This window comes from Nitratireductor sp. OM-1 (assembly GCF_003296175.1).
GTDB lineage: Bacteria > Pseudomonadota > Alphaproteobacteria > Rhizobiales > Rhizobiaceae > Nitratireductor > Nitratireductor aquimarinus.
In genome coordinates, this window is record NZ_CP029208.1 from 2,702,029 (window position 1) to 2,758,723 (window position 56,695).

Here is a 56,695-nt window from a genome sequence, read left to right on the forward strand (position 1 = left end):
GCGGCATCTATGATATCGGTACGCTGGCTAACGTTCTGCAGCTCCTGAAACTGCCCGACGGCACGGTGAAAGTGCTGGTCGAGGGCACGTCGCGTGCGCGTGTTTCGCAGTTCAGCGATCGTGAAGAGTTTCACGAGGCAACCGCCGATCTGCTTCCCGAGCCGGAAGAAGACCAGGTCGAGATCGAGGCGCTGGCGCGTTCGGTGGTCTCGGACTTCGAGAATTACGTCAAGCTGAACAAGAAGATTTCGCCCGAAGTGGTCGGTGCGGCGAACCAGATCGAGGATTACTCGAAGCTGGCCGATACCGTTGCCTCGCATCTGGCGATCAAGATCCCTGAAAAGCAGGAAATGCTGGCCACGCTCTCCGTGCGCGAGCGGCTTGAAAAGGCCATGGGCTTCATGGAAGCCGAGATTTCCGTGCTGCAGGTGGAAAAGCGTATCCGCAGCCGCGTGAAGCGGCAGATGGAGAAGACCCAGCGCGAGTACTATCTGAATGAGCAGATGAAGGCCATTCAGAAGGAGCTCGGCGAGGGCGAGGACGGCCGCAACGAGGCTGCCGAGCTCGAAGAGCGGATCAAGAAGACGAAGCTCTCCAAGGAAGCGCGCGAGAAGGCCGAGGCCGAGCTGAAGAAGCTCAAGACCATGTCGCCCATGTCGGCCGAGGCCACCGTGGTGCGCAACTATCTCGACTGGCTGCTCTCCATTCCGTGGAAGAAGCCGAGCAAGATCAAGAACGATCTCGAATTTTCCGAGAACGTGCTCGACACGGACCATTTCGGTCTCGAGAAGGTCAAGGAGCGGATCGTCGAGTATCTGGCGGTGCAGAGCCGTCAGAAGAAGCTCAAGGGCCCGATCCTGTGCCTCGTCGGACCGCCCGGCGTCGGCAAGACCTCGCTCGCCAAGTCCATCGCCAAGGCCACCGGACGCGAATATGTCCGCATGGCGCTCGGCGGCGTGCGTGACGAGGCCGAGATCCGTGGTCACCGCCGCACGTATATCGGCTCGATGCCCGGCAAGGTCATCCAGTCGATGAAGAAGGCGCAGAAGTCCAACCCGCTCTTCCTGCTCGACGAGATCGACAAGATGGGCATGGATTTCCGTGGCGATCCGTCTTCGGCCCTGCTCGAGGTTCTCGATCCCGAGCAGAACTCGACCTTCATGGATCACTATCTCGAGGTTGAGTACGACCTGTCGAGCGTGATGTTCGTCACCACGGCCAACACGCTGAACATTCCGCCGGCGCTGATGGACCGTATGGAGATCATCCGCATCGCCGGTTACACCGAGGATGAGAAGGTGGAGATCGCCAAGCGGCATCTTCTGCCCAAGGCCGTGCGCGAACATGCGCTTGAGCCGCAGGAGTTCTCGGTGACCGACGGCGCGCTGCGCGAGATCATCCGCACCTACACCCGCGAAGCGGGCGTGCGTAACCTTGAGCGTGAGCTGATGAAGCTTGCCCGCAAGGCGGTGACGGAGATCCTGCGCAACGCCAAGAAGGATGGCGGCAAGGACAAGGTCGAAGTGACCGAGGACAATCTGGCCGACTATCTGGGCGTTCAGCGTTATCGCTTCGGTCAGGCCGAGGGCGAGGATCAGGTCGGTGTGGTCACCGGTCTGGCCTGGACCGAGGTTGGCGGCGAGCTTCTGACCATCGAAGGCGTCATGATGCCGGGCAAGGGCAAGATGACCGTCACCGGCAATCTGCGTGACGTGATGAAGGAATCGATTTCCGCAGCGGCGTCTTACGTCCGCTCGCGCGCGGTCGATTTCGGCATCGAGCCGCCCGTGTTCGACAAGAAGGACATCCACGTGCACGTGCCGGAAGGCGCGACGCCCAAGGATGGCCCGTCGGCCGGTGTCGCCATGGCGACCGCCATCGTGTCGATCATGACCGGCATCCCGGTGCGCAAGGACATCGCCATGACCGGCGAGATCACCCTGCGTGGCCGTGTGCTTCCCATTGGCGGTCTGAAGGAAAAGCTCCTGGCGGCGCTGCGCGGTGGCATCAAGAAGGTGCTGATCCCTGAAGAGAACGCCAAGGATCTGGCTGACATTCCCGAGAACGTGAAGAACGGTCTCGAGATCGTGCCCGTCAGCCGCGTCGGCGAGGTGCTGGAACATGCTCTCGTGCGCCTGCCTGAGCCGATCGAATGGGTTGAGCCTGCGGAGCCGGCCAGCAAGGTTGGCGTTGGAAATGAGGGGCCCGCCGTCGCCCATTGACGGCTTGCCCTGAACCGGTTCGGCAAAGCGGTCGAGCCGGTGCAGCACAAGGGATTGCGCCACTTTGTGGTCGCAATTTCGCTAAAATCGACAAAAGCCGGGCTTCGTGCCCGGCTTTTCTGTCGAAAACCCCGGAAAACATGGGTTTGCGAGTAGTTTTTGATCATTTCTTGCTTGGTCGGGACACTTGTTCTCCCTAGACTGCCTCGAGCTGAGTGAGTCGCATCACTTGGTCCTTATCAGGAAGGGGTAATTACATGAACAAGAACGAGCTCGTATCCGCAGTCGCAGAAGAGGCCAACCTCTCCAAGGGCGACGCCCAGTCCGCGGTCGATGCGGTTTTTGCCGTTATCGAAGGCGAACTCAAGAAGGGTGGGGACGTGCGCCTCGTCGGCTTCGGAAACTTCTCCGTTTCTCGGCGTGAGGCTTCCACCGGCCGCAACCCGCAGACCGGTGCCGCAGTTCAGATCCCGGCCCGCAACGTGCCGAAGTTCTCGGCCGGCAAAGGCCTCAAGGACGCAGTCAACGCCTGATTGCGCCCTTTTGGGAATACAAGAAAAGCCGGGTTTCGACCCGGCTTTTCTTTTGTCCGCTGTTCAGTTGCCCGCCTGCCCGTTTCAGGCGGCCTGTCCTTCCCCTCCGTCCCCCGATCCTGCCCGGTCCTCAGTCGCCCCGCTTGGCCCGGGGCTTGTCGCAGCGTGGGCGATCTGCATTATGCAGCGCATTGTTTGCGGTCGGGGAGGGCTGATGATGAAGCGCATATTGGTGGCCGTGGCGGCCGCGATCCTGTCAGGCCCGGCGCTGGCGGATGAATTCCGGGAACTCGAGCCGGTACTATTTTCCATGTCACGTGATCTGCGGCCTGATGAAGCTGCCGAATACGCTTTCTACATCAGGAAGAAGGGGCATGACTGCCAGCTTGCGCTGACGGCGGAACTCGTTGAGGAAAGCGGCGACTTTTCGCGTTTTGTCGAGAAGGTTCTCTGCAGGCTTGAGGATGATGCGGCGGGAGTGCAGCCGGCTGCCTATCGCGTTGAGGGCGACGATGATGCGGCGACGATTCTCATCCGCCCGTGGACAGACGCCGATACCGGGAAATACCGATAGAATCGTTCAGCCCGTCAACGTAGCGCTGTGATTCTTGTGCGGGCGGTGAGAAACGCCTGAATTCGCTCAAAGGTGAAGATTCGCAGTGATCCGGCAGCCCGCTCGGGCGTCGGGCTCCTCAGACCGCGCGCAGTGTCATATGCAGGAGCGGGTAGGGACGGCCTTCGCCGTCGCGTGGCGAGCGTGCATGCACCGCAAAGCCCATTCTGCGGTAAAAGGCGAGCGCCTGCCCGTTCTGCTCGTTCACATCCAGCGTGAGGCGATTCCCGGCGATTTGGCGGGCATAGGTAATGAGAAGCCTGCCAAGCCCCTTGCCACGTTCCTCAGGGGCCACAAACAGGCTGTCGATGTGCGATTTGTCGATTCCCATGAAGGCCAGTGGAGAATCGCGCTCATCAACGGCAACCCAGAGAGACGCGCAGGGCAGATATTTTTCCGCGACGTCCCGTTCGATGGCGCGGAAGTCGGATTCGGCCAGAAAATCGTGAGTCGCACGCACCGAGCCCCGCCAGATCTCGATCAGATCGACCAGATCGTCTTTCCGGGCTTTGCGAATCTCAGCCACACCGGCTCCATGCGGGAAAAACAGCGCTCATAGCCTGAAAGTCCGCGTATGGCGGGGCAGGAAAAGCGCAAAAGTGAGGGAGGGAATGGTGGGCGATGAGAGACTCGAACTCCCGACATCTTCGGTGTAAACGAAGCGCTCTACCAGCTGAGCTAATCGCCCATTCCAAGCCGCTTCCTTTAGGTGCTTCGCGATCGGATCGCAAGTGGAAAAGAGCTTTTTCAGAGCGAATTCGAATAAGATCAAGAAAGTTTCACAAAGTGGGTTTGGGGCGCTTGACACTCCCGCAAGAACCCCCTAATTCAGCGCTCATCGACGCGTTGCTGCCACGGCAGAGCGCCTCAAGCGCGGGTGTAGCTCAGATGGTTAGAGTGCCGGCCTGTCACGCCGGAGGTCGCGGGTTCGAGCCCCGTCACTCGCGCCACTTCTCCTCTCTCTGGAGAAGTGGCGGCCGCGCTAAAGAGTGAAACACACTCTCTGCCAAACGGCTTCTTCTTCCTGATTTCAAAGCAGATTATCGCACCGCTCTCAATTGAGCCGGTTATCGGTTTTCGACCCAATCGCTTGCTCTGCGCACGAATCGCCATGTGCGATTCGCAGCCACGCACGGGCGGGCCGCTTTTCTCTGATTTTTCTGATCTGACGCCGATTCATTCACAGCACGGCCACGCAAGCCGACAATCTGTGATTCCATGTCGTCCTGTCAGGGCAGGGGCGTCAGCGGATCGTCGCCGTGTGGATTCTGTCGACACTCGGCGGAATGTCGCGCTGTTCGGCGGTCTGCACCAGATAAATGAAGGTAAGGACCGCGATCGTCGCCGGCGACAGAAGCAGGGCAGCGCGAAACAGGAAGGCTATTAGTTGGCTCGGTCTCATAATGCGCCAGCCTATGCCTCTAAATTTAATGGAATCTGCATAAGCCGATTAACCATAACCTCCACAGATCGCCTCAGTCAGTTCGTTAGCCGGCCTCTTAACCGGAGGGTGAGTTTTGGCCCATACCCTGATCTTCGATTGTAGATGGAGTTCGTATCTGTGCTGATTGGGCGGGAAGCCAGTGGGGCGCAAGCGGCAGTCCCGGGGTTCGGGCAAGTGCCGGCAGCGCTGTTGATCGGCGCGGTGGTCTTGTGCGCCTGTCTTGTCGGCATCTATACGCGCCCCGTCGATTTTCTGGCGACCGTCTGGCCCGCGAATGCGATCATGCTGGGAATGCTGTTGCGCTTTCCGGTGACCGCGACGCCGTTTGGCTGGGGCATGGCGGCGCTGGGCTTCCTCGCGGCAGACCTTCTGACCGGCTCGCCCCTGTTCAAGACGCTGATTCTCACAGCCGCCAATCTTGTCGGTGTTGGCGGCGCTTATTTTCTGCTGCGGCGCTATTCGCGTGACACGATCCGCCTGAAAACGCCGGAATCGATTCCTCTGATGGTCGCGGCCATCGGATTCGGGGCTTTCCTTGCGGGCCTGGTGGGCGCGGTTGCCAATCCGGTTCTGTTCGGCGGCTCCTCGCTTGGCGGCTGGTCCTTCTGGTTCGTCACGGAATTCGCCAATTACGTGGCCATTCTCCCGGTCATGCTGACCGCCCGCCGGGTGTCGCTTCCCAAAAGCGCATCGCGCATGGATCTGCTGCGCGTGACGCTTCCGGCGCTGGCGCTCGTCGCATCCTGCGCGGTCAGCGTGCAGATCGGCGGGCCGGGCGCCATCGCGTTCCCGGTTCCGGCTCTGCTTTGGAGCGCCATTGTCTATCCGCGCTTCCTCACCGTGCTTCTGACTTCGATCTTCAGCTTCTGGAGCCTGTTGGCGCTGTCGGCCGGCTATTTCCCCAATGTGGTGGATGTGACGACCGAGAGCGGACTGATTTCCATGCGGCTCGGCGTCAGCCTGATCGCGCTTGCGCCGATGATGCTGGCGAGCGCCATGGCGAAGCAGAAGCGGCTTATCGGCGAGCTCTCGCATCTTGCGACCCACGACACGCTGTCCGGCGTTTTCAACCGCGGGGCGTTTCAGGAAGAAGCGGCGACAGCCATCCGTTCGCTTAACCGCTTCTCCCAGCCCTTTGCGGCCCTGATGATCGACATCGACCACTTCAAGGCGATCAATGACAGATACGGACACGCGGCCGGGGATCAGGTGATCGCCATCGCGGCTGCCCGCATCAATGCCTGCCTGCGCCGCAACGACATTGTCGGCCGGGTGGGCGGCGAGGAATTCGCGGTTCTTCTTTCCAAATGCCGCCGCAGCGAGGCGCTGGAGGTGGCCGAGCGAATTCGCAGCGTCTTCGCCCAGACCATGACCCTCAACGACGACACGATCTCCCTGACCGTCACGCTGAGCGTCGGGCTTGCCGCGAGCGAAGGCGCATCCGTGGATCTGGATACCCTTCTGGAGAAGGCCGACGGCGCGCTCTACCGGGCGAAGGATCTGGGGCGCAACCGCATCGAAGTTCATCAGACGTGTTGCGACGAGGATGCTGCCTGAGAAACGCGCAGGCTCGGCTGTCTGGCGACCGGATGTTCGAGTTTGTTTTGATTCCCACATAAAACGTTATTTCGGCGGTTACTGAACGCCGGCTAACCTCCGGGCGAAGATTCTGTCGAGGAGATTGCCATGCTGTCCCGTTTAGCCATCACTCTGGCCTGCGCTTCCGCGCTCATGGCCGCGCCTGTCATGCTGTCCGGCTCCAACCTGTCGCCATCGGCCTTCTCGGTCGATGCGCTCGCCAAGGGCGGCGGTAATGGCGGTGGCAACGGTGGCGGAAACGGCGGCGGCAATGGTGGTGGAAACGGCGGCGGGCATGGCGGCGGGCATGGGGGCGGCAGCGGCAAGAGCCAGGCCGGCAAATCCCATGGCGGCGGCAATGGCGCGGCGCGCTCCGGCGTCCGGCGCGGATCGGAACGCGCAAACCAGAACGCGCGCGGTCAGGGCAACAAAGGCATTGGCGGTTTCATCGACAATGTCGTCGGAGCTGCGCGCAACGCTCTTGGCGGCAAACGAGAAGCGCCAGGCAAGGCGCAGCGCGCGGCGCGGCCTGCTTCCAAGCAGAAAACCCGCACGGCGCGCGCCTACCGCCCCGCTCAGGTTCTGCCGGCAAGCGCACCGGTGCCGCAGGCGCGGCCGGAACGTCCGCGCAACTTCAACGCCAGGCTCGCGGGGCTGAATTCGCTGAACCGCAACTATCATGCCTATCTGAACGCCAGTGACCCGCGCATGACGGCGATCCGGGCCTATGTTCTTGCATCGGCGGAGGCCGAGATGCTCGGGGCCGATATCGAGGAACTGGAAGCCAGGGCTGCCGCTGCCGCTGAGGCCGTTCAGGCGATGACCGCCGGCATCGAAGCCCATGACGGGTTCGATTATCAGGGTCTCAGAACCGAAGACCTCGAGGCGCGTCTTGATGCACTCGATGCCGTCGATGCAGAAGCGCTTTCCGAGGAGGACGCCGCACTGCTCGAGGCCGAGCGCGCAGCACTTGAGGATGCGCTTGCCAGCGACGCCTATGCTTCACTCGTGGAGGCGGAAGGCGATCTCGATGAAGCGCAGGCCAGGGCCGACGCCTATGAAGGCGAGACCGACGATCAGGCGCTCACCGAAGCGCTTCTGGCGGCGGCCAATCCCAACCGTGTCGAAGAGTATGGCGCTGACGCCTATGTCGACGACGAAATGCTGAGCTGGGCGAAAGACCTGCTCGGCGTTGGCGAGGCGGATGGCAAGATCGACGAGGTGCGTGAAAGCCTTGAGGCTGAAGCGCAGGAACAGCTGGACGGTGAACAGGCGGATGCTGAAGGAGAGGGCGAGGAAGAGGAAGAGGTGATTGCAGCCCAATAGCTGACGCCATTCTCTTTCCGGGCTTGAAAGGCTCAGGCTGCCTCCCCATATCAGCGTGGTCGGCAGCCGGGCCGGCGCGGGACGTCCTGCAAGATATGTGGTGAGGTTCCCCGACCGGTTGCTGTATTCGACCCGGAAGACCGTGTGGTGACCATGAAGGTACCGGCACCCTCGAAAGTCACGGGAACGAAGGAAGCGGGCTCAGGCCCGCTTTTTTGTTGTCTGGAAGCAGGCCCGCGCCCTGTGTTGCATCGTTCGGTGCGCCGGGCCGGCTTTCCAGCCGGCGCACAATCACGTTGTCACTTACATTAGAGGCGTCACATGCATCAGAGGCCGAGAATGCGTTTCGCTTCTCCGAGGCTCTGCATGGAAGCCGCGTGGTCACCGGCCTCGTGCTGGACCTGACCCTGTGCGCGCAGTTCTTCCACACGCGCCCTATCGCCGTCCGACAGCGATGCGACCTGCATCGCCTCATCGATTTCCGACATCAGGATCGGGCATGAGTTTGCGAGCGCGCTGGCCGGCATGAAAAGGGCGAGCGCGGCAATGAGTGCAAGGCGTTTCATGATCTCCTCCACTTGGGCCACACGGTGTTTGTGTTGATAGCCTGCCGTGTGGCGGGAAGCCTGTATCATACACGCTTGAGCGCTTCGCTCCAATGCTAGCCCTATCGATTGCGCCAGGCGGATGGAGAAAGTCCCGTGGCTTTTTTGAAGGCGCGGCTGAAGGCGGCCTCCGATGCGTAGCCAACGTCACGCCCGATGGCGGCCACCTTCAAGGAACTGTCTGAAAGACGGTTTGCGGCGAGCTGCATGCGCCATAGGGCGAGATAGTGCATCGGGCCGTGACCCACGAGATGGGCAAAGCGCGCGGCCAGCGCAGCGCGCGACATCCCTGCCTCTGCGGCCAGCGTGTCGAGCGTCCAGTGCTTTGCGGGTTGCGCGTGCAGCAGCGCCAGAACCGTGCCGACCGACGGATCGCGCAGGCCGGACAGCCAGCCTTTTTCATGCGCCGGCAGTGACTGCAGGCAAAGGCGCATCACTTCCACGAAGATCAGTTCGCACAGGCGCAGGCGTATCGCCTCGCCACCCGGGCCGGGCAGGCCGCTTTCGGCCAGTGTGAGCTCGATCAACTGGCCGAGCAGGCCGGCCCCTTCGTGTCCTGCCCATTTGATTCTGGCCCATTTGATTCTGGTCAGTGGGGGCAGGGCACACAGAACCGGGTTGAACGGGCGTGTGTCACAGCCGAGAAAACCGCATATATAGGCCGTTCCGCCTTCGCCGCCGCCACCCTCCCGTGTCACAAAGGGCAGTGTCCCGTTCATCCATTCCCTGAAAAACGCCGTCGTGGCCGGTTCGTCATATTCCGGCTTCTGCCCGGGCGTACTCAGAAGCGCGTAGCGGGTTCCGCCGGCCAGAAGCAGAATGTCCCCGGCCTCAAACCGCACCGGTTCGCTGCCGGGCATGCAGACAAAGCCGTCGCCCTCCAGAATGATGTGGTAGGAAATCACATGCTGCGCCTGCGGCAGAATGATGGGTCTGTAGAGCGTGCTGTCGGGTATCTCCACGCCCCATGGAAAGCTTGCTTCCACGCGGTGAAACACCGCCCCCGTCAGCCTCACCGCGCGCAGAACATCAGAGAGCGGGTCGATTCCGCTTTGGGTGCAGAGAAGCGGTGTCCCGACACCGGCGCGCAGTTCTCCCTGCCGGCGCCCGGTTCTGGACGATCCGGCAAGCATTGCAGACGTGCGGTCATGGGCTTGCGCCATGGGCCCAGAATACCCTCGCACAGGCTGATCGGCCAAATGGCTGGATGCGAAGCGCCTGAAAGGAGGCTCTCCATGACCCTGCTAGACCGGGAAACCTCACCCGCACGGATCTATGATGAGCGGTTTGTGCCGGCTCTGTTTGCCCAATGGGGGCCGATTGTCGCCGGAGAGGCAGGCATTCAGGGCGGAGACCGCGTTCTTGATGTCGCCTGCGGCACGGGCGCGCTGACGCTGGCTGCCGCGTCCCGCACGGGGCCTTCCGGCGCGGTGGTCGGGCTCGACGCCAATCCCGAAATGCTGGCGGTGGCCCGCAGCAAGAAGACGGCGATCGTCTGGGTTGAGGGCCGTGCCGAGGCGCTGCCATTCTCGGATGCCGACTTCGATGCGGTGGTGAGCCAGTTCGGTCTCATGTTCTTCGATGACAGGGTAGCGGCCCTGCGTGAAATGCGGCGTGTCCTCCGGCCCGCCGGGCGCATGGCGGTCGCCGTCTGCGATGCGCTGGCGCGTTCGCCCGCTTACGACACATTCGCCGGCTTGCTCGACCGTCTGTTCGGAAAGGCGACGGGAGACGCTTTCCGCGCACCATTCGCACTCGGAGACGCTTGCGCGCTCGAAACCCTGTGTCACGAGGCGGGGCTGCGTGATGCGTCCGTGGTTCGCCACAACGCACAGGTTCGGTTCAAATCCATCGGCGCGCTCGTTTCAACGGAACGCGCCTGTGTTTGGACGCTTGGCGGTCTGCTCGATGACCAGCAGTTCGAACGGCTTCTTGAAGAGAGCGAGGCGGCGCTCGCACCCTTCAGGCAGGCGGATGGTTCTGTGGTGTTCGACATGCCGGCGCTCATCCTGCGCGCCACGGCGACCTGACAGAAGCCCCGCCGGCGCGCCTATTTGCACGCCATACGGGTTTCGCGAAGAACGATATACACGCCGCTTGCAATGATGATGGCCGCGCCCACATAGGTCCAGCCGTCGGGCAGTTCGCCCCAGACCAGCCAGCCCAGCAGGCTTGCCCAAAGAAGCGCGGTGTAATCGAAGGGCGCGACGATGGCGGCAGGGGCGAGGCGGAACGCATGGCCGATCAGCGTTATGCCGATGGAGCCGAACACCGCCATGCCGAGGAAAAGCGGCAGGTGATCAAGCGCAAGCGGCTGCCACTCCATCGCCACCACGGGCGTGGCGTAGATGAGCGGAAACAGCGCCACATAGAACATCATCGTCCAGACATTCTCCTCGCGACCGACCCAGCGCGCGCTGATCATGAACAGCGCGTAGCAGAAGGCCGTGCCGACGATGAACAGCGAGGCTGGCTGGAAGGCTTCCGCCCCCGGTCGCACAATCACCAGAACACCGGCAAAGCCGACGCACACGGCCAGCCAGCGCCGCCAGCCCACATGCTCACGCAGAAGCGGCACCGAGAGTGCGGTGATGAAGATCGGGGCGGCAAAGACCAGCGATGTGGCCTCGGCCAGCGGCAGCGTGGCGAGACCGCGAAAGAAAGCGTAGCTTCCAAGCACCATCACGAAGCCACGGGCCGCGTGGACGGCCAGATGCCGCGTGCGGATCGTCGGCAGGCCCTGCGTGGCGATGATGAAGGCGGCGATCATTGGCACGGCCAGAATGTTGCGCCAGAACACGATGTGCAGCGGGCCATAATGCGCGGTAAGCCATTTCGCCATGGCGTCGTTGAACACAAGGCAAAGCACGCCAAGGCAAATGGTGGCAATGGCCGGTCCGGGGCTGTTTCGGGCGTCTGCGGTTTCAACGGTCATGGGGTATGGGTCTCCAGCCAGGACTGCACCACCGGGTCGTCTGCCTCGGTCAGGAAGTGGCCTGCCGCCACCGTTTCCACGGTCACCGTCGCGCCCGCGGCGCTGAGCGTGTCGCACAGGGCCTGCGGCTGCCGGGTCAGGCGATCTTCCGCGCCAACGACCATCAACACCTCAACGCCCGTAAGATCGGCCTCTGGTGATTCCTCCAGCACGTCCATCGGACGGATGAGCACCGCTTTGCGCACCCAGCCCGGGTGAAGCCGCATGAAGGCGGCCAGAAAATTCGCTCCGTTGGAATAGCCCATATGCACCGTGTTGGAGGCTTTGACCCCATAGGTGGCGGCAGCGCCTTCGCAGAAGGCTTCAAAGGCTTCCGCCTCGGAGCGAATGTCGGCCTGATCGAAGCGCATCTGCGGCAGGCGGCGGAACCAGCGCGCCGCACCTTCCTCGGTGGCCCGCCCGCGCACCCCCAGAAGCGTGGCGTGCGGGGCCGTGCGTGCGGCAAGCGGCATCAGGCTGGTCTCCGTGCCGCCGGACCCATGCAGAAGCACGATGTGCCCGCCATCTGGCGCGTCGGGCGTGTGGAAACGGTGCACGAATGGAAGCTCACGATAGATCACGCGCGGTTCGCCGGGCATCGCGAATTGCGGCAGCACCACGCGGAAGGCTTCCTCATCGCCGGCCGGGGCCTGCGGAATGAAAAGCGTGCTTCCCAGCGTCTCCTGCGGCTCATCCACGCCCATTCCCGGCGCATCGGTTGCCATCTCGACGAGAACGCCGCCGGGCTCGCGGGCATAAAGCGAGGTGAAATATTTGCGATCATGGATCGTGGTGGGTGTCGCATTGCTGCGCCTGAGGCTGGCCTCGGTCGCTTCCAGCGCCTGTTCGGAAGTTGCGCGAAGGGCGATGTGGTCGACCGTGCCGGCGCCCGGCGCGCTTGACCAGAAACCCTGCACATTGCGCAGATCAAGCGCGTCGCCCGTCTCGGAGACAAGGCGTTCGATGGCACCGTCGCTCATTCCGGGCCGATAGCCGAAATGCTTGGTGAAGAAGGCGCGCGTCAGATCCTGCTCCTCGGTGAAGAGCGTCGCGCTGCGCAGATTGCCGACTGCATGTTCCGGCGGAATGCCGTCAGCCGCCCAGGGCGCTGCATGGCGCAGTCCGGCTACGCCCACGAGTTTGACGATGATCCCGTCTGGATCCTTCAGCCGCAGCACGGGCTCACCCAGCTCGTTGCGCGGCCCCTCCGGCCTGAGGCCGGCGGCGAGCGCGCGCGTCAGCCAGAAGCCGATGCTCTCCGGTTGAATGGCGAGTGCGAACTCACCGATCTGGCCATAGCCTGCGCGGCCCGGCGCACCGTCTTCCCAGACAAGAAAGGTAACGAGCGAGCCCGGCGTGCCGGCCGCGTCGCCATAGAACAGGTGCAACTGCTCGGCATCCTCGAAGCCCGCCGTCTGCTTGACCAGCCGCAGCCCCAGAAAACCGGCATAGAAATCCACATTGGCCTGCACCTTGCGGGTTATCAGCGTGATGTGATGGATGCCGCTGCTCATGGTCTGTTCTTTCTGCGAAACTGCACTCGATTGTCTGGAAGGTGGCACCGGCGCCCGTCGGCGTCCAGATGGCATTGGTGCGGCACTTCCGCAAGCCAGCGTGAAGCTCAGTAAAAAAAAGCCCCGCAACGCTGGTTGCGGGGCAGTTTTGGACGGTCTGCTTGGGTAATTACTGAACTAGGACCGGCCGTTCGCAGCTGACACCGGTGACCCGAACATCGGCTTCGCCGATCTTCACGCCGGCAAGCGCCAGCACATTGTAGAGAAGTTCGTCGATGGGGGCTGTCAGGCCCGCCAGAAGCGTTTTCACGGTTCCCTGCACTAAAGGGCCGTTCAGGAGCGTGCCGCCCAGCAGCGAGCCGCCCAGAACCTTTGCCTCGAGTTGCAGGTTTTCGAGCAGCGAGCCGGTCACCGAACCCAGAAGGTTGCGCGTGGACACACTCTTCACACGCGCCTGATGAATGTCGGAATCGGAAAACCGAAGCCGCGACGGGCGCAGGTTCTGTCCCTCGATATGGGCCATGCCTTCGAGCGAGATGGAGAGCAGCCCGTCGACATCGATCATCTTGGCCGGGGTCACGCGCGCTTCCTCCGAGAATGTCGACAGAACGCTGTCATCCACCTCGCCGAGCGCCACTTCCAGAACGCCGGGCATGGCGTCGATGGTGACGCTGCCGCTGTTGGGCGAGGAAGGGCTGCACTGAATGTCGGCAAGCCGCGCCTCGGCATGGGCGACTTCCACATAGAGCGGCACGCGAAGCCTGGTGCGCAGGACGATCAGGTTGATGTCGAGTTCAAACGAGACCTTCAGCCGGGTCTGGGCCGTTCTGACGGCGGTTCCGATCGGGCCGAGCGCGTGGCTTGGCGTACCCACCGGCGGTTCGCCGATCGCCAGGCTGACGGAAAGATTCGTCAGTGGCGGCAGGCTGAGCCCCGTGTCGACGGCAATCTGGTTTTCGCCATTGGCGAGTGCCGCTGCCGCCGTGATGATCTCCAGAACGCCGATCTTCATGTCCCATGGCGCATCTGTCGCCAGTGTCAGGGCGTTCTTGGCGTCGAGATTGAGGATGCGGTCCAGCCGGATCGTTTCGGCGTTTTTGGACGTGGCTGTCTCAAGCGTCTTGAGCACGGTCTGCACTGTGGGCGGAACGCCGCTTGTCAGCCGGATCGTGGACAGAAGCTGCGGCAGCGTCAGATCCGTTGCCAGGATCTCGTCATAGGTGAGGGCGGTCAGGTCCAGCCTTGTCGCCAGTGTCTGCATGAAGGCGAGCACATCGACATCCGCGTCGAGCAGCGCCTCATAGTCCATCGCCTTGAGTGAGATCGTTGTACCCAGAAGGCCGCCAAGAAGGCTGTTGAGAATGCCTCCGTTCAGGCTGGCGAGGCGAGAGCCGACCGAGAATCCGGCCAGTTTCTCCGACGAGGCCGTTCCAACGGCGGAGAGCTCGGGCGCATCGGTGAACAGAGACCCGAAATAGATGTTGCCTTCCTTCCGGATCGTCACCTTGGCGGCGTCCGGCGAGGTCTCCATCTCCACAAAACGCAGATTTGCGGCGATTGACGGGTCGGGATAGTAGCGACCACGTACAAGTTTCGCGACGCCGCGCTTTTGCTGGTCGATATACTCTTCTTCCGTCAGATATCGCTCATCAAGCAGGAGGCCGTCTTCGGTCTCGACTGCAATGTTGTGGTTGTTGAGCGCGAAGAACTTCGCCACCGCTTCTTCCGCGTTGACGATGTCTGCCGCCGCCACGATGGAGGCAAGGTCCGCCGCCTTTTGCAGCTTGCGGTCCTGAAGCGTGAGATTGCCATAATCGACCGCAAGCGCGAGGCAGCCGATCATGATCGGCAGGAAGAGCGCGAACAGCGTCGCGACATTGGCCCTGGTGTCTCTCACAAAGCGACGGGCGAGGGGAAGCAGCGCCCGCATCTCAGAGACCTCCGAGCCGGATGGTCGAGAAACCGACAATCTCCTTGTCCGGCATCGCATATGAATAGAGCGACCAGATCGGCAGATCGCTGGCGTCGTATTTGACGGTTACCGTAAACTGGTTTGGATTTCCGGCATCGTCAGCGACATTGATGTTGAACTTCTCGGCATTGATGAACGGGTGGTCCATCATCGACTGCTCAATGAAGTCGCGTGCGATTGTCTGCCGCTCGGTCTGGGAAAGACCGGCAACCGCCGCTCGCGCCGCGTCGGCGCTTACCTGTTGCACGGAGTGCGATGCGCTCAGATAGATGCCATAGGCGATCATCGAGAAGACTGTCAGGAAAAACACAGGCGCGATGATCGCGAATTCGAGAGCTGCCGTGCCGTCTGATCGGTCCAGAAATTTTCTGATAATTCTTTTTGTCATTCCAATACTCCCAAGCCCGGCATCAGGATTCAGGAGCAAAATTAAACAAAGAATAAAGCGGACTATAAACTTGTAGTATAGCCAGATGCAATTTAGGGTTTAATCAAGAAATCAAAGCAACCCTGGATAAATATATTTCAGCAACCTATAGGACAACTCAAGGTTATGCAAGTAATGATTGAGAGATAATTCTTGGCGCCCGGAGGGGCGGTTTTGCGGTGGTTTGCAAGGTGCAGGCGGGTTTGTCAGCTTCATCCAAGGATTGAAAAAAGATACCAATCAGTGGTTTTGAACAAATGTCGCATAAAGGGCGGTTTTTGTTTCTGCCGCCTATAAACCTCTGCGAAAAAAAACAAAAAAATGAGCCGGGACCTGACAGTAAGAGAGCCAGAAGTTGCATTTTTTGTTTTCTGAAACCATTCCGGCTAAGCAAGTTCCGTTGCGTCAGGCAGCGTTTTTGTGCGCCAAAAGAGCAGGGGCAAGATCACCTCGCTCCATGATGGCAACGCTCTCCAGTTCCAGCCATTTGGCGAACCGCCTTAGTTCACAAGACAAGACCTCCGCCGTTTCTGCCGGCGCATGCGGTTCGGCATGGGCCGCCTGGACCAGAAGCGTGCGTTTGGCGCGGTCGGCCTTCAGGTCGACGCGGGCGACGATGCGGTCGCCCATGAGAAACGGCAGCACGTAATATCCATGCACGCGCTTGTGGGCCGGCGTGTAGATCTCGATGCGGTAGCGGAAGCCGAAGATGCGTTCGGCGCGGTCGCGCTCCCAGACAACGGGATCGAAGGGCGCGAGCAGGGCGGGCCTGTCGATGCGACGCGGAAGCTTTGCGTCCCGGTGCAGATAGGCCGTGTTGCGCCAGCCCGTAATCTCGACCGGCAGCAGCGCGCCGGCCTCCACCAGTTCCGCAACGCGGGCCTGCGAGTCGGCCGGCTTCAGGCGAAAATAGTCGCGCAGGTCCGGTTCTGTGGCGACACCCAGTGCACGTGCGGCAATCTCCACCAGCGCGCGCTGCGCATCGTCTTCGCGTGGTGTGGGCGTGTCGAGCACGCTCTGCGGCAGCACGCGCCCGGGCAGATCGTAGAGCCTCTCGAAGCTCGGGCGGCGTGAATGTGTGGTGATGCGGCCGCACCAGAACAGCCATTCCAGCGCTTTCTTGGTCTTGCTCCAGCCCCACCAGCCGCCATCGCCCCGGTCGCCGCCGAAAGCCGAGGAGGCAATCGGGCCTTCGCCCGCGACGCGCTCATATACATGCTCAATGAAGGCGTGTTCTTCACGGGCGAAACGCACGAGCCCCTTGTAGACACCCTGGCCGCGCGCCGCCCGCTCCATGCGCCAGCGCATCAGGGGCTGTGTCTCCACAGGGAGGAGGGAAGCTTCATGCGCCCAGTATTCAAAGAGCATGCGCGGCTTTCTGGACTGGGCGCGCTCCAGAAGTTCGACGGGGTAGGGGCCGAGTCGCGCATAAAGCGGCATCAGATGGGCGCGCGCGACGACATTAACCGAGTCGATCTGCAGAAGGCCGGTTCGTGCGAGCGTGCGCCTTAGATGCTGCCTCTCCACACCGTTTGCCGGCGCAGCAGTGGAAAACCCCTGGGCTCCGAGGGCAATTCGCCGCACCTCGGCGGGCGTGAGTCGCTGCTTTCTCATGGGCTTTGCCGAATTCGCGTGTCCAATATACACAAGACGTAGCGTTTCGTTTCCGGCCGCGCCACCCGACAGGCTTCGCAGCCGCAACCTCTCCTGACAGGACGATGACAGGGCGGAGGTAACTCTTTACACACCGATTTTATGCGTTAAGTCCGCTCATGAAACGCGGCGAAACCGTGTGAGGCAGGCGAAAAACGGCGGAAATGCTTTAGACAATGCCGCATTCTCGCCAATGTTTGACTTGCTTCGCCAAGCGCCCTGCGCTAACCCTCGCCGCGTTGCAACATGAGCCTAGCCTTGCTGCCTCGGCTAGCGGCGCACAAACCCCGGTTACGGGCCTTTGATACGCAGCCTCGCCCGCGGCGGGCAACGGAAAGTCGGACCATGAATGAGCTTCTGAGTTCATACCTACCTATCGTTATTTTCATCGGCGTCGCCCTCGTCGTCGCAATTGCGCTTGTGGTTGCGCCGTTCCTGGTGGCTTACCGCAACCCGGATCCAGAGAAGCTGTCGGCCTATGAGTGCGGCTTCAACGCATTCGACGACGCGCGCATGAAATTCGACGTGCGCTTCTATCTGGTGGCGATTCTGTTCATCATCTTCGATCTGGAAGTCGCGTTCCTCTTCCCGTGGGCGGTGGCGTTCGGTGAAATCGGCTGGCTTGGCTTCTGGTCTATGATGGTGTTCCTCGGTGTTCTGACCATCGGCTTCATCTACGAATGGAAGAAGGGAGCGCTGGAATGGGATTGAACAACGGCACGCTCGTGGCGCCCCAGCCCAAGGGGCTGATCGACCCCCGCACCGGTAATCCGGTCGGCGCGGACGATCCGTTTTACACGGGCCTCAACAACGAGCTTTCCGACAAGGGCTTCATCGTCACGTCGTCGGAAGCGCTGATCACCTGGGCGCGCACCGGCTCGCTTATGTGGATGACCTTCGGTCTGGCCTGCTGCGCCGTCGAGATGATGCACATCTCCATGCCGCGCTACGATGCAGAGCGTTTCGGCATCGCGCCGCGCGCTTCACCGCGCCAGTCCGACGTGATGATCGTCGCCGGCACGCTGACCAACAAGATGGCGCCTGCGCTCCGCAAGGTCTACGACCAGATGCCGGAGCCGCGTTACGTCATCTCCATGGGCTCGTGCGCCAATGGCGGCGGCTACTATCACTATTCCTATTCGGTGGTGCGCGGCTGCGATCGCGTCGTGCCTGTCGATATCTATGTGCCCGGCTGCCCGCCCACGGCGGAAGCGCTGCTTTACGGCATTCTTCTTCTCCAGAAGAAGATCCGTCGCACCGGCACGATCGAACGTTAGAGGCGAGCATGAGCGAAGCGCTGAAGGACCTGGCGGCATACGTCACGGAAAAGCTCGACGCCCAGATTCAGGATGCGGTCGTCGCCTATGGCGAGCTGACCTTCCTGGTCGAGCCGGGTGACATCGTCGATGTGCTCAACTTTCTGAAGAACGACGTGCAGTGCCAGTTCTTCGCCTTTGTCGACATTGCAGGCGCGGATTATCCGGCGCGCGAGAAGCGGTTCGAGGTGGTCTACCATCTCCTGTCGCCGCGCCAGAACCAGCGCGTTCGCGTCAAGGTGTCGACGGATGAAGACACGCCGGTGCCGTCGGTCGTGGAAGTGTTTCCCGCCGCCGACTGGTATGAGCGTGAAACCTACGACATGTACGGCGTGCTGTTTACCGGCCATCCGGACCTGCGCCGCCTTCTGACCGATTACGGTTTCGAAGGGCATCCGCTCCGCAAGGACTTCCCGCTGACCGGCTTTGTCGAGGTCCGCTATGATGACGAGCTGAAGCGCGTCGTCTACGAGCCCGTCAATCTGAGGCAGGAATTCCGCAATTTCGATTTCCTCTCGCCGTGGGAAGGGACGGATTACGTCCTGCCCGGTGATGAGAAGGCGAAAGACTAGAGGTTGGGCAGCGCCAGATGACTGAGCACTCCGTCCGCAATTTCAACATCAACTTCGGCCCGCAGCATCCGGCGGCCCACGGCGTTCTGCGTCTGGTGCTGGAACTCGACGGCGAGGTGGTGGAACGAGTCGATCCGCATATCGGTCTGCTGCACCGCGGCACCGAAAAGCTGATGGAGCACAAGACCTATCTGCAGGCGGTGCCCTATCTGGACCGTCTCGATTACGTCGCGCCGATGAACCAGGAGCATGCCTATGCCCTGGCGATCGAGCGTCTGCTCGACATTCAGGTGCCGATTCGCGGACAGCTTATCCGCGTTCTCTATTCCGAGATCGGCCGTATTCTGAACCACCTCCTGAACGTCACCACACAGGCGATGGACGTGGGCGCGCTCACCCCGCCGCTGTGGGGCTTTGAGGAACGCGAAAAGCTGATGGTGTTCTATGAGCGGGCCTGTGGCGCGCGCATGCACGCAGCCTATTTCCGTCCCGGCGGCGTTCATCAGGACATTCCCGACCAGCTGGTCGAGGACATCGGCAAGTGGATCGATCCGTTCCACAAGACGCTGGACGATCTCGACAGCCTTCTGACCGGCAACCGCATCTTCAAGCAGCGTAACGTCGACATCGGCGTCGTGACGCTCGAAGAGGCATGGGCCTGGGGCTTCTCGGGCGTCATGGTGCGTGGTTCGGGCGCTGCATGGGATCTGCGCAAGAGCCAGCCCTATGAGTGCTATCCGGAGATGGAATTCGACATTCCGATCGGCAAGAACGGCGACTGCTACGACCGCTATCTCATCCGTATGGAAGAGATGCGCCAGTCGGCGAAGATCATGCGCCAGTGCGTTGATCGTCTTCTTGGCAAGGAGCGTGTCGGCCCGGTTTCCAACACCGACGGCAAGGTCGTCCCGCCCAAGCGTGGCGAGATGAAGCGGTCGATGGAAGCGCTGATCCATCACTTCAAGCTCTACACCGAAGGCTACCACGTCCCCGCGGGCGAGGTTTACGCGGCTGTGGAAGCGCCCAAGGGCGAGTTCGGCGTCTATCTGGTCTCCGACGGCTCCAACAAGCCCTATCGCTGCAAGCTGCGCGCACCGGGCTTTGCTCATCTCCAGGCCATGGATTTCCTGTGCCGCGGCCATCTTCTGGCCGACGTCGCCGCCGTTCTTGGCTCCCTCGACATCGTGTTTGGTGAGGTAGACAGATAAATGTCAGTCCGCCGTCTCGCAGACGAAGCCGTCCAGCCCGAAAGCTTCGCATTCTCCTCCGCCATGAGCGGGGAGGTGAAGCGCTGGCTGGGCAAATACCCGCAGGACCGCAAGCAGTCGGCGGTGATCCCGCTGCTCATGCTGGCGCAGGAGCAGGAAGGCTGGGTCACGCGCGCAGCCATCGAGCATGTCGCAGAAATGCTGGACATGCCGCTGATCCGTGTTCTGGAAGTGGCGACCTTCTACACCCAGTTCCAGCTCGCGCCGGTCGGCACGCGCGCCCACATTCAGGTCTGCGGCACCACGCCGTGCATGCTGCGTGGTTCGGGCGAGCTCATCGAGCTGTGCAAGAAGAAGATCAATCCCGAGCCGTTCCACCTCAATGAGGAAGGCACGCTGTCGTGGGAAGAAGTCGAGTGTCAGGGCGCATGCGTCAACGCACCGATGGTCATGATCTTCAAGGACACCTATGAGGATCTGACGCCGCAGCGTCTCGAAGAGATCATCGATGCATTCGAGGCAGGCAAGGGCGATACGATCGAACCCGGTCCGCAGATCGACCGCATCTTCTCCGGTGCGGCTGGCGGTCTGACCGCGCTGACCGACGAGAAGGCCGTCACCGGCAAGGCGAAGGCTTCCTCTTCCAGGGCGGCCGCGACCGGGACGAAGGTTCCGCCGTCTCAGGCAGCCAAGCCCGACACGTCTGCAGCCGTGACCGATCCGGCCATCAAATCGCCGTCGCCGGTCAAGGCCGACAATGGTGCGACCTCTGCAACCGCCAAGAGCGCGCCGCAGAAGGCCGCGAAGCCTAGCCTTGAAGACAAGAACCGCCCCGAAGGCATTGAGCGTCCGGCTGAAACGGACGATCTGAAGCTGATTTCCGGCGTCGGTCCGAAGATCGAGGGCATTCTGCACGAGATCGGCATTTTCACCTTTGCGCAGGTCGCCAAGTGGAAGAAGGCCGAGCGCGAGTGGGTTGACGGATATCTGAGTTTCCATGGCCGCATTGAGCGCGACGACTGGGTCAAGCAGGCCAAGGCGCTCGCCAAGGGCGGCGAAGCCGAATACATCAAGGTCTTCGGCAAGAAGCCGAGGTGAGGGACGAAGCCATGCTCGCTGACAAGGACCGCATCTTTACCAATATCTACGGCCAGTTCGACCGTTCGCTGAAGGGCGCGCAGTCGCGCGGCCTCTGGGACAACACGAAGGGACTGGTCGACAAGGGCCGCGACTGGATCATCAACGAGATGAAGGCTTCGGGCCTGCGCGGGCGCGGTGGCGCCGGCTTCCCGACCGGTCTCAAATGGTCGTTCATGCCGAAAGAGCCGGGCGACCGTCCGCATTACCTCGTCGTCAATGCCGACGAGTCGGAGCCGGGTACCTGTAAAGACCGCGACATCATGCGCCACGATCCGCACACGCTGATCGAGGGCTGCCTGATCGCCGGTTTCGCCATGGGCGCGCACACCGCATACATCTATGTGCGTGGCGAGTTCGTGCGTGAGCGCGAGGCGCTCGAGCGCGCCATCGCCGAGTGCTACGACGCGGGCCTTCTGGGCAAGAACAACAAGTGCGGCTGGGACATGGACGTCTTCGTTCATCACGGCGCCGGCGCTTATATCTGCGGTGAGGAAACCGCGCTGCTCGAAAGCCTTGAAGGCAAGAAGGGCCAGCCGCGTCTCAAGCCGCCATTCCCGGCCAATGTCGGTCTCTATGGCTGCCCGACGACCGTGAACAACGTCGAATCCATCGCCGTTGCGCCGACCATTCTGCGCCGCGGCGCGTCCTGGTTCTCCTCCTTCGGGCGTGAGAACAACAAGGGCACGAAGCTCTTCTGCATCTCCGGTCACGTGAACACGCCGTGCACGGTGGAAGAAGAGATGTCGATTCCGTTCCGCGAGCTGATCGAACGCCATTGCGGGGGCATTCGCGGCGGCTGGGACAATCTCCTCGCGGTCATTCCGGGTGGCTCCTCGGTGCCGCTGGTGCCGGCGCACGAGATCATCGACACGCCGATGGACTTCGACAGCCTGCGCGAGCTGAAGTCGGGTCTGGGCACCGCCGCCGTGATCGTCATGGACAAGTCCACTGACATCGTGAAGGCGATTGCGCGGCTTTCCTACTTCTACAAGCACGAGAGCTGCGGCCAGTGCACGCCGTGCCGTGAAGGCACCGGCTGGATGTGGCGTGTGATGGAGCGTCTGGTCGTCGGCCAGGCCCAGAAACACGAAATCGACATGCTGCTCGACGTGACGAAGCAGGTGGAAGGACACACGATCTGCGCCCTTGGCGATGCGGCTGCATGGCCGATCCAGGGTCTCGTGCGTCATTTCCGCCCGGAAATCGAGCGGCGTATCGACGAATTCACCCGCAATGGTCATCAGGTGCAGCCGGCACTGGTGGCAGCGGAATAAGAGTGAAGATTTTGCTCCGGAAGGGGCGAGAGGCAAGCGGACAGCGACCATGGCAAAATTGAAAGTCGACGGCACGGAGATCGAGGTTCCCGATCACTACACGCTGCTGCAGGCCGCCGAAGAGGCGGGCGCGGAGGTGCCGCGTTTCTGTTTTCATGAGCGTCTGTCGATCGCCGGCAACTGCCGTATGTGTCTGGTGGAAGTGAAGGGCGGACCGCCCAAGCCGGCCGCATCCTGCGCCATGGGCGTGCGTGATCTGCGTCCCGGCCCCAATGGCGAGCCGCCGGAAGTGTTCACCAACACGCCGATGGTCAAGAAGGCCCGCGAAGGCGTGATGGAGTTCCTGCTCATCAACCATCCGCTCGATTGCCCGATCTGCGATCAGGGCGGCGAGTGCGATCTGCAGGACCAGGCGATGGCCTTTGGCGTGGATTCTTCGCGCTACAAGGAAAACAAGCGCGCCGTCGAAGACAAATATATCGGACCGCTCGTGAAGACGATCATGACGCGCTGCATTCACTGCACGCGCTGCGTTCGCTTCACCACCGAAGTGGCCGGCATTTCCGAGCTTGGCCTGATCGGCCGCGGCGAGGATGCCGAGATCACCACCTATCTCGAGCACGCAATGACGTCCGAGCTGCAGGGCAACGTGATCGACCTTTGCCCGGTCGGAGCGCTGACCTCCAAGCCCTACGCCTTCCAGGCGCGTCCGTGGGAGCTGAACAAGACCCAGTCCGTCGACGTGATGGATGCAGTCGGCTCGGCCATCCGCGTCGACACGCGTGGCCGTGAAGTCATGCGCGTCATGCCGCGCATCAATGAGGCGGTGAACGAGGAGTGGATCTCCGACAAGTCGCGCTTCATCTGGGACGGCCTGCGCACGCAGCGCCTCGACCGTCCGTATGTGCGCAAGGACAACCGTCTGCAGCCGGCCTCCTGGGGCGAGGCGTTCGACGCCATCGCCAGGGCCGTTTCCGCAACGACGTCCGACAGGATCGGCGCGATTGCCGGCGATCTGGCAGCTGTCGAGGAAATGTACGCGCTCAAGGCGCTGATGCAGTCGCTCGGTTCCCCGAACTACGATTGCCGTCAGGATGGTGCTGCACTCGATCCGGCGCTTGGCCGTGCAGGCTATGTGTTCAACCCGACCATCGAAGGCATCGAGGATGCCGACGCGCTTCTGATCGTCGGCGCCAATCCGCGCTTCGAGGCTTCGGTTCTCAATGCCCGCATCCGCAAGCGCTGGCGCATGGGCGACTTCCCGGTCGGCGTGATCGGCGAGATGGGTGACCTGCGTTACGATTACGACATGCTCGGCACTGGAGCGGACACGCTGCAGGAGCTGGTCGACGGCAAGGGCAAGTTCGCTTCCGTTCTGAAGAAGGCAAAGCGGCCGATGATCGTGGTCGGGCAGGGGGCTCTGGCCCGCACCGACGGCGCAGCCATTCTCGGTCTTGCAGCCAAGCTCGCCGGTTCCGTCAACGCCGTGTCCGACGAGTGGAACGGTTTTGCCGTTCTGCACACGGCGGCAGCCCGCGTCGGCGGCCTCGACCTCGGCTTCGTGCCGGAGAAGGGCGGTAAGGACGTGAACGGTATGATGGGCGCACTGGATGTGCTCTTCCTGCTCGGCGCTGACGAAATCGACATGAACGCCATCGGCGACGCCTTCACCGTTTACATCGGCACCCATGGTGACGCCGGCGCACACCGCGCCGATGTCATCCTGCCGGCAGCCACCTATACGGAGAAGTCCGGCACCTATGTGAACACCGAGGGCCGGGTGCAGATGGGCAACCGCGCCGGTTTCGCACCGGGCGAGGCAAAGGAAGACTGGGCCATTCTTCGGGCGCTGTCCGATGTGCTTGGCCACAGGCTTCCGTTCGACTCGCTGGCTGCCCTGCGCGCCGCGCTTTATGCCGAATTCCCGCATTTCGCAGCCATCGACACGGTCGCTCCGGCCGATCCGGCTGCTATCGAGAAGCTCGCCAGGCTTGGCGGGCGTCTGACCAAGGCTCCCTTCACCTCGCCGGTGAAGGACTTCTATCTGACCAATCCGATTGCCCGCGCGTCGGCCGTCATGGCCGAATGTTCGGCGCTGGCGCGTGGCGAACTGAAACAGGCGGCCGAGTAGAGACGAATGGATACCTTCTTTTCAACCTACGTCCTTCCGGGGCTTCTGATCCTTCTGCAGTCGGTGGCGATGATCGTCATCCTGCTGGTTTTCGTCGCCTATATCCTCTACGCCGACCGTAAGATCTGGGCGGCCGTTCAGCGTCGTCGCGGTCCGAACGTGGTCGGTCCGTGGGGGCTGTTCCAGGCGTTTGCCGACCTCTTCAAGTTCGTCTTCAAGGAGCCGGTCATTCCGTCCGGCGCCAACAAGGGCGTCTTCCTGCTCGCGCCGATGGTTGCAGCCGTGCTCGCCATTTCGGCCTGGGCGGTGATCCCGGTCGCGGAAGGCTGGGCCATTGCCGACGTCAACATCGGCATACTCTATGTCTTCGCCATCGCCTCGCTCGAGGTTTACGGCGTGATCATGGGCGGCTGGGCCTCGAACTCGAAATATCCGTTCCTCGGCGCGCTGCGCTCGGCGGCGCAGATGGTCTCCTACGAAGTCTCCATCGGCTTCGTGATGGTCACAGTCCTGCTCACGGTCGGCTCGCTCAACCTGACGGACATCGTCCTGTCGCAGGGCACCGGTCTTGGCACCATGGTCGGCCTGCCGAACTCGTTCCTCGACTGGAACTGGCTCGTGCTGTTCCCGATGTTCATCGTGTTCTTCATCTCCGCTCTTGCCGAGACGAACCGTCCGCCCTTCGATCTGGTCGAAGCGGAATCGGAGCTCGTGGCCGGTCACATGATCGAGTACTCCTCGACGCCGTTCCTGCTCTTCTTCCTGGGCGAGTATGTGGCCATCGTCCTGATGTGCGCGCTCACCACCATCCTGTTCCTGGGTGGCTGGCTGCCGCCGTTCGACTTCGCTCCCTTCACCTGGGTGCCGGGCGTCATCTGGTTCACCCTCAAGGTCTGCCTCGTGTTCTTCATGTTCTCGCTGGTGAAGGCCTTTGTCCCGCGCTACCGCTACGACCAGCTCATGCGCCTTGGCTGGAAAGTGTTCCTGCCGCTGTCGCTGTTCATGGTTGTCGCAACCGCGGCCTTCCTGAAATTCACGGGGATGGCATGACCATGGCCATCACCCAATCTGAAACGCGTTTCGGAGAAAAACGATGACTGCGCTTGCTCAGGCCGCGAAATCGCTGCTTCTCAAAGAGTTCGTCGGGGCTGTCATCCTGTCCATGCGCCAGTTCTTCGCGCCCAAATACACGTTGAACTACCCGCATGAAAAAGGTCCGGTGAGCCCCCGCTTCCGTGGCGAACATGCGCTGCGCCGCTATCCCAATGGTGAAGAGCGCTGCATCGCGTGCAAGCTGTGCGAGGCCATCTGCCCGGCGCAGGCCATCACGATCGAGGCCGGTCCGCGCCGCAATGACGGCACCCGCCGCACGGTGCGCTACGACATCGACATGGTGAAGTGCATCTATTGCGGCTTCTGTCAGGAGGCCTGCCCGGTCGACGCCATCGTCGAGGGGCCGAACTTCGAATTCGCGACGGAAACGCGCGAAGAGCTTTACTACGACAAGGACAAGCTGCTCGCCAATGGCGACCGGTGGGAGCGAGAGCTGGCGCGCAACATCGCGCTGGACGCACCATACCGGTGACGGTTTGACCCGTGGACGGGGGCAGGGCGCCCGTCTACAGCTGCCCCGCTCGAGGCGATCCGCATTCGGATCGGGGCATCGAGACTAATTCGCAGGCGGCAGCCGGCTTCACGCAAGCCGGCTTGCAGTCTAGGAACACGCTAATTTGACGCTCGGCCTGGCCGGGCGGATCGCAGAAGCCGGGCGTTATGCTTCGGCAGGCTAGCTAGGTACCGAGGGAACCATGCTGACAGGACTTGAGGCGATTTTCTTTTATCTGTTCGCCTTCCTAACCGTGGCGGCGGCCTTTATGGTCATTTCCGCGCGCAATCCCGTGCATTCGGTGCTCTATCTGATCGTCGCGTTCTTCAACTCGGCCGGTCTCTTCCTTCTTACGGGCGCTGAATTTCTGGCCTTCATCATGCTGGTCGTCTATGTCGGCGCGGTTGCCGTGCTGTTCCTGTTCGTCGTCATGATGCTGGATGTGGACTTCGCGGAGCTGAAGCGCGGTGCGCTGCAATATGCTCCGGTCGGCGCGCTGGTGGGCATCATCCTGGCTGCGGAGCTGATCGTCGTTCTCGGCGGTTATGCATTCGCGCCGGAGATCGCAGGCGAGGTCGCCCAGCCGACGCCGCCGATCGATGTGCGCCACAACACGGCAGCGCTCGGCGATATCCTCTACACGGATTACATCCACTACTTCCAGATCGCCGGCATGGTGCTGCTGGTCGCCATGATCGGCGCCATCGTGCTCACGCTGCGCCACAAGGAAAACGTCAAGCGGCAGGACATCACTGCCCAGGTGGCGCGCACCCCTGAGACGGCGATCGAGATCAAGAAAGTCGAAACGGGCGAGGGAATCTGATCATGCTGGAAATCGGCATTGCACACTATCTGACCGTCTCGGCGATCCTGTTCACGCTCGGCGTGTTCGGCATCTTCCTCAACCGGAAGAACGTCATCATCATCCTGATGTCGGTCGAGCTCATCCTGCTTGCGGTCAACCTGAACTTCGTCGCCTTCTCCTCGGTTCTTGGAGATCTGGTCGGCCAGGTTTTCGCGCTTTTCGTTCTCACCGTCGCGGCGGCGGAAGCCGCGATTGGCCTTGCCATTCTCGTCGTCTTCTTCCGCAACCGCGGCACCATTGCCGTCGAAGACATCAACATGATGAAGGGCTGAGCATACGGCCATGTATCAAGCGATCGTATTTCTCCCGCTTATCGGCTTTCTGATCGCCGGGCTGTTCGGCCGCTCCATCGGCGCGAAGGCTTCCGAGCTGATCACAAGCGGCCTGATGGTAATCACCGCGCTTCTGTCCTGGGTGGCCTTCTTCTCGGTGGCTCTGGGCAGCGGCGAGGCGTTCACCGTTCCGCTTCTTTCCTTCATCACCTCGGGCAATCTGGATGTGTCCTGGGCGATCCGCGTGGACACGCTCACCGCCGTCATGCTCATCGTGGTCAACACGGTGTCGGCGCTGGTGCACATCTACTCGATCGGCTACATGCATCACGACCCGCATCGGCCGCGCTTCTTCGCCTATCTGTCGCTGTTCACCTTCGCCATGCTCATGCTGGTGACCTCCGACAATCTGGTGCAGATGTTCTTCGGCTGGGAAGGCGTTGGTCTTGCCTCGTACCTCTTGATCGGTTTCTGGTTCAAAAAGCCCTCGGCCAATGCCGCCGCAATGAAGGCCTTCGTCGTCAACCGCGTTGGTGACTTCGGCTTCCTGCTCGGCATCTTCGGCATCTACATGCTGTTCGGCTCGGTCAATTTCAGCACCATCTTCGCCAACGCCGCGACCTATCTGCCGGCTGAAGGCGCGGAAGCGGGCGAACCTGTCCTGACCTTCCTCGGCTACGCGCTCGACAAGGGCGGGGCGCTGACGGCCGTGTGTCTTCTTCTGTTCATGGGCGCCATGGGCAAGTCGGCGCAGGTGCCGCTGCACACCTGGCTGCCGGACGCCATGGAAGGCCCGACGCCGGTTTCCGCACTCATTCACGCCGCTACCATGGTCACCGCCGGTGTCTTCATGGTTGCGCGCCTGTCGCCGGTCTTTGAACTGTCGCACACCGCGCTCACCGTGGTCACCTTCGTCGGCGCCTTTACGGCCTTCTTCGCCGCGACCGTCGGTCTGGTGCAGAACGACATCAAGCGCGTGATTGCCTATTCGACCTGTTCGCAGCTTGGCTACATGTTTGTGGCGCTGGGCACGGGCTTCTACAGCGCGGCCATCTTCCACCTGTTCACGCACGCCTTCTTCAAGGCTCTGCTGTTCCTTGGTTCCGGTTCGGTCATCCACGCCGTTTCCGACGAGCAGGACATGCGCAAGATGGGCGGCCTTCGCAAGCTGATCCCGCAGACCTACTGGATGATGATCATCGGCACGATCGCGCTGACCGGCGTGGGCATCCCGATGACGGTCATCGGCACGGCAGGCTTCTTCTCCAAGGACGCCATCATCGAAGGTGCGTTCGCGGGCCAGAACTACTTCGCGATGTTCGCCTTCGTCATGCTCACCATCGCAGCCGTGTTCACCAGCTTCTATTCCTGGCGTCTGATCTTCATGACCTTCCATGGCAAGCCGCGGGCTTCCGCCGATGTCATGAGCCATGTTCATGAATCGCCGCTGGTCATGCTGGTGCCGCTGTTCATCCTGGCCGCCGGTGCCCTGTTCGCAGGCGTTGCCTTCAAGGGCTTCTTCATCGGCGATGCCTATGACCAGTTCTGGAAGGGTGCCCTGTTCACGCTGCCGGGCAACCACATGCTGGAAGAGTTCCACCATGTTCCGGTCTGGGTGAAGCTTGCTCCGTTCGTCGCCATGCTTCTCGGCCTCTACGTCGCCTGGGTCTACTACATCCGTTCGCCCGAGCGTCCGAAGCGGCTCGCCAAGCAGTTCAGCGGTCTCTACGCATTCCTGCTGAACAAGTGGTACTTCGACGAGCTCTATGACTTCCTGTTCGTTCGCCCGGCGATGCGCCTTGGCCGCTTCCTCTGGAAGAAGGGCGACGGCGCCGTCATCGACGGCCTCGGCCCGGACGGAATTTCGGCCCGGGTGGTCGATGTGACCAACCGGATCGTCAAGCTGCAGAGCGGCTATCTCTATCACTACGCCTTCGCCATGCTCATCGGCGTTGCGGCCCTCGTTACCTGGATGATGCTCGGAGGCACGTTCTAAGCCATGACCGACTGGCCAATTCTTTCCACGGTCACCTTCCTGCCGCTGGTGGGTGCGCTTTTGATCCTCCTTATCCGGGAGGATGGCGCAGGTGCGCGCCGGAACATTCGCAATGTTGCGCTTTTGACGACGGTCTTCACCTTCGTCCTGTCGCTCTTCATCTGGGCTGGCTTCGATCCGTCGACGCCCAGCTTCCAGATGGTCGAGAAGCGCGAGTGGATCGGTTCCGGCATTGCCTATCACATGGGTGTCGACGGCATCTCGATGCTGTTCGTCATCCTCACGACCTTCCTCATGCCGCTGTGTATCTTGGCGAGCTGGAATTCGGTCGAGCACCGCGTCAAGGAGTACATGATCGCGTTCCTGATCCTGGAAACGCTCATGATCGGCGTGTTCTGCGCCCTCGACATCGTGCTCTTCTACGTCTTCTTCGAGGCGGGCCTCATTCCGATGTTCATCATCATCGGCGTGTGGGGCGGCAAGCGTCGCGTTTATGCCAGCTTCAAGTTCTTCCTCTACACGCTTCTGGGATCGGTTCTGATGCTGATCGCCATGATGGCGATGTACTGGGAAGCCGGCACGACCGACATTCCGACGCTGCTCGCGCACGTCTTCCCGTCGGGGATGCAATATTGGCTATGGTTCGCCTTCTTCGCATCCTTCGCGGTGAAGATGCCGATGTGGCCGGTCCACACCTGGTTGCCCGACGCGCACGTTGAAGCGCCGACGGCGGGCTCGGTCATTCTGGCGGGCATTCTCCTGAAAATGGGCGGCTACGGCTTCCTGCGTTTCTCGCTGCCCATGTTCCCGGTCGCCTCCATCGATCTTGCGCCTCTGGTGTTCGCGCTGTCCGTCATCGCCATCGTCTACACGTCGCTGGTGGCGCTGATGCAGGAGGACATCAAGAAGCTGATCGCCTACTCGTCGGTCGCCCATATGGGCTTCGTCACCATGGGTATCTTCGCCATGAACGAGCAGGGCGTGCAGGGCGCGATCTTCCAGATGCTCTCGCATGGTCTGGTCTCGGGCGCGCTCTTCCTGTGTGTCGGCGTCATTTATGACCGCATGCACACCCGCGAGATCGCGGCCTATGGCGGCCTCGTGAACAACATGCCCAAATACGCCACGGTGTTCATGATCTTCACCATGGCCAATGTGGGCCTGCCGGGCACCAGCGGGTTTGTCGGCGAGTTCCTGACGCTTCTGTCGGTGTTCAAGGTCAACACCTGGGTGGCTTTCTTCGCCACGACCGGCGTGATCCTGTCGGCAGCCTATGCACTGTGGCTCTATCGCCGCGTGGTCTTCGGCTCGCTCACCAAGGAAAGCCTGAAGGGCATGCTCGACCTCTCCGCGCGTGAGAAGCTCATCCTCTACCCGCTTGTGGTTCTGGTGATCTTCTTCGGTGTCTACCCGGCACCGCTCCTCGATGCGACGGCGGTTTCGGTCGAAGCGCTTGTGAATAATGTCTCCCTGTCGGCCGACATGGCACGGGAAGCGGCAGCAGCTGCCGCGCAGTAAACGGAACGAAAGCGAATGACGCCTGATCTGACGATAAGCCTGATCCTTGCAACGCCGGAGCTGATTCTGGCGGTGGGCGCTATGGCGCTCCTGATGGTCGGTGTCTTTTCCGGCCCCCGTGCCAACTCCACCGTGACCGGTCTTGCGGTCGCGCTTCTGGTCGCCGTGATCGCGCTGATGGTCGTGTTCCCGGCCGATGGCCGCGCCTTTGGCGGGGCCTTCGTGAGCGATGGCTTTGCCCGCTTCATGAAGATCCTGACGCTGGTCGGCTCGGTCGTGACGCTGGTCATGTCGGTCGGTTTCGCCAAGGCCGAGAAGTTCGACAAGTTCGAGTTCCCGGTTCTCATCATGCTGGCCACGCTCGGCATGATGCTGATGATCTCGGCCAATGACATGATCGCGCTCTACATGGGCCTAGAGCTTCAGTCGCTCGCGCTCTATGTGGTTGCCGCCATCAACCGCGACAGCGCCCGTTCCACCGAGGCCGGCCTCAAGTACTTCGTGCTTGGCGCGCTTTCCTCGGGCATGATGCTGTACGGTATCTCGCTGGTCTACGGCTTCACCGGCAACACCGGCTTTGACGTCATCGCGGCAACGCTGACGGGTGCGGAGCGCGAGCTTGGCCTCGTCTTCGGTCTGGTGTTCGTGCTTGCCGGTCTCGCCTTCAAGATTTCGGCCGTGCCGTTCCACATGTGGACGCCGGACGTCTATGAAGGCGCGCCGACGCCGGTCACCGCCTTCTTCGCGGCTGCGCCGAAGATGGCCGCCATGGCGCTTCTGGTGCGCGTCACCATGAGCGCGTTCGAGCCGATTGCCAGCGACTGGCAGCAGATTATCATCTTCGTGTCGATCGCTTCCATGGTTCTGGGCGCGTTCGCCGCCATCGGTCAGCGCAACATCAAGCGTCTGATGGCCTATTCGTCCATCGGTCACGTCGGTTACGCGCTGGTCGGCCTTGCCGCCAATTCGGAAGCAGGCGTTGCCGGTGTTGCGATCTACATGCTGATCTATCTGGCCATGACGCTCGGCACCTTTGCCGTCATCCTGGCGATGCGCCGCAACGACGCCAATGTCGAGCAGATCGACGATCTGGCAGGTCTGTCGACCACCAATCCGATGATGGCGACGGTCATGACCATCCTCATGTTCTCGCTGGCCGGCATTCCGCCGCTCGCGGGCTTCTGGGGCAAGTGGTTCGTGTTCCTTCCCGCCATTCAGGCCGGGCTTTATCCGCTCGCCGTGATCGGTCTCGTCGCTTCCGTGGTCAGCGCGTTCTACTATCTGCGCGTCATCAAGATCATGTGGTTCGACGAGAGCTCGGGTGCGTTCCAGCCGATGGCAGGCGAGCTGCGCTTCGTCATGCTCCTGTCGGGCGCATTCGTCCTGCTCTATGCCGTGATCGCTGGCCCCGTCGGCCGCATTGCCGAGGCTGCCGCAAAGACCTTCTTCTAGGTCATGGCCTTTCGTCTGGCGCCTTCGGCAGCAGCAGCCGGCTATCGGCTGGAGGCCCATGAGAGCGTCAGCTCCACCAATGCGCTGGCGCTCGAACATGCGCGCGCCGGCGATGGAGGCGATCTCTGGGTCGTCTCATCCCGTCAGGAGAGCGGGCGAGGGCGTCGCGGCCGCGAATGGTCCACACCGCCCGGCAATCTTGCAGCAACGCTCCTGACGGTCGGCCATTTCGAGCCGGCCACCGCCGCCACGCTTGGTTTCGTGGCAGGCCTTGCACTTTCAGACGCACTTTTCGCTGTCGTTCCCGAACAGCGCATTGCGGTCGCTGCCGATGGCGGCGATCTTCCGGGCGGGCGCTTTGCGCTCAAATGGCCAAACGATGTTCTGGCCGAAGGGGCGAAGCTCTCGGGCATCCTGCTCGAATCGTCCATCCTCCCCGATGGGCGCTTCGCCATCGCCGTGGGCATTGGCGTCAACGTCGTCGCCCACCCGGAAAACACACCCTATCCGGCAACCTCGCTCAAAGCGCTTGGTTTCAAAGGGGATGCGGGCGATCTCTTCCTTGCGCTTTCCGACGCCTGGGTCGATAACGTTCGTCTTTGGAATGCCGGGCGCGGGCTTGAAGCCATTCGCAAGCGCTGGCTCACCCGGGCAGCCGGGCTTGGCGCGCAGGTGTCCATCCGTGTCGATGGACGTGTGGCGCGCGGTACATTCGAAACCATCGACGAAGCCTGTCGCTTCGTCATCCGCGAGGCGGACGGTTCATTATTGAGAATTGCAGCGGGCGACGTGCATTTCGGCGCGGTCGCCTCGGCACAGGCAGATTAAGAGAAAGGGACCCATGGCGCGTTCCAGCAAGAAAGAGACGACCGTGAGCGAAGATCTGAAGAAGGCCGAACTGGTCTTCTGTCCGCTCGGCGGCGTCGGCGAGATCGGCATGAATTTCGGCCTTTACGGCTTCGGCCCGGCCGCCAAGCGCGAATGGATCATTGTCGATTGCGGCGTTACCTTCCCGGGGCCGGAGCTTCCGGGCGTCGATCTCGTTCTCCCCGATATCAGCTTCATCGAAGGCGAGATCGACCGTTTGCGCGGCATGATCATCACCCATGCCCATGAAGACCATTACGGCGCGATCCTTGATCTGTGGCCGCGCCTGAAGACCGATGTGTGGATGACGCCGTTCGCCGCGGGGCTTCTGGAGGCCAAGCGCCAGTCGGAATCCTGGGCGCCCGACGTGCCGGTGAAGATTTTCAAGGCCGGTGAAAAGTTCGAGGTCGGACCGTTCGCCATCGAGGCGATTGCGGTAGCGCACTCCATTCCCGAGCCGGTTTCGCTGGTGATCACCACGCCGCTCGGCACGCTCGTTCACACGGGCGACTGGAAGATCGATCCCGCACCCGCCATCGGCCCCAAGACGGACGAGGCGCGCTTCCGGGCCGTCGGCGACGAGGGCGTGCTGGCGCTGATGTGCGATTCCACCAACGCCATGCGTGAGGGCGAATCCCCCACCGAGCAGGCGGTGGGCGAGGGGCTGAAGGAAGTCATCGAAGCGGCTGCCGGCCGGGTCGTCGTCACCACCTTCTCCTCGAATGTGGGGCGCATCCGCTCCATCGCCGAGGCCGCGCGCGACGCCGGTCGCCAGCTTCTGGTGCTTGGCCGCTCCATGAAGCGCGTCATCGATGTGGCGACAGATCTGGGTTATCTCGACGGCCTGCCGGAATATCTGGACGAGGATGAGTTCCAGCACGTGCCGCGCGACAAGGTCGTGGTCCTGTGCACCGGCAGCCAGGGCGAAAACCGCGCAGCACTCGCCAAGCTCGCCCGGGACGAGATGCGCAATGTCGCGCTCGCAGCCGGCGATACGGTCGTTTATTCCTCGCGCCTCATTCCCGGCAACGAAAAGGCGGTTCTGGAAACCAAGAACCGTCTCATCGAGATGGGCATCAAGATCATCGAGGATGATGACGCGCTGGTACATGTTTCCGGCCATCCGCGCCGCAGCGAACTGAAGCGCATGTATTCGTGGGTCCGCCCGCAGATACTCGTGCCCGTTCACGGCGAAGCCGCGCATCTTGTGGCGCAGGGCTCGCTCGGCTCCATGGAGGGCATCCCCGAGGTCGCTCAGGTGCGCAATGGCGACATCGTGCGGCTTGCGCCCGGACCCGCCGAGATCATCGGCGAAGCCCGGCATGGCCGCTTCTTCAAGGATGGCCGCCTTCTCGGTGACGAGGAGGAGATGGGCATTCGTGATCGCCGCAAGCTCTCCTATGCGGGCCATGTGGCCATCAACATCGTGCTCGATGACCGGCTCAATCTGGATGGCGATCCGGACATTGTCGCCATCGGCGTGGCCGAGCGCGACGCAAAAGGCGAAACGCTTGAGGACATCATGCTGGACGCCGCCATTGGCGCCGTGCGCAGCATTCCGCGCAACCGCCGCAAGGATCTCGACATGGTGTCGGAATCCGCGCGCCGCGCGGTACGCAACGCCGCAAACGCCGCATGGGGCAAAAAGCCCATGGTGACGGTGTTCGTCACGCAGTAACTTAAGGGACAAGGGGCAGGGCGACTGCCCCTTTTGCCCGGATGGAAAGAACGAAGCCGATGCTCGGAAAGCTCAATCACGTCGCAATCGCCGTGCCCGATCTTGCCAGGGCAACCGCGCTTTACCGTGATACGCTTGGGGCGCGGGTCTCTGCGCCGCAGGCGTTGCCCGGGCACGGCGTCACCGTGGTTTTTGTCGAACTGGACAACACCAAGGTCGAGCTTCTGGAGCCGCTGGGCGCAGATTCGCCGATTGCCGCTTTCCTGGCCAGAAACCCTGATGGCGGCATGCATCACCTCTGCTACGAGGTGGAAGATATCATCGTCGCGCGCGACCGCCTGAAGGCGGATGGTGCGCGCATTCTCGGCGACGGCGAACCGAAGATCGGCGCCCATGGCAAGCCGGTGCTCTTCCTGCACCCGAAGGATTTCGCCGGCACGCTCGTCGAGCTCGAACAGGTTTGAGGTTTTCAGATGGGCTGGGTTTCTCTTCTCGCCGTATTCTTCATCGTCTGGTGGACGGTGCTCTTCATCGCGTTGCCGTTCGGCCTGCGCACGCAGGATGAGGATGGCGAGGTCACGCTCGGCACCACGGCCAGCGCGCCGCGCGGGCCGCATATGCTGCGCGCCCTGATCCGCACCACCATCATCGCGATTGTCATTTGCGGCGTGCTGGTCTTCGTCACGCGCGGGCTTGGCTATTCGTTTGACGACATTCCGCGCCTCGTCCCCACCTTCGACTGATCGCGTACAGGTCCGGTCGTTTCTCTGCCAGACCAGCAGGCTCTTCCGGTTTGCCCGGAGGAGGGGCTCCGCACGGCCTGATGCGCCATCATTGCCGCGCCTGAAACGCTGCCGAAAACGGTAGGGCACGCGTATCGATTTTTCGGGAACATGTCGGGAAACGGGCCTTTACGCCGCGTAAGCCCCAAAAAAAAAGCAAGGCCAGAGGCCTTGCAAACTCAACGCGTCCGATCCTTTTGCCGTATCATCGTCGGCGGCTGCGTGTAACCGCGCCTGGACCGCATCCTCCCAAGACTTTGACCGCGTAATGAGGTTGAATTTGCGCTTCAACCTCTTGTTATGGGAGCGCACCATAGAGCAAGTTGAGACGAAATGTCACGAGGAAAATTGCGTTTGAAATGCATTGTTATCATTTCGCTGTCTTGAACATGTGAGCCTGCGACCCCAACGCGTGAGCGGTTGTGTCGGCGGCTTTTCAATTCATTATGAAATCGTTAAGACAGCGGCCTTGAGCCACTTCTCTCTTTGATTCCGAACAGGCTCCCCAGAGCCGCCTGAATGGATGCGTTTATGCGACTGTCGCGCTACTTCCTGCCTATCTTGAAAGAAACCCCTCGCGAGGCCGAGATCGTCTCGCACCGTCTGATGCTGCGTGCCGGCATGATCCGCCAGCAGGGTGCTGGCAGCTTTTCCTGGTTGCCGCTGGGCAAGCGCGTCCTCGACAAGGTGAACCAGATCATCCGTGAGGAGCAGAACCGCGCCGGTGCGCAGGAAATCCTCATGCCGACCATCCAGTCGGCCGATCTGTGGATGGAAAGTGGTCGCTACGACGATTACGGCAAGGAGATGCTGCGCATCACCGACCGGCATGAGCGCAAGATGCTCTATGGCCCCACCAATGAAGAGATGGTGACGGACATTTTCCGGTCCTATGTGAAGTCCTACAAGGATCTGCCCCTCAACCTCTACCACATCCAGTGGAAGTTCCGCGACGAGGTGCGTCCGCGCTTCGGCGTCATGCGCTCGCGCGAGTTCCTGATGAAGGACGCCTATTCCTTCGATCTGGATTACGAGGGGGCGAGGGCCGCCTATAACCGCATGTTCGTTGCCTATCTGCGCACCTTCGGTCGCATGGGCCTGCAGGCGATCCCGATGCGCGCCGACACCGGCCCCATCGGCGGTGATCTGAGCCACGAATTCATCATTCTCGCCTCCACCGGCGAGAGCGAGGTGTTCTGCCGCAAGGAGTTCCTTGAGCTTCAGGTGCCCGGCGCGGATGTCGACTTCGCAAACGATGCGGAAATCGCCGACATCGTCACCACCTGGACGACGCCTTATGCAGCCACCGACGAGATGCATGACGAGGCCGCCTGGGACGCGATTGCCGAGGACGAGAAAGTTTCTGCCCGTGGTATCGAGGTCGGCCATATTTTCCACTTCGGGACCAAGTATTCCGAGCCCATGAACGCGACCGTCACCGGTCCGGATGGCAAGGAGCACTGCGTTTCCATGGGGTCCTACGGCATTGGCCCGAGCCGCCTTCTTGCGGCGATCATCGAGGCGAGCCACGACGAGAACGGCATCATCTGGCCGGAGAGCGTCGCGCCGTTCGATGTCGGCCTGATCAACATGAAGGCGGGCGACGAGGCCTGCGACCGCGTCTGCGAAGAGCTCTACGAGAAGCTCCAGGCGGCCGGCAAGGACGTGCTCTACGACGATACCGACCAGCGCGCCGGCGGCAAGTTCGCCACCGCCGATCTGATCGGTCTGCCCTGGCAGGTGATCGTCGGACCGCGCGGCGTCGCCAGTGGCGAGGTGGAAATCAAGAATCGCGCCACCGGCGAGCGTGAATCGCTCACGCTCGATGCCGTGGTGAACCGCCTGAGCCAGCAGGGCGCTGCATGACGCAGCAAACGCAATCCCGGTTCGGGCCCGGTCCGGGCGTGCAGCCGCGCGCCCGCCAGCGTAAATGCCTTTGAGGTCAAGACATGAGTGAAGCCGCCACCAGCGAGGCAGCCGCACAGAGCGCGCCAGCAAAGCCGAAGGGGGCAGGAGCGTTCTCCCGCTTCGAGCGCATGATTGCCTGGCGCTATCTGCGTTCGCGCCGCAAGGAGACCGTGATCTCGGTGATCGCGTCCATCTCCTTTGTCGGCATCATGCTGGGGGTGGCCACGCTGATCGTGGTCATGGCCGTCATGAACGGCTTCCGCGCCGAACTCCTCACCCGCATTCTGGGCGTCAACGGTCATCTGATCGTGCAGCCCGTCGACATGCCCATGACGGATTATGAGGCTGTCGCAAAGCGCATTGAGGGCGTGGAGGGCGTTCAGATCGCCCTGCCCATGGTGCAGGGGCAGGTGCTCGTTTCAGGTCGCAGCGGCGCTGGAACCGGCGCCGTGGTGCGCGGTGTGCGCGCAGACGACCTGTCGCGGCTCGATCTGGTGTCGAGCAATATCAAGGACGGCTCTCTGGTGGGCTTCGCCACGGGCGAGGGGCTCGCCATGGGCTCGCGCATGGCGGAAAATCTGGGCCTGACGGTGGGTGATTCCGTCACCCTCGTCGCGCCCGAGGGCGATGTCACACCCTTTGGCACGACCCCGCGCGTCAAGACCTATCCGATTGCCGCCACCTTCGAGGTGGGCATGTCAGAATATGACGCCTCGATCATCTATATGCCGCTGCAGGAAGCGCAGCTCTATTTCAACGCCGAGGGACTGGTGCAGTCCATCGAGCTGTTCGTCGACGATCCCGACGCGGTCGCGGCCATGCGCGCGCAGGTGGAGGAGGCCGCCCAGCGGCCCGTTCTCCTGTCCGACTGGCGGCAGCGCAACAGCACCTTCTTCTCCGCGCTCGAAGTGGAGCGGAACGTCATGTTCATGATCCTGACCATGATCGTTCTCGTGGCGGCGCTGAACATCATTTCCGGCCTCGTCATGCTGGTGAAGGACAAGGGGCACGACATTGCCATCCTGCGCACCATGGGCGCGACCAGTGGTTCCGTCATGCGCATCTTCCTGATGACGGGCGCGGCCATCGGCGTGGCCGGCACTGCTGCGGGTGTGGTTCTGGGCGTCGTCATCTGCTGGAACGTGGAATCGATCCGCCAGTTCTTCTCCTGGCTCTCCGGCACCACGATCTTCGATCCGGAACTTTATTTCCTGAGCCAGTTGCCGGCAAAGATGGAAGCCGGCGAGACGGTTTCCGTCATCGTCATGGCGCTCGCCCTGTCTTTCGTGGCAACGCTCTTCCCGGCCTGGCGCGCCTCGCGGCTCGATCCGGTCGAAGCACTGAGGTATGACTGATGGCCGCGCCTATTCTCGAACTCAAGGGCATTGAGCGCAGTTACAGCGAGGGTGAGGGCCGTCTCACCATTCTCAAGGATGCGGGCTTCACCCTGCGGCCGGGCGAGATGGTGGCGCTTGTCGCTCCCTCCGGTGCCGGCAAGTCCACGCTCCTTCATCTGGCGGGCCTTCTGGAAGCGCCGGATGCGGGCGAGGTGATTGTCGCCGGCCAGGCCTGCGGCCGTCTTTCCGATGATGCGCGCACCGCCATCCGCCGCAACGAGATCGGCTTTGTCTACCAGTTTCATCATCTCCTGCCGGAATTCACCGCCGAGGAGAATGTGATGATCCCGCAGATGGTGGCGGGCATGGACCCGGCCGAGGCCAAAACGCGCGCCAGCCAGTTGCTCGACTATCTGCGCGTCGGCCATCGCGGCAGCCACCGTCCGGCCGAGCTTTCGGGCGGCGAGCAGCAGCGCGTCGCCATTGCGCGCGCCGTCGCCAATGCACCGCGCGTGCTTCTGGCGGACGAGCCGACCGGCAATCTGGATCCCAAGACGGCTGGCTATGTGTTCGATGCGCTTGAGGCGCTTGTGCGCCAGTCGGGACTGGCCGCGCTGATTGCCACCCACAATCACGAACTCGCCGCCCGCATGGACCGTGTGGTTACGCTGGAGGGCGGCAAGGTCACCGCCTGGAAGCGCTAGAGCAATTCCAGGAAAAGTGGGAACCGGTTTTCCGTCCGGAATTGCGTAAAACAATGAGTTGGGGGATTTTCGCGATTCAACGAAAAGCGGAAATGCTCCAGACGATCGATCTGAAAATGGCTGCGCCACGATCCGACGGCGCTTCCCGAAATGACGAACCGGCCACAAACCGCGCTGCCCGTGCAGTGCGGTTTTCTTTTGCCCTTGAAGCGCCCAGGACCGCCCCTAAACGCCGCGCCTTCTCGCGGGCGCACCAGGTGCTACCCGGCTAAGCGATTAACGCCACGTCAACCTTAACATCCGGGCGCTCCGTGTGAGCTGTTCTGCGTGCTTGACGATGGAACATAAATAGAACATAAAGGGTTTATAAAGTGATCAGGAGAGATAAATGACCGATCTTTTTCAGGATGTCGTCTCGCTCGTTGCAGTCAGCTCCTTCATCATGATGGCCGCCGTCTTCATCGGCGCGATCTGATATCCCTTTGCGGATGCGCGCTGAGCGTACCGCCGTGTTCGCCGATTCCTGTCATCGTGGCAGTTGCGTTCGGCCCAAATGAAAAGAGGCGGGAAGGCCCGCCTCTCTGATACGCTTCCCGTCAGAAAATGCCTCATGGCTTCCCGGCGGTGACGCGCCTTTCCTGGAACTTCCGGGCTCAATCGCCCATCGCAACGCCTTCGCGGCGCGGGTCGGCTCCGCCTTCCAGCCCCTGTGGCGTGATGGTGATGCCGTGCAGGCCCGAGTTCAGGTCGCCGATGGATGTCTTGAAGCCAAGCGCATCGAGGTCAGCCTTGAATTCCTCGGCTGGCGTTCCCGCTTCGAGCGTATAGGTGCCGAACCGGTTCGTCAGATGTGGCAGGTCGATTGCCTGTTGCATGTTCATCTTCCAGTCCACCAGCGCGATGATCGTGTTGGTCACATAGGGAATGATGTTGCTGCCGCCGGGCGAGCCCAGCGCATAAAGCGGCTTGCCGTCCTGAAGCACGATGGTCGGCGACATGGACGAGCGCGGCCGCTTGCCGGGCTGCACACGGTTGGCCACGGCCTCGCCATCGGCTTCCGGCCTGAACGAGAAATCGGTGAGCTGGTTGTTGAGAATGAAGCCGGCCGCCATCTGGCGTGAGCCGAAGGCGCTTTCCACCGAGGTCGTCATGGAGGCGATATTGCCATCCTTGTCCACGATCACGAAATGCGAGGTCGAGGGCTGTTCGAAGCTCATCCCGTCAATGCGCAGCTCCGCCTTGTCCCATGGCGGGTCGCCGGCCTTCACGTCATCTGCGCCAAGCGCCGTCGGGCGGCGAAGCAGGGCGGCGCGGTCTTTTAGATAATGCGCATCAAGCAGGCCCTTCGGCATCTTCACGAAGTCGCTGTCCGCCATGTAGCGGCCGCGGTCGGCAAAGGCGAGGCGCGTTGCATCGCCGATGATGCGCCAGGTCTCCGGATCGTCCGGGCCGAGCGTTTCCAGATCGAACTCCGACACCATGCCAAGTATCTGACCGACGGTCAGCGCGCCGGAGGAGGGCGGTCCCATGCCGCAGACGTCGAGCCCGCGATAGGGGGCGCACACGGCCTCGCGCTCCTTCACCTCATAGGCGGCCAGATCCTCAAGCGAGAGCAGGCCGGGATTGCCGTCATGCGCCTTCACCGCAGCGATGATCTTTTCGGCGATTTTGCCCTTGTAGAAGCCGTCCGCGCCCTCCTTGCCGATGGTCTTCAGCGTCTCCGCATAGTCCGGGTTCTTGAGAACCGAGCCGACAGCCAGCGCATTGCCGTCCTTGTCATAGAAATAAGCGCGGGCAGTCGCCTGCGTGTCGAGCCGGCCCTTGTCACCCTCGATCAGCGTGTGAAGCCTTGGCGAGACGGTGAAACCCTCTGAAGCAAGCCGGATTGCCGGCTGGAGCAGCGCATCCCATTCGAGCTTGCCCGCGCGGGTGTGGATGGTTTCCATCAGGCGCACCACGCCCGGCGCTCCAACCGAGCGTCCACCCACCACGGCGTCAAAGAAGGGAAGTGGCTCGCCCTTGTCGTCCAGAAAGAGCTCCGGGGTTGCGGCCGCAGGCGCGGTTTCGCGCCCGTCAAAGGTCGTCACCTTTCCGCTGGCCGCATCGTACCAGACCAGAAACGCACCGCCGCCAATGCCGGAGGATTGCGGTTCCACGAGGCCGAGCACGGTCTGCACCGCCACCAGCGCGTCAGCGGCAGTGCCGCCTTTGCGCAGTGCGTCGAGACCCGCTTGCGCGGCCAGTGGGTTGGCCGCCGCCACCATCTGTTCCCTGGCGTGAACGGTTTTCTTTTCGCTAAGCCCGCTGGCTATCTCAGGGGCCTGGGCATCGGCCGCCTGTTTGGTTGTCTGTTGTGCCATCGCGCTGCCGGCGGCAAGTCCGGCGGTGAGCCCGGCGGTGAGCGATGACAAAAGGGCAACGGCCCCGAAGGTATGTGATAATCGCATCTTGGCGCTCCTCCATGAGAGCGCCATGGGCCCGGCCAGCCGGAGCCCCGAGTAGAAAACGCTCTCGATCCCTCAACGGCCGTTTGCGCGGGCGCACAAGCCCGGCAGACGAACCAGTTGCTTTGACCGGTGAACGCTAGAGCATTTTTCCGTGCGGTGGAAATGGCCCAGATTGCAAAACACGCAGACCAAACGCATCCCGACCAAGGCGCGCGCGCTGCAAGTGCTCAGTCCGTGGATTTCTCGGCCGGACCGAACACGTCCTCGAAAGCGGCTTTCAGCGCCAGGTCCACATCGTCCATGGTCACCGGCAGGCCGAGGTCGACCAGGCTGGTGACGCCATAGCCGCTGATGCCGCAGGGCACGATGCCGCCGAAATGCGCCAGTTCCGGCTCAACGTTGATCGAGATGCCGTGAAAGCTCACCCAGCGCCTCAGGCGGATGCCTATGGCGGCGATCTTGTCTTCTGCGGGCAGGCCGCCGGGCAGGGGCGGCTTGTCGGGTCGCGCGACCCACACGCCAACCCGGTCCTCGCGCCGCTCGCCGGTCACGTTGAAGCGCGTCAGCGCGCCGATGATCCAGGCTTCCAGCGCGGCGATGAAGGCGCGGATGTCTTCGCGGCGCGTCTTCAGATCAAGCATCACATAGACCACACGCTGGCCGGGGCCATGATAGGTGTATTCGCCGCCGCGCCCGGTCTTGTAGACGGGGAAGCGATGGGCTTCGAGCAGGTCTTCGCTGTTGGCGCTGGTGCCGGCGGTGTAGAGAGGCGGGTGCTCGACCAGCCAGACAAGCTCTCTGGCCTTGCCGTCACGAATCAGCCCGGCGCGCTCTTCCATGAAGGAAACGGCGGTTTCGTAGTCGGTGAGACCCGGTTCGATTCGCCATTCCACCGGCGGGGCATCCTCGCGCGGCAGGAATACGGTGTCGATCTGGCCGCGTTCGCTCATTTTCTCATCCCATCAGGTACTGAAATCACCTGTTTCATATGGCGATAATGGGCGCTCGGGTCCAGTCTCGGCTTGAAGATGTGCATGAGCATCTTTTTTTGCGTCTTTTTCGAGAAGTCGCTTGTCTCCCGAAAACCGATTTGCTACATGCCCGTTGCCGGTGACGAACCGGCCTCCAGCTACGTGCGGTCGTGGCGGAATTGGTAGACGCGCAGCGTTGAGGTCGCTGTGGGGCAACCCGTGGAAGTTCGAGTCTTCTCGACCGCACCAAGTTCTCTCCCAAAGAGTATGGTTTTCAATGGCTTGGGCGCGAAAGTGTCCCACGTCAGACCCATGCGTGGGACACATTGATCCTCTCTATTGCTGATTTGGCCAGCTTCCAGCGCTCCACGCGCCGGGTGTAAACCTCACTCGTTTTCGCTTCTGAATGGCCCAATATTGCCATGATCTCGTACTGGCTGCAGCCCAGCTCCGCGAGGAGTTCTGCAAGCCCCTTACGGACGCCGTGAGCGGAGAGGTGAGCCAGTCCGGCATCCTTGCACCAGCGCTTGAACATGGCCGAGATGCTGTCTCCGCTGGCAAAGGGCTTTGCACCCCGACCAAGCACATATGTTGTGCCCTGCACCTTCATTGCGCGCGTGGCGTCTTTCAATGGCGCCAGCAGGGGAATCGACACCTCGGTGGAGCCTTTCTTGAGAGGCGTCCAGCGTAGCGCTTCAATGCTGCTCGGATCCCCGCAAACTGGACCACCCGATGGGGGCACGCTAACCCCGTAAGGCTTGAATATCAGTTCTAAGCTTTGATTTTGGCGCTCCTGCTGCCTGAATGTCCGCTGTCACGTAGTATCCCCGCTCTCATGACCGTTGGTGCGCATTAGCAGGCAATTTGGCGCGTGTCACGAACTGGCCTTGCTGTGCTCCTTCCTTGCTTCTGCCTCTGTCAATTTACGTGAGGAAAAAGGGGCGTGCGCCGACGAGCGAGGGCGTTCTAATTCACGTCTTCAAGCTAGGGGCTTCAAGTGCGATTAAATTCGCTCGCCGGCAATCCAAGGTAGCAAAGTGACGTGATCGCACCATTGGTGTGATCGCGTAATGCCGACGCTCAGGTGTCGGAAAGATCCCCGCCGAATGTTTGTTGAGTTGGGGCTCCATTCGGCGGGGCAGAGTGGGCTGTAACGTACTGGATGCTGCCCGACTATCCGTCTGCGGGGAGCAGTGCAGGAACGGGCTAGCGACCGCAACGTAGGCACTGCGATTGCTCGGTTGAACGGTGCTTTAGCACACCCGACAATTATGGATCACGAAGGCGCTGGCAGGTGGATAGGGTAAAAGACCCCGCCTATCTCTCAGAAGAGCCCCAGATTCTTCGCCCCGCCAGCACGGGTAGAGTATTCCAATCACCCAAATGTGGGAATCCCCCTGCAGGGTGACGTTGGGAAGCGCTTGCTTACAGGGGGCTGCGGTGCCCCTTGGAGCCCGAACAGGGTGGCAGGCAACGCCGCCTGAGAGAAGCGTATCGAATGCATCGCGCCTTAATGACGCGGCTCTCTCATCTGAACTCATCACCAGAAAGGAAACTACATGGACCGCACCGTGCCCGCAGGCGCGGCGCTGCTGCTTGCGTTCGTCTATGAGACGGAAACCAGCCGCCGCCCGCCCGAATGCTATGAAGTGATCTACGCGCATGACCGTTGACGAGGTGATCGCCGCACAGCGCACCTGGTCGCGTCATCATGGTTCCTCGGCCGCCGGCGCGCCGCAGTTCATCCGCAAGACGCTGATGGGGCTCAAAGATGAGTTTGGGCTGCGCGGGTCTCAGGTGTTTGACAGCGACCTTCAGGACCGGCTTGCCTATCACCAGTTCATCAATGGCGAGATTGATCGCACAGAGTTTGGCCGGCGGCTTTCGGGTGAGTGGGCATCATTCCCCGTTCTGGCGGACACGCGCGGTGCGCACCGGTATATCCGGCGCGGGCAGAGCTACTTTGCCGGAGACATGCGATCAAGCGGCGGTACGACATCGCGAAGGTGTATCGCTCGATGAAAGCCGAAATGGAGCGCGGGGCGTGACCTGGCTCGGCATTATCTCCAAGGCCCTGGTCTCGCCGCCGGGGAAGGCTCTGGCTGCGGTTCTGGCCGTCTGCGTCATTGCAGGCGGGATTTACCTCTACGGCCACCAGCGGGGCCGCATGGCCGAACAGGCAGCACTCGCCCAGTGTATCAACCAACAGAACGAGGAGGCCGGAAATGCGGCTGAAGCCTGGCGCGCTCGCTATCGCCGCTGCGTTGAGCGTGGCGGGGTGTTCGACTACGAAACCGGTGACTGTCACGAGTGATGGCCTGCGCGATGTGGTCGGCACGTCATTGATTGGCGCGCGCGGCGCGACCGTGGACGATCAGCGAAAGATTGACGAGACGGCAGCCAGCCTTTGCGGCGGCGGTATCTGGTCTCCAACGGAGTGCGCCCGTCATGGGCGAGAGACGCAGGACTGAGGGCAGCGGCGAATGTCATAAGCGAGTGTTGAGCGGACCCTTGGTCAAATCCTCGGAGAGCTGAAGGGCATTGATGACCGCTTGATGCGCGCGGATGACAGCCGCGCCGTAGTGCATCGCTGGTTGGATGAGATGAGCGAACGGCTTTCGCATGTCGAGGGCGAAGTCGAAGCGACGAAGAAGAGTGTCGACCAGATCCAGCCAGTGGCAGATGACATGGTGAAGCTTCGCACTCAGGCTGTCGGGGCGGGAACAGTGGGCCGCTGGCTCATCCGCATAGGGGATCGGGGTGGTAACGCTCGCGAGCTGGATCGTTGCCGGCTACACTTGGTTGACAGGGCGTCCCCCCATTAGTGCAACGGTGTCGTCGCTCGGTCTTACTGCGACCGATCTTCTTGAAGCATTGCTGCTTCCAAGTCTTCGACGCGTACCAGATTTAGGCTGAGCGCCCATCTGATCAGTGCCTCATTGACAGCCTCGTCCCGCGAAACGCCTTCTTGTTCTGCGTAGCTGTCCATGAATGCCGCAACGCTGTCTATGAGGATTGCGATTTCCTGCTGGGAACTCGAGTTGTTAAGCAAAAGCGCTGCGCGGTATAATAGTGCGCGCGCCTCGGATTGCGAGAGATCCTCGAGTTTTTCACAGGCGTCAAACAATTTTGTGGCAAAGTTCTTTTTCATAATCTTAAAAAATTTTGAATTTCCGAACGCCTAAATTGCAAATTAGTTGCGGTATCTGATTCTGAATTTGAGGAAATTTGCTTGTTTTTCTTAGCTGACCAACTGTCACTGTCACACTCAATGGTGTGATGACGTAGGTGCATTGGAGGCTCTAGCATCGGTGCCGTCGGCCAGCATGCCGGCGAACGAGCGCTGTTGCTTCACGCAGCCAAACAAGCTGTGCCCGCAAACATTACTATCCATGTATGGCGAGGCTGATAAATGCATTTGGTGTTGAAATCTCAACACGGTGCTGATTGGAATTTTTGAAGCGATGTTTCATCTGGCGGGCGGTGGCCAGAGCTCAATCCTGGCCTTATTTGCCTTCCACCGCCCGAATGGCTGCTTTGATCTGCTCTTCGGTTTCCGTGTTGCATTCGCGCCGGCGGATCTCTGCGATTGACAGGCACAGCATGGCGAATTCGCTTTCTCTACAGCCTGCGCCGATGGCGTGGCGGGCTATGCTCTGGAACTCGGCCTCAAGCGCGGCCCTACCTGAATGACATCTGTCGAGCCGAAATCGGACATTGGCCCAAGGGGCGCGGTGCTGCGGTTTGGCCGGTCAGACCGGACGTTCGCCGTCGGCAAAAATACCTTAGGGCGTTGAAGGTCTGCAACGCGACTTGTGCCGACATTGGGCATCATGCCGTGCGATGTATGAAGGGCAACTTGGGGCTGGAGGCTGTCGCACTTCGTCGCTGTGAGCCGCTTATCCGACGGTGGCCCGACGGCCCGACGGCCCGACGGCCCCAGGCCCCATTCCATTCGCTTGACTATGTAGACTGTGGCGGATGCAGAATTCTTGGAAGCGGAGAAATAAGCCCTATATGCACCTGGCTAAATAAGACACCAAGGAAGCTCTTGCATGGCCACCACCGGGAAACAGCTATTCACCACCCTTGAGGCCGACGGCACATTGACCGTCGCTCTTGAAAATGTGTCATTTGCTGACCCTGCCCAAAATCAGGTGCTGGTGCGGATGGAAGCTGCACCGATCAACCCCTCAGATCTCGCCATTCTCGTCGGTGGCGCCGACATGGAAAACGCAGACTACTCGCCGGGCAAGTTCGTGGCCCGAATGCCCGAAGCGGTGAATTCCGCGTCAAAGGCGCGCCATGGATTGAGACTGCCCGCTGGCAACGAGGGCGCAGGCACGGTCATCGCCGCCGGCGACAGTGAGGCCGCGCAGGCGCTGATGGGGGGCAGCGCGTCTCCTGCGTCCCGGGTAACGCCTACAGCCAATACTGCCTCGCCGACGCGGACATGTGCCTCCCGCTGGGCGACCATACCGCCGAAGAAGGGGCTAGCGCCTTCGTTAATCCGATGACCGCGCTCGGCTTCGTGGAGACTGCCAAGGCCGGAGGACAGAACGCCATCTTGCACACAGTCGGCGCTTCGAACCTGGGCCAGATGCTGACACGCATTTGTGCAGAGGACGGCATCGATCTGGTGAACATCGTGCGAAAGAGCGATCAGGTGGAGTTGCTGAAGGCGCTTGGCTCCGACCATGTGGTCAACTCCTCCGAAGACGATTTCATGGACCAGCTGACCGATGCCATTCGTACAACGCGTGCCTTCTGCGGTTTCGATCCCGTGGGGGGCGGCATGCTGGTCGACACCGCATTCCGGGCAATGGAGCGGGTCGCACAGGAGCAGATGGCCGAATATTCGCGCTATGGTTCCAACCAGCCCAAACGCATGTTCATCTACGGACGCCTCGACACCAGTCCTACTATCCTGACACCCAGCTACGGGTTCGGCTGGACTCTGTCGGGTTGGCTGCTGTTCCCGTTCCTTCAGTCGGTCGGGCGCGAGACAATGGGGCGGATGCGTCAGCGCGTGCGTGACAATCTGACCAGTACCTTTGCCAGCAGTTACAAGTGCCGGGTCACACTGGAGGACATGCTGACCAAGGACGCCGTGCTTGACTACCGTTCCACGCGGACGGGTGAAAAATACCTCGTCACGCCCTGGGCCTGATCCGACTGCAGAAAAGCGCCGCCCGGCGAAGGGCGGCGCCGGAATAGGTCACAAAAGGGCGAGAACTTTCTCAGCCGCAGCTTCCGACGCCGCCGGGTTCTATCCGGTCTCGGTGCAATCACTCGGGCACATCCGGCGCATCCACGATCATCAGCTTTTCGTCGGGCAGGGGGCGTTGAAGCTCTTTTGCTTCCTCCCATGGCTCTGAAAGCCACGCGGTCATTTCATCCTCTGTGGTCAGGAAGCCATAGACCTCATGGTCGGCTGTTTCCGCGCCCGCCATGCGCTTGCCGTGCCACGGTGTCCAGAGGCCGGCGAAGACAAAGAGCGGCCGATCCTCACCCAGCGCAAACCATGCGTTTGGCGTGCGCTTGTCGCACTCCTGCCTGCTGGCAGGGTCGGGCTCGGCGAAGCTCGTGACCGGCACAAGGTAGCGGCTTTCCGGTGAAAGCCATTTGCGCCAGTGGGCGGATGACGTGTTGCGGATGTTCGTGACCCCGCTGTCGTGCTTTCCCTTGATGAACATGGGCGGCGTCGGCATGCCCCAGCAGGCGTGCACCATTTCCCGTTCTCCATCTTCTCCCACGCGAATAATCGGCGCATAGCGGTTCGGATAGACCTGAAGGGATGGCTCGTTGAAGGCGTATTCCCGCGTCGTCTTGATGAAGTCGCGGATCGCCTGGCGCGTCGTCGTCATGTTGTAGAGATTACAGATGTGGACGGCCTCCTGCTTGTCAGGATGTTAGCAGCATTTTGTCCTGATCGCTTGCTATCAGATGTCCGGCCTGTTTGCACGAGCGGAGCCCGTTGGCCAAGATGGTGTTCGCTACGCCCGCTCCAAGCACATTGGCGACATTGGGATGCCAGTGTAATCTTCGGAATCTCGCGCGTATCGACCGATCAGTCAAAACCATCTACTGCGTCCTGCAAGTTCATAGGCTGTCCGTCGCGCAACCTAGCACGTCGGCGCCGATTTTGGGTCAGGTGGGCATGTCTGCGGACGGTCGGTTGTAAACCCCGCCTGACACCATAAGGCGCCAAGCGATGCGCGCAAACTTGTTAGCAAGGGCCACGGCTACTAGCTTTGGCGGCTTTCGCTCCAGCAGCGCCGCAATCCAGGCCGTCGGCTTGTGATGCCCTTTTCGAATGTGCCTCAGCAGAGCGGTGGCACCAACTATGAGCGTCGATCGCAATGCTGAATCCCCGGCCTTCGTGATACCGCCATGTCTCTGTCGCCCGCCCGTCGAATGATCTCTGGGCGTGAGACCGATCCAGGCCGCAAAGTCACGTCCAGATTTGAATGTTTCTGGCGGCGGCGCTTTCATACTCAGCATGGTGGATCCTATCGGGCCTACGCCGGGGATCGTTGCAAGCCGCCTACTGATGTCGTCATCACTGTGCCATTTCATCAGCTTCTTCTCGATCTCCTCTAGGCGGGATTCGACCGCAGCGTATTCCCTCGCCTGGAAGCGGAAGAGATCCAGAGCTAGCTCGGGCAACGTATCACATCCTCTATCACCCGCTTGATGAGCGCATTTATGTTCTGTCGGCCGGCGGGAGCAATAATACCGAACTCAGCTGCGTAGCTTCTGAAGGCATTCGAGAGTTGTGATTTCACGCTGACCAAGCGCTCACGCACGGTCATGAGCATGCAGCCAGCCTGCCGTTCTTTCGATTTCACTGGGACAAACCGCATGCTTGACCTAGTGACGGCTTCACAAAGCGCCTCGGCATCGGCCGCATCATTCTTCCCACGCTTGACGTAGGGCTTGACATATTGCGGCGGGATCAACTTCACTTCGTGGCCAAACGACTGCAACAAGCGCGCCCAGTGGTGCGAACTAGCGCAAGACTCGATCGCCACCAAAACAGGCGGAAGCCTCTCAAAAAATCGGACCATCTCGGCGCGTCGGAATGGGCGCTGCACGACAACCTCCTCGTTGCCGTCTACGCCGTGAACTTGGAACACCGATTTCGAGGTATCCATGCCGATGTGAACGGGGTGTTTCTTCATGTGCCTCTCCTCTCGTTTGGCTTAATGCCGGGTGACATTAAGCCGTTGGGTTGAGAGGCCGTCCACACCAGCACATTGGTCGGGATCACCTCGGCCATTGATTTATGACCATGATGGTATTGCCACGGGCGTTTTGGCAACTCCTGCATCGTAGGCGCTGCTCCAGATCGATCGCTGTTGCGTCCCGGCCGTAGCGGCGTTCAAGCGCGCGGCGGTCCAGCTCGGATATCGATTTGCAGTGCCGGCAGATCGCGCCGAGCACGTAGTAGGGCTGAATGTCCTGCAGCCGGATCTGGCCGTCTCGTGTGAAGAAAACGACCTCGGACAGGTGGAGTGGCTTGAACTGGCGCATATGGCGGCTCCGCAAAACATGTGCCGCACCGTCGTTTCCTTCATCAGCGCGCACAAATCCCCAGCTGACAGACCGCTCCAGCGCTTCCACGCGCCCGGCGAGATAGTGCCGTTCGCCAGGAGCGCGATGACAGCCTCGCGCGGATCGCCGCCGCATGCCTCTATGATTGCCTCGGCGGCCGGCTCATAGGGATCAGGTTCCGTCTATGGTTTCACTGCACGGTCCATGCAACATCTCCCAGAACGTCATTCTTTCTCGTCTCGGCGGCATGCTTGTCATCTGGCTCAATGCACCAGGTGGAGGGCAGGTCGGCCTTGCCGGTGGCTAAGCGCTCAAGGATCTCCCGCTTCGCTGCCTCATCGTCCGGCAGAAGCGAGGAGAGCCCATCCGGCTTTCCAAACCAGCGCCACGGCTCAACGCAGATATGCAGGACACCATCGATACGCTCGAAGCGATAAGTGCAGCCGGGGCGCTCGATGAGGCGCTCCACGGTTTGTTCGATATACAGGCCCGATTCGTCCTCGAACCCGTCGTCATCTTCCATGTTGAAGACGGTGTAGGTGGTCATTCTTTTCTCCATCAGAAGCGCAGATTTTAATCCGACCGCCCTTGAGAAGTCGAGATTTTGTTTCTTATTTGTTCACTCTGCGCACGCGGCGACGTGACGGGTGAAATTGAGAAGGAGCAGGCGATGTCACGCTGCAAGGGAGAGACCACCGGGGCTCAGATTGATCGCGCTCATCCGCACCAGGTGGCGCTGTCCGAGGATCGGGTAATGGGAGTCAACTATGATGTCGTACACGGCCTCTGCAAATGCCTGTCGCTCCATCGCCGGAAGCAATCCGTCTATGCGCAGTGGGCAGAGCCGAGAGGTGGCTATTTCATCATCTTTTGCTTTGCCGACAAGGAGGATGCGGAGCTATTTTCCGCCGAGTTTGAATGCATTCCGTTTGCCCCTAAGCGAGACAGAGGGAAGGGGGATCGGAAGCGGTTTTGGGACAGAGTGCCTGCCGATTCGCCTCATTCACGCGGATGAAGGGCAGGGCTGCAGCATTGTTGCTACAAAAAAAAGCCCCGCCAACGTTCTCAGCTAGCGGGGCTTCTCCGGCTTGTGGCTCCCGTGATCAGAAGCGGATGCTGAGCATGCCGTTGATCTCATGCTGCCGTGCATTCTCGGCAATCTGGCCACGGTAGGAGAGGCCAAGCGTGGATTTTGGAGTAAGGTCGACGTCGACCCCGGCCTCGATCAGCGCCGCATTGCGCGCGATTGGCACGCCGGCAATGAGGAAATCCGAACTGCCCGCAAAAGAGTGAACCGATGTGGGCTTGGTATCCCCGAACGCCATCTGCCAGCCAAGCGTCGCTTTTGCCTCCGCCTTCATCGTATCGAGCTGGAATGCATGCTCCATGCGCGCACCGATCGTCGCGTATCCCGTGTCCATCGGCTGACCTTTCACTGTCAGCGCGGCCGCGCCGCCCAGTTCGCTGAAACCGTCCGAGCGCTGGTGCACATAGGCCAGATTGACGAAGGGCTCCAGGCGCGCAGCCTGAAGGTCAAACCGGTAGCTCATCTCGCCGAATGCCTGGAAAGTGCTGGCGTCGTAACGGGCGCTCAGACCGTCGGTGAAAGCGCCTGCGTGCACGTTCCTTGCCGTGTCGATGCCGTGCCAGCTATAGCCGGCGCTCGTCCGGATGCCGAGCCTTCCCAGTTCCGTGCCGGCATAAAGCCCCAGATGGTAGTCCCTGCTTTCGGCCGAGGAGGCGACCTTCGCGACATCGAGCTTCGATTGTCCGTAGCCGCCCAGCAGGCCGAAGCGCCAGTTGCCGGCCAGCGCGTCAGCGCCGACGAACAAGCCGCCGGACGACAGGTCCATGGCTGCCGCATTGCCGTCGCTGTCGAAGCCGGCCCATGCGCCATAGGCCTCGCTCCAGAAGGCGAGCCCATGCGAAAGCTCCTGTGAAGTGTCGCCGGATGCGGCGAAGGCGGCGCGAATGCGGTCATTCGCAGCGTTGCGCAGGAAGGCGCTTCCTCTGTTCAGCGCGCCCTGGAATGAGGGGTGCACCTCGCCCGAAAGTGAAGCGAGGCTTGCGCGCACCACGTCCTCGTCGGTCATGGTGGCGAAGGCCTGCCAGATGGGTGTGGTCATGGAAAGCGTGTCTGCGCTCGAACCCGTCTGCCGCTGGTTCGGTGTGCGGCCAATATCGGCGAATGACGTGTCATTGCGTGTGAGTTCCAGCGAGATGTCATTGCCATCTCCGCCGGCGTAATCGACCGTTTCGTCAAGAAACAGAAGATTGTTGGTGACGCTGGCGAACGTGCCGGCCACCGCGCCTGCGCCCTGATTGTCGAGAATGATGTAGGGGCCGTTGAGGATCGGCCAGTCCGCCGCGGTGAGCGGCGTTCCTGTCAACGCAAGCGTTGCGCCGGAAATGTCCACCGTGCCCTGCACGATCACCTTGTCCGCTGCTGTCGGAGTCACCTCAATGGCCAGCGTCCCGTGATTGACATAGTCGCCGGCGACGGTTTGCACACCGATGGAGTTGCCGGGCGCATGCGTTCCGCCAGAGTTGATCGCCACCGTCGATCCAGCCGAACCAACGGTGCCCGTTCCACCGAGCTGGCTGTCCGGACCAAGCATGATCGAGCCGCCGAGCGCACCGCCTGCAGCGGTGCCGACGATCAGCGTTCCGTTGGAGAACGACGTCGATCCGGTGAAGCCCGAGCTGTCGCCGGTCAGCGTCACTGTGCCGGACCCGCTGATGCTGAAACTGCCCGTGCCTGACAGAGCGCCGGCATAGCCAGCCGACTCGCTCTGCGCAAAAGCCAGCGATGCGCCGCTCGCAATATCGACGTCTCCTGCAAAGCGGCTGGCATCCGTCACCAGCCCGCCAGTCTCGACAGACCAGCCGAGCGTGGAAGCGCCGGACAGCGTCAGAACACCCGCGCCACGCTTGATCATCGCGCCCTCTGTGCCGTTCAGGCTGCCGATGTTCCCCGAAAAGCTTGCATCGCCCGCCTGGTCGAGCACCACGGTCGCGCCGTTGCCGATATCGCCGGAGATCGAGCCCGCGTTTCCGGCCAGCGTTCCGGCCTCGACCAGCGTGTCGCGGTAGCCATTGGTTCCACCCAAAACCAGAGTGCCGTCGCCCTTTTTGAGAAGGTCGCCTGTACCGGTGATGCCCTGGGACAGGCTGAACGTGTTGTCTGCATCCGCGATGTCGAAACCGCCGCCATCACCGCCAATCAGGATGTCGCGCGCGGTGCCGGTGTAGCCCGTTCCCGTCACTTTCAGCACGCCGCCGTCAAACCTCATCCCGCCCGGGGCAGCGCCAAGGTTCTGGTCGGACGCCACCGAAAGGACACCGCCCAGAAGATCGACGCCACCCGAATGGGTGTTGGCGCCACTCAGAACCAGCGTGCCGCCCCCGGCCTTGCGAACAACCTTGCCCGCTCCGTCCTCAATGATCGAAGCAACCGTCGTCGTCACACCACCATCGATGTTGAATGTGCCGCCACCGGCAGCGCCGATGGAGAGCGCATCGCCCTGGATGAGGTAGTCATCCGTGGAGAACTGCAACGTATCGAAAACCTGCGCGCCCTGAACGGTGACCGTCCCGGCTGCGCCGGCAAAAACGCCGACTGAACCGCCCCAGCCGGCATTGGCGCTGCCCGTGGCATCGGTCCAGTCGGTCGCGAAGGATTGCCAGACGCCGCTGCCGCCATTCCAGAACTGCATGGTCTGCTCGGAGTTCAGAACCGACAGATTGATCTGACCGGGAATGTCGTAACGGATGTCGGGATTGTTTGGGTTGGCCGGTTTGAAACCACCTGTACCCGTCACCGTTCCATCGGCGAAAGCACCCGATTGCGCGCCACCATACTCGAACAGGCGATAATAGCCTGCCGCAGCCACGCGGGCATCCAGAGTTCCGTTAAGCGCAAGAGCGCCATTTACCCTGACCAGGTCATTGCCTGCACCGCCGGCAACGCCCGGACTGTTGAGGTCGAACACCGAAGTCGAGCCTGCATTGAGGGTCAGATCGTTGTTGAAGGTCAGGGTGCCGGGGCTGTTACCGGCCGACAATGTTCCGTCAATGGTGACGGCTCCGTTCAGCGTGCCCGAGCCGCCCAGCGCCCCGTTTATCCCGACATTGACGACACCGCCGAGCGTGCCATTGCCGGCGGCGTCACCGATCAGCAGCGTGCCGCCGGAGACTGTCGTTGTTCCGGTGAAGTAGGACGAAACGCCGGTCAGTGTGGTGGTGCCGGCAATGTGGTTCACGGTGCCCGTTTTCCAGCGAGAGCTCTTCAGGGCTGCAGAGAAGACGGTCGCGCCGGTATGATTGAAATTGAGTGTTCCGTTGCCGTTCCAGAATGAGATTTCGGCGGCCTGCAAGGTGCCGGGAGCTGTCGCCGTTTCTCCCACGGCTGCGCCGATGTTGATGGTGCCGCTTGCCTGTGGAAGCAGCCCACCCACATTGATCCTGCCCCGTCCATCGGCGGCCGAAACAGTGCCGCCGTCGGCAATGGACAGCGTGCCTTTGCTGTTTTCGCCAACAATGAGATTGCCGCTGTTTATCCATGTGGCGTTCTCTCCGGAAACGCTGACGGTACCCTCAGTATTAGGGTTGTTGCCGATAAATCCCCGCGCGCTCTCGACAGACCCGCCGTCGGCAATGGTCAGCTGGCCTGAATTCATATTCAGGTCGGTGTTCTTCCAAATTGCGCCAGTTCCTTTCACGGTGACCGTGCCTTCAGCGCCGGGAACGCCCCCGATTCTGACGCGTGTGCTGTCGACGGCCCCTCCGTCCTCAATGATCAGCGTGCCTTTGCCGTTGTCGCCAACAATGAGACTGCCGCTGTTCTTCCATGTGGAGCCCGGTCCCGATACGCTGACAGTGCCCTCAGAGCCAGAAGCGAAGCCGATATAGCCAGTTGCGTTGTCGACCCAACCGCCATCCTTGATGGTCAGCCTGCCCTTGTCCGAGTTGCCAACAAAAAGGTCGCCGTCCACGGGCCACGTTTGCTGTGGGTTCTGCGAGGGAAAGGGAGAAACATCGTTCTCTATAGCGTCTACCTCGACTGACTGTGCATTGGCTGGCTGCGGCGTTGTGCATAGGAAAAATGCCAGTGCGGTTGTGCTTAATAGGTGCGTCTTTATCTCTAAAGTTGTAAATATTCGCATGTACAATTTCCCCCAAGAGTACAAATATTCAATATAGAATTGGATTACATAATCTGTTTGATTTTTGAAGAATCAATCTATTAATTGCTATTATTAAGAACTAATATCCCTTGATGAGGGTTGAATTTTCACCGGGAAAGGCTTGGTCCACGTTTAATCAGCTTCATGTGACATGGTGATGTAGTGCCCGCTGTTGCGCGGGCTGCGCGTGAATGTATCGAGCCGGCGTATGTGCGAAGCGCTTGAGCGGCCTTTTGCTCACCTGGGATCTGTCGATTAGCCGACCATACGTTCCGTGACGGCGGCTTGATGACCATTGCCATTCTTCATCGCTGGGCTGGAACTGCATTTATGGGAGACTTCCCCAACCTCGGGACATATGTCGCGAGAGGAGAAGCCGGGCTGGCATTTGTTCGCGGCTTCGATGCTCGGCTGGCCAGGTTCATGGCTTCTAAAGCCGGGGGCTACTCGGACGTGTGGAGGGGGGGCGGGGACGGTAGTCAAAGAAGGCCGATTGGGAGATGCAATTCCGCCGCGTTCAAGTCTGCTCATTGTTTGGAAGTCTTGAAGTCAAACGATGCGCCTGCCATTGCGCAGGGCAGGTAACCCGTCGCTTCATGGCTCTTCATCCGAAACGTCCAGGCGGCAACCTCGCGCTGTCTCTCCATCCGTGCAGTCTGTGGTCACGATGTCAGCACGCGTGCTTCCGTCGCGGCGGTGAGAAACGCCTGCATTGCCGCATCGCCGGTCGCTCTGCCATCCATGGCCCGCTGGCAGACGATCAGCGCTTCCCGGTGCGCTTCGCTGCCCGGTTGCCGCCAGTGGCCATCCAGCAGTTCCAGAGCCTGTCTGGCGCTCGAAATGTATCGAATATCGCCCGTGATGCATTCTGCAATCGGTACGGGTTTGGAAAACCATCCTTCATTCATTGCCGGCTCTCCCAGCCTGTTGAGGCGGGGATTTTACCACATGGAGAAGGGAACACGCGCCTGCATCACCGAGATGTGAAGTGGGCGAAAAGCCAGGTGGAAGGCCCATGTTCATCGCCGCAGACGTTTGTAAAAGCAC

The 56,695-nt window shown here is 61.4% G+C and carries 51 protein-coding genes, 3 tRNA genes and 1 pseudogene (1 of these 55 cut by a window edge); 35 read left to right on the forward strand and 20 right to left on the reverse strand.

What is annotated here, in order from left to right:
* The 3 genes from lon to DEJ54_RS12940 all read left to right on the forward strand — a co-directional run.
* On the forward strand, positions 1-2,222 hold the 3' portion of the coding sequence (gene lon, locus DEJ54_RS12930; RefSeq protein ID WP_113154936.1) for an endopeptidase La. The gene continues 202 nt to the left of window position 1, outside the view; 2,222 of the gene's 2,424 nt are visible here — the last part of the coding sequence; the start codon falls outside the window, past its left edge; its stop codon occupies positions 2,220-2,222.
* Between the two features lie 257 nt (positions 2,223-2,479).
* Positions 2,480-2,755, forward strand: a complete 276-nt coding sequence (hupB, locus tag DEJ54_RS12935; RefSeq protein ID WP_113154937.1) for a DNA-binding protein HupB — start codon at positions 2,480-2,482, stop codon at positions 2,753-2,755.
* Positions 2,756-2,969: 214 nt separating this feature from the next.
* Positions 2,970-3,329 carry a hypothetical protein gene (locus tag DEJ54_RS12940; protein ID WP_113154938.1) on the forward strand — a complete coding sequence of 120 codons (360 nt, stop codon included), beginning with the start codon at positions 2,970-2,972 and terminating at the stop codon, positions 3,327-3,329.
* A 118-nt stretch (positions 3,330-3,447) separates the two neighbouring features.
* Here DEJ54_RS12940 and DEJ54_RS12945 read toward each other — a convergent pair whose 3' ends face one another.
* Positions 3,448-3,894, reverse strand: a complete 447-nt coding sequence (locus tag DEJ54_RS12945; protein ID WP_113154939.1) for an acetyltransferase — start codon at positions 3,892-3,894, stop codon at positions 3,448-3,450.
* 86 nt (positions 3,895-3,980) lie between these two features.
* Positions 3,981-4,056: transfer RNA gene (locus tag DEJ54_RS12950), tRNA-Val, on the reverse strand.
* A 185-nt stretch (positions 4,057-4,241) separates the two neighbouring features.
* Between DEJ54_RS12950 and DEJ54_RS12955 the strand changes: the two genes are divergently transcribed.
* Positions 4,242-4,318 (forward strand) — tRNA-Asp (locus DEJ54_RS12955).
* Between the two features lie 293 nt (positions 4,319-4,611).
* Here the strand turns inward: DEJ54_RS12955 and DEJ54_RS23220 are convergent.
* Entirely contained in the window at positions 4,612-4,770 is a 159-nt protein-coding gene (locus DEJ54_RS23220; protein WP_162742295.1) for a hypothetical protein, read from the reverse strand.
* A 216-nt stretch (positions 4,771-4,986) separates the two neighbouring features.
* On the opposite strand from DEJ54_RS23220, the gene DEJ54_RS12960 reads away from it, so the two are divergent.
* Both DEJ54_RS12960 and DEJ54_RS23225 read left to right on the forward strand, forming a co-directional pair.
* Positions 4,987-6,369, forward strand: a complete 1,383-nt coding sequence (locus tag DEJ54_RS12960; protein WP_245447554.1) for a GGDEF domain-containing protein — start codon at positions 4,987-4,989, stop codon at positions 6,367-6,369.
* Positions 6,370-6,498: 129 nt separating this feature from the next.
* On the forward strand, positions 6,499-7,716 hold the full coding sequence (locus tag DEJ54_RS23225) for a hypothetical protein (protein ID WP_162742296.1): 1,218 nt from the start codon (positions 6,499-6,501) through the stop codon (positions 7,714-7,716).
* Positions 7,717-8,042: 326 nt separating this feature from the next.
* Here the strand turns inward: DEJ54_RS23225 and DEJ54_RS12975 are convergent, their stop codons facing one another.
* Positions 8,043-8,282 carry a hypothetical protein gene (locus DEJ54_RS12975; protein ID WP_113154941.1) on the reverse strand — a complete coding sequence of 80 codons (240 nt, stop codon included), beginning with the start codon at positions 8,280-8,282 and terminating at the stop codon, positions 8,043-8,045.
* Between the two features lie 101 nt (positions 8,283-8,383).
* Positions 8,384-9,484: an AraC family transcriptional regulator gene (locus DEJ54_RS12980; RefSeq protein WP_113154942.1), complete on the reverse strand. Its 1,101-nt coding sequence runs from the start codon at positions 9,482-9,484 to the stop codon at positions 8,384-8,386.
* Between the two features lie 72 nt (positions 9,485-9,556).
* On the opposite strand from DEJ54_RS12980, the gene DEJ54_RS12985 reads away from it, so the two are divergent.
* Positions 9,557-10,351 (forward strand): methyltransferase domain-containing protein, encoded by a 795-nt coding sequence (locus DEJ54_RS12985; protein WP_113154943.1) that lies wholly within the window; start codon positions 9,557-9,559, stop codon positions 10,349-10,351.
* Between the two features lie 20 nt (positions 10,352-10,371).
* Here the strand turns inward: DEJ54_RS12985 and DEJ54_RS12990 are convergent, their stop codons facing one another.
* The 5 genes from DEJ54_RS12990 to DEJ54_RS13010 all read right to left on the reverse strand — a co-directional run bounded on the left by DEJ54_RS12990 (position 10,372) and on the right by DEJ54_RS13010 (position 16,822).
* Positions 10,372-11,256 carry a DMT family transporter gene (locus tag DEJ54_RS12990; protein WP_113154944.1) on the reverse strand — a complete coding sequence of 295 codons (885 nt, stop codon included), beginning with the start codon at positions 11,254-11,256 and terminating at the stop codon, positions 10,372-10,374.
* Positions 11,253-12,809: a VOC family protein gene (locus DEJ54_RS12995; protein WP_113154945.1), complete on the reverse strand. Its 1,557-nt coding sequence runs from the start codon at positions 12,807-12,809 to the stop codon at positions 11,253-11,255. The genes DEJ54_RS12990 and DEJ54_RS12995 overlap by 4 nt, the downstream gene beginning before the upstream one ends.
* A gap of 169 nt (positions 12,810-12,978) precedes the next feature.
* A complete protein-coding gene (locus tag DEJ54_RS13000) occupies positions 12,979-14,739 on the reverse strand; it encodes a pilus assembly protein TadG-related protein (RefSeq protein WP_113154946.1) in 1,761 nt (586 codons plus the stop codon).
* Position 14,740: 1 nt separating this feature from the next.
* Positions 14,741-15,169: a TadE/TadG family type IV pilus assembly protein gene (locus tag DEJ54_RS13005; protein ID WP_113154947.1), complete on the reverse strand. Its 429-nt coding sequence runs from the start codon at positions 15,167-15,169 to the stop codon at positions 14,741-14,743.
* A 444-nt stretch (positions 15,170-15,613) separates the two neighbouring features.
* The gene (locus tag DEJ54_RS13010) at positions 15,614-16,822 is read right to left on the reverse strand and encodes a winged helix-turn-helix domain-containing protein (RefSeq protein ID WP_113154948.1); all 1,209 of its coding nucleotides are present in this window, start codon (positions 16,820-16,822) and stop codon (positions 15,614-15,616) included.
* A gap of 384 nt (positions 16,823-17,206) precedes the next feature.
* On the opposite strand from DEJ54_RS13010, the gene DEJ54_RS13015 reads away from it, so the two are divergent.
* From DEJ54_RS13015 to DEJ54_RS13120, 21 genes are all read left to right on the forward strand, one after another.
* Positions 17,207-17,572 (forward strand): NADH-quinone oxidoreductase subunit A, encoded by a 366-nt coding sequence (locus tag DEJ54_RS13015; RefSeq protein ID WP_113154949.1) that lies wholly within the window; start codon positions 17,207-17,209, stop codon positions 17,570-17,572.
* Positions 17,563-18,138 (forward strand): NADH-quinone oxidoreductase subunit B family protein, encoded by a 576-nt coding sequence (locus DEJ54_RS13020; protein ID WP_113154950.1) that lies wholly within the window; start codon positions 17,563-17,565, stop codon positions 18,136-18,138. The genes DEJ54_RS13015 and DEJ54_RS13020 overlap by 10 nt, the downstream gene beginning before the upstream one ends.
* Before the next feature lie 8 nt (positions 18,139-18,146).
* Positions 18,147-18,749 (forward strand): NADH-quinone oxidoreductase subunit C, encoded by a 603-nt coding sequence (locus DEJ54_RS13025; protein ID WP_113154951.1) that lies wholly within the window; start codon positions 18,147-18,149, stop codon positions 18,747-18,749.
* Positions 18,750-18,766: 17 nt separating this feature from the next.
* Complete coding sequence (locus tag DEJ54_RS13030) at positions 18,767-19,957, forward strand: NADH-quinone oxidoreductase subunit D (RefSeq protein ID WP_113154952.1); 1,191 nt, start codon at positions 18,767-18,769, stop codon at positions 19,955-19,957.
* Positions 19,958-21,055 (forward strand): NADH-quinone oxidoreductase subunit E, encoded by a 1,098-nt coding sequence (locus DEJ54_RS13035; RefSeq protein ID WP_113154953.1) that lies wholly within the window; start codon positions 19,958-19,960, stop codon positions 21,053-21,055. It abuts the gene before it with no gap.
* An 11-nt stretch (positions 21,056-21,066) separates the two neighbouring features.
* On the forward strand, positions 21,067-22,371 hold the full coding sequence (nuoF, locus tag DEJ54_RS13040; protein WP_113156261.1) for an NADH-quinone oxidoreductase subunit NuoF: 1,305 nt from the start codon (positions 21,067-21,069) through the stop codon (positions 22,369-22,371).
* A 49-nt stretch (positions 22,372-22,420) separates the two neighbouring features.
* Positions 22,421-24,502 (forward strand): NADH-quinone oxidoreductase subunit NuoG, encoded by a 2,082-nt coding sequence (gene nuoG / locus DEJ54_RS13045; RefSeq protein WP_113154954.1) that lies wholly within the window; start codon positions 22,421-22,423, stop codon positions 24,500-24,502.
* A gap of 6 nt (positions 24,503-24,508) precedes the next feature.
* Complete coding sequence (nuoH, locus tag DEJ54_RS13050; protein WP_113154955.1) at positions 24,509-25,552, forward strand: NADH-quinone oxidoreductase subunit NuoH; 1,044 nt, start codon at positions 24,509-24,511, stop codon at positions 25,550-25,552.
* A 43-nt stretch (positions 25,553-25,595) separates the two neighbouring features.
* A complete protein-coding gene (gene nuoI, locus DEJ54_RS13055) occupies positions 25,596-26,087 on the forward strand; it encodes an NADH-quinone oxidoreductase subunit NuoI (protein ID WP_113154956.1) in 492 nt (163 codons plus the stop codon).
* 223 nt (positions 26,088-26,310) lie between these two features.
* Positions 26,311-26,931 carry an NADH-quinone oxidoreductase subunit J gene (locus DEJ54_RS13060; RefSeq protein WP_113154957.1) on the forward strand — a complete coding sequence of 207 codons (621 nt, stop codon included), beginning with the start codon at positions 26,311-26,313 and terminating at the stop codon, positions 26,929-26,931.
* Positions 26,932-26,936: 5 nt separating this feature from the next.
* Positions 26,937-27,245 carry an NADH-quinone oxidoreductase subunit NuoK gene (gene nuoK / locus DEJ54_RS13065; protein WP_025030250.1) on the forward strand — a complete coding sequence of 103 codons (309 nt, stop codon included), beginning with the start codon at positions 26,937-26,939 and terminating at the stop codon, positions 27,243-27,245.
* A 10-nt stretch (positions 27,246-27,255) separates the two neighbouring features.
* Positions 27,256-29,241: an NADH-quinone oxidoreductase subunit L gene (gene nuoL / locus DEJ54_RS13070; protein WP_113154958.1), complete on the forward strand. Its 1,986-nt coding sequence runs from the start codon at positions 27,256-27,258 to the stop codon at positions 29,239-29,241.
* Positions 29,242-29,244: 3 nt separating this feature from the next.
* Positions 29,245-30,759: an NADH-quinone oxidoreductase subunit M gene (locus DEJ54_RS13075; protein ID WP_113154959.1), complete on the forward strand. Its 1,515-nt coding sequence runs from the start codon at positions 29,245-29,247 to the stop codon at positions 30,757-30,759.
* 15 nt (positions 30,760-30,774) lie between these two features.
* A complete protein-coding gene (gene nuoN / locus DEJ54_RS13080; protein WP_113154960.1) occupies positions 30,775-32,211 on the forward strand; it encodes an NADH-quinone oxidoreductase subunit NuoN in 1,437 nt (478 codons plus the stop codon).
* 3 nt (positions 32,212-32,214) lie between these two features.
* The gene (locus DEJ54_RS13085; RefSeq protein ID WP_113154961.1) at positions 32,215-33,039 is read left to right on the forward strand and encodes a biotin--[acetyl-CoA-carboxylase] ligase; all 825 of its coding nucleotides are present in this window, start codon (positions 32,215-32,217) and stop codon (positions 33,037-33,039) included.
* Between the two features lie 13 nt (positions 33,040-33,052).
* A complete protein-coding gene (locus tag DEJ54_RS13090; RefSeq protein ID WP_113154962.1) occupies positions 33,053-34,756 on the forward strand; it encodes a ribonuclease J in 1,704 nt (567 codons plus the stop codon).
* A 59-nt stretch (positions 34,757-34,815) separates the two neighbouring features.
* Positions 34,816-35,220: a methylmalonyl-CoA epimerase gene (gene mce / locus DEJ54_RS13095; RefSeq protein WP_113154963.1), complete on the forward strand. Its 405-nt coding sequence runs from the start codon at positions 34,816-34,818 to the stop codon at positions 35,218-35,220.
* Positions 35,221-35,229: 9 nt separating this feature from the next.
* Entirely contained in the window at positions 35,230-35,499 is a 270-nt protein-coding gene (locus DEJ54_RS13100; protein WP_113154964.1) for a DUF1467 family protein, read from the forward strand.
* Positions 35,500-36,069: 570 nt separating this feature from the next.
* A complete protein-coding gene (gene proS, locus DEJ54_RS13110) occupies positions 36,070-37,404 on the forward strand; it encodes a proline--tRNA ligase (protein WP_113156262.1) in 1,335 nt (444 codons plus the stop codon).
* A gap of 83 nt (positions 37,405-37,487) precedes the next feature.
* Complete coding sequence (locus tag DEJ54_RS13115; protein ID WP_113154966.1) at positions 37,488-38,801, forward strand: lipoprotein-releasing ABC transporter permease subunit; 1,314 nt, start codon at positions 37,488-37,490, stop codon at positions 38,799-38,801.
* The gene (locus DEJ54_RS13120) at positions 38,801-39,487 is read left to right on the forward strand and encodes an ABC transporter ATP-binding protein (protein ID WP_113154967.1); all 687 of its coding nucleotides are present in this window, start codon (positions 38,801-38,803) and stop codon (positions 39,485-39,487) included. The genes DEJ54_RS13115 and DEJ54_RS13120 overlap by 1 nt, the downstream gene beginning before the upstream one ends.
* A 653-nt stretch (positions 39,488-40,140) precedes the next feature.
* Here DEJ54_RS13120 and ggt read toward each other — a convergent pair.
* Positions 40,141-41,934, reverse strand: a complete 1,794-nt coding sequence (ggt, locus tag DEJ54_RS13125) for a gamma-glutamyltransferase (protein WP_113154968.1) — start codon at positions 41,932-41,934, stop codon at positions 40,141-40,143.
* Between the two features lie 227 nt (positions 41,935-42,161).
* Entirely contained in the window at positions 42,162-42,884 is a 723-nt protein-coding gene (gene lipB, locus DEJ54_RS13130; RefSeq protein WP_113154969.1) for a lipoyl(octanoyl) transferase LipB, read from the reverse strand.
* 185 nt (positions 42,885-43,069) lie between these two features.
* Here lipB and DEJ54_RS13135 point away from each other — a divergent pair.
* Positions 43,070-43,154, forward strand: a tRNA-Leu gene (locus DEJ54_RS13135).
* A gap of 55 nt (positions 43,155-43,209) precedes the next feature.
* Here DEJ54_RS13135 and DEJ54_RS13140 read toward each other — a convergent pair.
* A complete protein-coding gene (locus DEJ54_RS13140) occupies positions 43,210-43,560 on the reverse strand; it encodes a tyrosine-type recombinase/integrase (RefSeq protein ID WP_224873279.1) in 351 nt (116 codons plus the stop codon).
* Positions 43,561-44,567: 1,007 nt separating this feature from the next.
* Here DEJ54_RS13140 and DEJ54_RS13145 point away from each other — a divergent pair.
* The 4 genes from DEJ54_RS13145 (at position 44,568) to DEJ54_RS23510 (ending at position 45,730) form a co-directional block, all read left to right on the forward strand.
* A complete protein-coding gene (locus DEJ54_RS13145) occupies positions 44,568-44,927 on the forward strand; it encodes a hypothetical protein (RefSeq protein ID WP_113154970.1) in 360 nt (119 codons plus the stop codon).
* A 22-nt stretch (positions 44,928-44,949) separates the two neighbouring features.
* Positions 44,950-45,219 (forward strand): hypothetical protein, encoded by a 270-nt coding sequence (locus DEJ54_RS13150; protein ID WP_224873280.1) that lies wholly within the window; start codon positions 44,950-44,952, stop codon positions 45,217-45,219.
* Positions 45,203-45,376, forward strand: coding sequence for a hypothetical protein (locus tag DEJ54_RS13155; protein ID WP_371685889.1), 174 nt, complete (start codon positions 45,203-45,205; stop codon positions 45,374-45,376). The genes DEJ54_RS13150 and DEJ54_RS13155 overlap by 17 nt, the downstream gene beginning before the upstream one ends.
* Positions 45,377-45,457: 81 nt before the next feature.
* Positions 45,458-45,730: a DUF1515 family protein gene (locus tag DEJ54_RS23510; RefSeq protein ID WP_305778807.1), complete on the forward strand. Its 273-nt coding sequence runs from the start codon at positions 45,458-45,460 to the stop codon at positions 45,728-45,730.
* A 23-nt stretch (positions 45,731-45,753) separates the two neighbouring features.
* Here the strand turns inward: DEJ54_RS23510 and DEJ54_RS23230 are convergent, their stop codons facing one another.
* A complete protein-coding gene (locus DEJ54_RS23230) occupies positions 45,754-46,056 on the reverse strand; it encodes a hypothetical protein (protein ID WP_162742178.1) in 303 nt (100 codons plus the stop codon).
* Positions 46,057-46,960: 904 nt separating this feature from the next.
* Here DEJ54_RS23230 and DEJ54_RS23380 point away from each other — a divergent pair.
* Both DEJ54_RS23380 and DEJ54_RS23385 read left to right on the forward strand, forming a co-directional pair.
* Positions 46,961-47,422, forward strand: a complete 462-nt coding sequence (locus tag DEJ54_RS23380; protein WP_204360802.1) for a hypothetical protein — start codon at positions 46,961-46,963, stop codon at positions 47,420-47,422.
* A gap of 83 nt (positions 47,423-47,505) precedes the next feature.
* A complete protein-coding gene (locus tag DEJ54_RS23385) occupies positions 47,506-48,075 on the forward strand; it encodes a hypothetical protein (protein ID WP_204360807.1) in 570 nt (189 codons plus the stop codon).
* A 118-nt stretch (positions 48,076-48,193) separates the two neighbouring features.
* Here the strand turns inward: DEJ54_RS23385 and DEJ54_RS13170 are convergent, their stop codons facing one another.
* The 6 genes and pseudogenes from DEJ54_RS13170 to DEJ54_RS13200 form a co-directional block, all read right to left on the reverse strand.
* A complete protein-coding gene (locus tag DEJ54_RS13170; protein ID WP_113154972.1) occupies positions 48,194-48,790 on the reverse strand; it encodes an SOS response-associated peptidase family protein in 597 nt (198 codons plus the stop codon).
* A gap of 265 nt (positions 48,791-49,055) precedes the next feature.
* Positions 49,056-50,089, reverse strand: a pseudogene (locus tag DEJ54_RS13175) (IS110 family transposase).
* A gap of 85 nt (positions 50,090-50,174) precedes the next feature.
* Positions 50,175-50,441 carry a hypothetical protein gene (locus tag DEJ54_RS13180; protein WP_113156264.1) on the reverse strand — a complete coding sequence of 89 codons (267 nt, stop codon included), beginning with the start codon at positions 50,439-50,441 and terminating at the stop codon, positions 50,175-50,177.
* A 211-nt stretch (positions 50,442-50,652) separates the two neighbouring features.
* On the reverse strand, positions 50,653-51,009 hold the full coding sequence (locus tag DEJ54_RS13185; protein WP_113154973.1) for a hypothetical protein: 357 nt from the start codon (positions 51,007-51,009) through the stop codon (positions 50,653-50,655).
* A gap of 556 nt (positions 51,010-51,565) precedes the next feature.
* Positions 51,566-55,456 (reverse strand): autotransporter domain-containing protein, encoded by a 3,891-nt coding sequence (locus DEJ54_RS13195; protein WP_162742297.1) that lies wholly within the window; start codon positions 55,454-55,456, stop codon positions 51,566-51,568.
* An 854-nt stretch (positions 55,457-56,310) separates the two neighbouring features.
* Complete coding sequence (locus DEJ54_RS13200) at positions 56,311-56,556, reverse strand: DUF982 domain-containing protein (protein ID WP_113154976.1); 246 nt, start codon at positions 56,554-56,556, stop codon at positions 56,311-56,313.
* Between the last annotated feature and the right edge of the window lie 139 nt (positions 56,557-56,695).

Bases quoted from the DNA above. Each gene is read 5' to 3' on its own strand.
- hupB (WP_113154937.1), top strand. From the start codon at position 2,480: ATGAACAAGAACGAGCTCGTATCCGCAGTCGCAGAAGAGGCCAACCTC.
- DEJ54_RS12940 (WP_113154938.1), top strand. From the start codon at position 2,970: ATGATGAAGCGCATATTGGTGGCCGTGGCGGCCGCGATCCTGTCAGGC.
- DEJ54_RS23220 (WP_162742295.1), bottom strand. From the start codon at position 4,770: ATGAGACCGAGCCAACTAATAGCCTTCCTGTTTCGCGCTGCCCTGCTT.
- DEJ54_RS23225 (WP_162742296.1), top strand. From the start codon at position 6,499: ATGCTGTCCCGTTTAGCCATCACTCTGGCCTGCGCTTCCGCGCTCATG.
- DEJ54_RS12975 (WP_113154941.1), bottom strand. From the start codon at position 8,282: ATGAAACGCCTTGCACTCATTGCCGCGCTCGCCCTTTTCATGCCGGCC.
- DEJ54_RS12980 (WP_113154942.1), bottom strand. From the start codon at position 9,484: ATGGCGCAAGCCCATGACCGCACGTCTGCAATGCTTGCCGGATCGTCC.
- DEJ54_RS12985 (WP_113154943.1), top strand. From the start codon at position 9,557: ATGACCCTGCTAGACCGGGAAACCTCACCCGCACGGATCTATGATGAG.
- DEJ54_RS12990 (WP_113154944.1), bottom strand. From the start codon at position 11,256: ATGACCGTTGAAACCGCAGACGCCCGAAACAGCCCCGGACCGGCCATT.
- DEJ54_RS12995 (WP_113154945.1), bottom strand. From the start codon at position 12,809: ATGAGCAGCGGCATCCATCACATCACGCTGATAACCCGCAAGGTGCAG.
- DEJ54_RS13000 (WP_113154946.1), bottom strand. From the start codon at position 14,739: ATGCGGGCGCTGCTTCCCCTCGCCCGTCGCTTTGTGAGAGACACCAGG.
- DEJ54_RS13005 (WP_113154947.1), bottom strand. From the start codon at position 15,169: ATGACAAAAAGAATTATCAGAAAATTTCTGGACCGATCAGACGGCACG.
- DEJ54_RS13010 (WP_113154948.1), bottom strand. From the start codon at position 16,822: ATGAGAAAGCAGCGACTCACGCCCGCCGAGGTGCGGCGAATTGCCCTC.
- DEJ54_RS13015 (WP_113154949.1), top strand. From the start codon at position 17,207: ATGAATGAGCTTCTGAGTTCATACCTACCTATCGTTATTTTCATCGGC.
- DEJ54_RS13020 (WP_113154950.1), top strand. From the start codon at position 17,563: ATGGGATTGAACAACGGCACGCTCGTGGCGCCCCAGCCCAAGGGGCTG.
- DEJ54_RS13025 (WP_113154951.1), top strand. From the start codon at position 18,147: ATGAGCGAAGCGCTGAAGGACCTGGCGGCATACGTCACGGAAAAGCTC.
- DEJ54_RS13030 (WP_113154952.1), top strand. From the start codon at position 18,767: ATGACTGAGCACTCCGTCCGCAATTTCAACATCAACTTCGGCCCGCAG.
- DEJ54_RS13035 (WP_113154953.1), top strand. From the start codon at position 19,958: ATGTCAGTCCGCCGTCTCGCAGACGAAGCCGTCCAGCCCGAAAGCTTC.
- nuoF (WP_113156261.1), top strand. From the start codon at position 21,067: ATGCTCGCTGACAAGGACCGCATCTTTACCAATATCTACGGCCAGTTC.
- nuoG (WP_113154954.1), top strand. From the start codon at position 22,421: ATGGCAAAATTGAAAGTCGACGGCACGGAGATCGAGGTTCCCGATCAC.
- nuoH (WP_113154955.1), top strand. From the start codon at position 24,509: ATGGATACCTTCTTTTCAACCTACGTCCTTCCGGGGCTTCTGATCCTT.
- nuoI (WP_113154956.1), top strand. From the start codon at position 25,596: ATGACTGCGCTTGCTCAGGCCGCGAAATCGCTGCTTCTCAAAGAGTTC.
- DEJ54_RS13060 (WP_113154957.1), top strand. From the start codon at position 26,311: ATGCTGACAGGACTTGAGGCGATTTTCTTTTATCTGTTCGCCTTCCTA.
- nuoL (WP_113154958.1), top strand. From the start codon at position 27,256: ATGTATCAAGCGATCGTATTTCTCCCGCTTATCGGCTTTCTGATCGCC.
- DEJ54_RS13075 (WP_113154959.1), top strand. From the start codon at position 29,245: ATGACCGACTGGCCAATTCTTTCCACGGTCACCTTCCTGCCGCTGGTG.
- nuoN (WP_113154960.1), top strand. From the start codon at position 30,775: ATGACGCCTGATCTGACGATAAGCCTGATCCTTGCAACGCCGGAGCTG.
- DEJ54_RS13085 (WP_113154961.1), top strand. From the start codon at position 32,215: ATGGCCTTTCGTCTGGCGCCTTCGGCAGCAGCAGCCGGCTATCGGCTG.
- DEJ54_RS13090 (WP_113154962.1), top strand. From the start codon at position 33,053: ATGGCGCGTTCCAGCAAGAAAGAGACGACCGTGAGCGAAGATCTGAAG.
- mce (WP_113154963.1), top strand. From the start codon at position 34,816: ATGCTCGGAAAGCTCAATCACGTCGCAATCGCCGTGCCCGATCTTGCC.
- DEJ54_RS13100 (WP_113154964.1), top strand. From the start codon at position 35,230: ATGGGCTGGGTTTCTCTTCTCGCCGTATTCTTCATCGTCTGGTGGACG.
- proS (WP_113156262.1), top strand. From the start codon at position 36,070: ATGCGACTGTCGCGCTACTTCCTGCCTATCTTGAAAGAAACCCCTCGC.
- DEJ54_RS13115 (WP_113154966.1), top strand. From the start codon at position 37,488: ATGAGTGAAGCCGCCACCAGCGAGGCAGCCGCACAGAGCGCGCCAGCA.
- DEJ54_RS13120 (WP_113154967.1), top strand. From the start codon at position 38,801: ATGGCCGCGCCTATTCTCGAACTCAAGGGCATTGAGCGCAGTTACAGC.
- ggt (WP_113154968.1), bottom strand. From the start codon at position 41,934: ATGCGATTATCACATACCTTCGGGGCCGTTGCCCTTTTGTCATCGCTC.
- lipB (WP_113154969.1), bottom strand. From the start codon at position 42,884: ATGAGCGAACGCGGCCAGATCGACACCGTATTCCTGCCGCGCGAGGAT.
- DEJ54_RS13145 (WP_113154970.1), top strand. From the start codon at position 44,568: ATGACCGTTGACGAGGTGATCGCCGCACAGCGCACCTGGTCGCGTCAT.
- DEJ54_RS23230 (WP_162742178.1), bottom strand. From the start codon at position 46,056: ATGAAAAAGAACTTTGCCACAAAATTGTTTGACGCCTGTGAAAAACTC.
- DEJ54_RS23380 (WP_204360802.1), top strand. From the start codon at position 46,961: ATGGCCACCACCGGGAAACAGCTATTCACCACCCTTGAGGCCGACGGC.
- DEJ54_RS23385 (WP_204360807.1), top strand. From the start codon at position 47,506: ATGCTGACACGCATTTGTGCAGAGGACGGCATCGATCTGGTGAACATC.
- DEJ54_RS13180 (WP_113156264.1), bottom strand. From the start codon at position 50,441: ATGCGCCAGTTCAAGCCACTCCACCTGTCCGAGGTCGTTTTCTTCACA.
- DEJ54_RS13185 (WP_113154973.1), bottom strand. From the start codon at position 51,009: ATGACCACCTACACCGTCTTCAACATGGAAGATGACGACGGGTTCGAG.
- DEJ54_RS13200 (WP_113154976.1), bottom strand. From the start codon at position 56,556: ATGAATGAAGGATGGTTTTCCAAACCCGTACCGATTGCAGAATGCATC.